Raw genomic sequence first — 57,671 nt, 5'->3', positions numbered from 1 at the left:
CAGATGACGCTTCAGAATGCAACCAATATTACGAAAGAGATTCATCAGTGTGCCTGCCAGTTATTTGACCAGCTCTGGGATGGGACACCCATCCGGCATCTGGGAATCCATACCAGCCGCATCAAGGATCAGGTGAATATGAGGCAATTGGATCTATTTGATACGAATGATTATGAGAAGCTGGAAAAAATGGATGAAACGATAGATCAGATTAGAAAACGGTATGGGAATGATTCGGTAATACGTGCAGCTTTTTTAGGTGGGTGTATTGATCACATGAGTGGTGGCATTTCACGGGAAAAACGTTCTGTGGACTATGAGAAATTAAAGACAGAATAGCGGGAAGGGGGAAGAAACGGTGGCATTTGGAATCGGAATAAATACAGAGCATACAGAGCAGGAGCCTTTATCCGGAACCTATCATGAGGTGGCAGTCCAGTGCTGGTTCACAGCTACCGGAAAATCTTTGCCATTGATGTTGAAGGTAAAAGGGGAGGATGAAGAGATTATCCAGATCAATCATATCCAGGTTCTGACTGTAGAAAAACAGTGGTATGCGGGGATTGTGAACTGGAAGTATAGATGTCAGGCGGTACTTTTGGGAAAACAAATCAATTTTGTGCTCCTCTTTTGTCCGGAGGATTGTGCATGGAAACTGGTTGTATAAGATACCCAGGATGAAGTAAAATATGAATGAAGGAGGACAGAAAATGTGCGGAAGATATTATGTGGATGATGAAACTTCACAGGAGATTGAGAAGATTGTAAAGAAACTGGACCAGCGTTTAAAGATAGAGCATGGGCAGGACATCCATCCGTCTGAATCTGCAGTTGTACTTACAAAGGAGTGTAGGGAAGTGGCTGCAAGGCAGATGCAGTGGGGCTTTCCGGGATTCCAGGGAAAGGGACTGCTTATCAATGCAAGGGCAGAGGCGATACTAGACAAGAAGACCTTTCGAGAAAGTGTGCTACATCGAAGATGTGTGATTCCCGCCCGTCACTTTTACGAATGGAGTAAAAACAAAGATAAATATACTTTTCAAAGTCCAAAGCAGGATGCCACATTATTTATGGCAGGGTGTTATCAAATCTATAATGGCCAAAATCGTTTTGTTATTCTGACTACACAGGCAAATGCTTCCGTAGCACCGGTGCATGAACGGATGCCATTGCTTTTGGAACGACAAGAACTGGAAGATTGGATTATGGAGGATGCAGCGGTAGAAATTATTCTTGCTAAGAAGCCCATACCGTTGAATCGGACAGCAGAATATGAACAACTGAAATTATTTTCGTAAAAAGGGAAACCCACAAAAGTTTCCCTTCTTGACATAATAATTTTTGAATTTAGAATCCATTGTTTATTTGTTCTGTTGTTGCAGGCATAGGAGAACTGGATTTTACATAGAGTAATAGTTTCCCGTTCAGATCCAAATCCTGTTTACTCCATTGCCCATTCTCATAAACCATTTGGGTAATGGTATTGTAGATAATTGGCGTATCCTCTATACGTTCCATATCAACCACAAGGCAATCCTGAAGGGCAATATATGGATATAGAGCATCTTCAATATATGTCCTTAATTTTAATGCCTGCCTGTGCAGTAGTTCCACATCATACAGTTTTGATAAGGTATAGCTCATTTCTTTGAGCATCCCGGATGTTGTAATGGTCTGTTGGATAACAGAAATCTGCTGTTCCAGAGATACATCTGGATTTATCATAAGCTTTGATAATGTAATTTCTTTTACAAAAGCTGTCGCTGTATCACCAATTTGCTTTTTTAGGGTTTCATAAGGAACCCGATACTGTGTCCGTAAAATTTCAAGTGGAACGTATTCCCGGTTTTTCTTTAAAGTGGAGAGCAATTCACAAAGGCTGCTTCCTAGTTCATATATGTTATTCAAGCACACATCACTTCCGATACGGTTTCTGGTATAAGAACCAGATGGTAAATGGTATTTTCTGTTTCAAAAATGACACTGTCCTTAGATACTTCCAAAATCGTTAGGATAGGAGATGTCAGAATAGAGAAACCATTGACCCCAGAAATAATAGCACGTTCCCCAACACGTAGCGGAGAATGAAACCATCCAGAGAGTGTTGTTATTTGTTTATCTTTTACATGGTGCTTTCGATTTGTCATAGTGTTCACACTCCTTTTGTATCGCCATAGAGAATCTGTTTTTCATGGCTCGTTTTTATGTAACAGGGTAACTCAAACGAAAATATCCTTTCGATACAGGGATATATTCGTCTGGGTGTTCATATAAGGTGGCACGGATACGTTCCTGATAATGCGGATTCTTTTTCGCTTTTGGGTGTTCCTTTAATAAAGCGTACAGGTCTTTTAAAGCCCCTCTTCCTCCAATACTCTCCATTGTCATCCGGATTAGATGATGCCAAGTTAGTGCAAGAATATCTGTATTTTGTACAGAAAACACACCTTCTTGCCGGATGCTGAAGGGGATAATGAAAGAATCTGCTTTTTTCAGCAACAGAGCATATTCTGTCACAATGGGAATGAAAGGCTTTTTGTACGTCCGATTGTCAGAAACACAATTAAACTGGCCCTTTACCAGAAAGGATTCAAAATCACCCATCCGCATTAAATCATGCTGCATACTATAGAACTTACCATGGAGCCGCATATCGCCTACCAGTATGGCAAGCCTGCCACCTTTCCGAAGTGCCAGGAAAAATTTCCGGATGCAGTGATTTAATTTTTCTAGAAAATCCGAATAGTTTTCACAGCGGGATAGGTCGTCCGGGTGAGGGTTTCCCCAGATATTTCCGGAATACTGGATCATATTATGGTAAGGTGGATGGAAAAAGATGAGATCAGCGGAATCCTCCACTTCATCTTTTAGAGCATTCCAGTTACCTTTTCCATAAGCAGGTGCCGGATTTAGATCATAGAGCAGGGAACGTACCTGATAACGGTCAGCAGCCGCCTTTGAAGTTCCGGAGCCACTCATAGGATCTAAGAGGGTAAAGGTGCTGGTATCTTTTCCGTAATATCGCATATCGTCCAGGCAATAGCGTAGAAGCGCTGCAACCACTTCGGGGGAGCAGTTACCACGCCACTGGCTGTTACCGCCTTCTCCCCGTTCTGGGTATGCCATGAAAGAAGTCAGTTCCTTTCCTACACGTTTTCGCAATCCTTCCGTTCCAAGCATGTCAGCGACAGTACGCCATTGGGGACCAAATTCAGCTTCCAATAGTTGTGCTGCCCGTTGCAGCAGTAAGTCATTCATTTTATGTCACCTTCCTTTCATAATTTTGTTGGATGTAGCGGGAAATCGCCGCTGCAGTCATTTTGGCACAGCCTAAATCCATTTCGCTGAAAGGCTGTTGATTTTTTGCACATAGTAAAAGTCCCAGGGCTTCCCCCAATTCGTCTTTTTTAGAAATAGGGAAAAAGGCTGATATGGGATATTTTCCTGTCATAGTAGGGTATATGCGTTCCTTTTCAGAGAATAATTTCATCTTTCCCTGTTGCAGAAGCCTTTGAATACTTTCTGTTACAGGCATATTAAGTGCTGTATGATAATTCTTGGAAGCAATGATTTTGGAATGATTACATAACAGAATCCGGCAAGGGACATTGCTATGTAAAATATCCAGAAAACTGTCTAACCGGATATCCATAGGGATATGGGAGTCGCATTTACGAAGACAGATGTTGCGTGTGTCAGCTTCCAACATCAATACATCGCCTGTATGAAGCTGTAGGGCTTTTCTTACTTTGGCAGGAATAATGATCCGCCCTTGTTGGTCAATATTTAGTGTTGTAGCATAATCCATAGAGATCCCCTTTCCTTTATAAAAAGAAGCAGTCTTTTCGGCTGCTTCTTTGTTGAAATTCTTTAAGCGACATACATACCATTCAGATATTGCTCTTGTGGCTGTCCCTGCATATAGGAAGTCATTTCATCTGGCTGTGGCTGTATATTTTGTGCCATTCTTGCTTCCTGTTGCTTTTTAAGCTGTTGTTTGCCGTTTTGAATCAGGAAGGATGCAACATAGGCTTCCCAATTTACGATATAGGAATCAGCACGTTTTAACAGCATATAAAAATCCATATCTGTCAATTGTATAAAAGCACTTTTTTCAGAGATAAAACTTTGAGCCTGCATATAAGTGCCGCCGTTATGATTCTTTTTCTTGATACCTTTTCCGTTATTAATTTGAATTCTCCATGGACTGGTCAGTATTTCCTGCTGGTTGTTATATACGTGGCGGGAAATAAAAAACTGTTGTGCAGTAGAATAGCCATTGCCATCCGGCACACCAAATATTTTACTTTGTGACCATTCAAATTCAGGAAAGCCAGCGGTAACTCTGGACAGCAGAAATTGAATTTGTTCGGGTGCCAGATGAAAACGGGTGATAATATTTTTATCACCGGTACCACTAGAGTAATCCTGTATGGAGATTCCAATAAGGGAGTGAACTTTATGACCATTTTCTTCAAATTCTCCTTTTGCATGAAGCTGTGCATAGCTGTTATAACTTGTGTAGCGGAGGCGGTCATACAGTGCAATTAATTTTTTACTGGTCTGTACTTTGCATATCTGATCTGTAATTGAGTTTTGATAATTTTCACTCATGTATGTTTTCCTTCTTTCTATTTCAAATATTGTTTTACAAGCTGTGTCATATTTTTGGGTAAATCTTCTAATTTGGTAATATCTAAAAAACCATCCTGATAAATTCTGCGGATGTTTTCTTTGTCATCACCAATTGCTGCAGCAAAGATCACAATGCCACGTTTACGATATTCATTCTTGATACCACGAAGATCTGCTTCTGCTTCCGTACCACTGTACCCACAATCTGCGGGCTGTCCGTCAGAGATTATGATGAGGAGTTTTTGTGATTCCGGACGCTTTGCCAGGTGTTCCGCAACATAACGAAGTGCAGCTCCATCCCGGTTGCCATTACGGGCAGACATATCCATCAGCCGGTAACGGTCAGAGGCATCCAGAGAATCAAATTCAGCATAGGAATACAAAGCAACACCCTTGGAATCTGTAGAATGCCCATAAATGGTAATAGGAATTCCCAGGCTCGTACAGAAATCATACAGCACGATTGCAGTTTTCCGGGCATGGGTAATACGATCTCCCCAGCCCATAGAACCACTTTCATCAACCAAAAGTCCCACGGAAAGTTTTTGTTCTTCATCCGGAAGCCTGGTTCTGGTAAAGATACCGCCGTCCTTTCGGTGTAAAGCCCGCATATCCAGCCTTTTACCAAATAACAGGTTTTTTTGTTTCCCGCCTTCTGCCTCTTCTTTTAATAAAGGAAGAATGGAACTTTGCAGCCTTTTGGAGGTCCGCAAAAGAGGGGAAGCAACTGTTTGATAAGATTTGATAAAAAAGTCGGAAACGGGATTGATGCGGTGGATTGTTACATGGATGCCTGCATGGGCATTTCCGTAATGTATTTCATCCGCCGATTTTTGCAAGTCTTCTGTTAATTCCTGTTCATAATCATTTTGGGCTTTTTCCGTAGCAACATCATTTAGGATGCGTGCAAGATCATTCGCTGCATTTTCATAACCGGAACCGGCATACTGTGATGCGTATGTGATTCCTGGATTATTTCCATCTAATATTGCTATAGTTTTAGCAAATTCAATTCTACCCCCTTCTTCCTGCAGTACTTTTTCTGCCTGGTTAATCGCATCTTGCCTGTAATTTGGATCAAGACCAGATAAGTCACAGGTTATAGGAGTTTTTGATTTTTCTGTAGGACCTGGAATGTTTTTGGGGATTCCTCCGTTTTTACCAGTTGGAAGAGGAGATCCGCTACCTGATTCTTTCCGCAGCAGATCGTCCAGAGCATCGCCAACTTGGGTACTATCCTGCTTTTTTAAAGACTCTCTGGTTTGCTCTACCATAGGCTGAATATAGTTCCAGCAAAGTACTAAAAGATAGTTGGAAGCACGGAAGCGTTCTTTCCCCTGTGTGGCAATTAAGGCATCGTCAATATAATCCATGCAGTCTGAGAGTGTGTCCGTGTATTCTCCGGAATAATTCGTGCGGTTATTTAGATTACCAGTCCGGCAATAGGACAAAATTAAATTACTCATGATGGAAAACGGCTGATAGCCACAATCAATTTGTTCCTGTATAGAAGGAATCAATTCAGACATCCGCAGATTATTGATCTGTATTCCCTGCTTAAAAGTTCCGGGATATTCTTCACACATCCGGGCTTCAATGTAGATGTCCTCCAGTATATTATTAAACTGTGCAGCACAGCGGGATAGCGTCAGACACGTTGCGTTATCTTTTTCTTCCATGGCATCTAAGATGTCCTGCAGATTTGCCTTGTATCCAGAAGGAAGATTGTCTGGTGCTTCTGGATAGAAGGAACCATTTTCCATATTGGTCAGATAAAGCTGTAGTGATGCAAAATCAGAGTAACGCAGATGTCCGATTTCATGTCCGGTCAATCCTGTCAGGCTTTGTGAACGTAGAAATCGGGAAGGAAAGCTTTGGGTTATCGGGTTTGCAGCGTTACAGTGAATTCTATAATTATCTGTATAAGCGATGTCTGCATTTTCAGAACTGTCCCATTCCATAAGTACCTGAAGTCCATAGCGAGAACGGCCAGTAGCCGCTTTCGCCAGAGATGTTTGGTATTTTTGGAAAGCCGATGAAAGAAAGAGTTCTTCATCAGTGATTTTTGACTCCGTATCCCGGATCATTCTTTTTAAAGCTTTTTGAGTGTTATTCAATTTCTTCACCCTTCTTTCTTTTTCATATTTTGGGTTAGGAGATCTTCCATTGTACAGCCGTAATACTGGGCTAACCGAAAGACGGCGTAAGCAGATGGAAGCGTATGCCCATTTTCATAGTTCATAATTGTTTTTTCCGGTAGATGTAGAAGTCTTGCTACGGCTTTCTGAGAGAGTTTCGTCTGCTTGGATTTTCTTAAATAAACGAGATTTTCTGCCAGAGTTTTGCGTAGTTCGGCTTCGGTATAAAAGGTGTTCCTCAATAGTGTGTTATGATGCAAGAACTGTATCCAAGCAAGAACCTTCAATTTCGATACGGCTTTCAGAATCGGCAGTGACGGAAGATAAAATGGTATAATGAGCAGCTTCCTGTATATCGCCACATACCATAAAAGACTGAACCCAGGCAATTAATTCCCGGACTCCACAGCAGCCATCTGTTATCAGGTTATCCTGACAATACTGTGCGATGGAACGTACAATCTGTGTCATGGTACGTACTGATTTTTTATCGGAACATCCGGTAATAGCAAGAACACGCTCTACCATGGTCTCTTCATCCGGTTCATCCATATCTATGACCATATTCATCCTTGAAATGACAGACTGGTTCATGGGACGACAGCCGGCATAGTCATGATTAGTTGTGACTACAATGGTAGTATCCGGATGCCGATGGATGACTTCCCCGTTTGGCAGAAATACACTGTTACAACGGTCCAACAGGGAATTAAGCCCTACCAGTACACCAGGATTGGCAATCACCGTAGGCTCCTGTATTTCTACCAGATAGCCGTTTCGGATGGCTTCAACCAGTGGTGTATCCACATAGCGGAACTGTTGGCTGCTGGAGGTAGCAGCTTGTTTCTGTTTCATTTCCTCAGATATATGATGGATCAATTCTTCATAAACTGTATTTTCTGATACTTTTTCATCATAAGTACCCGTTAATTTTTCATAGGCAGTAGCCGGATCTAGGGTAATGTCTTGAAAAGAGGGCAGTTCCCCTACCAAAGAAAGCTGTTTTTCATCTACATCAGGTAAAATCTGTCCAAGAAGGTCAAAAATTTCTGTATTTGCCGAGCAGGTGATGCATCGGTAAGGAAGGTGAAGTCCTGCAGCAATGGCTTTGGCACCTTCGGTCTTTCCCGTTCCAGCAGGCCCACGGAGCATAAAATTCCGCATAGGCTGCTTGCTGTCAGTTGTTAATTTAGCATGTTCGCATATTCTTTGGATTTCTTTTGGGATTACATACCAATCTTCGAGAATAGGAACGGTTGATTCTTCTTGGGGAGTTAATGTCCGAGAATTGGACAGGATGTATTTATCGACAAAATCTTCTTTGGGAATTGAAACGGCGGAAGCAGTATAGTGATGTCCACCTTTTAATACCTGAAAGGTACCCTGGATAATTTCCGTTGGTGCATAAACACCTTTTTGGATATTCAGTGGTGTAAGTCTTTGGAGCACGCCATTTGCAGGAGTGTCAACTTTGATGTTCCCGATAGGAAGGGAATCACCATAACGGATCCTGCGGTACACGTTATCACAAAGAACCGCAGCCGTTTCTGCAGCTTTGGGCAGGTCAGGAAAACCGTCATCACGGTGTTGCTTTAATTCCTGATATTTTTCATTGAATTCGTCATCAGAAAGAAACGTAGGCATTAAAGCAAAATAAAGAGCACTTCCGGAATCATCATCTTTTTTAAACTGATATGGCTCTGGTTTACTGTCCAGATCCAAAGGTTTTTCATACTTTCCAGCTATAAATTTCCCAGTCATACGGTTGTAGACCACTACATGCAACAACTCAGTACGGCTTGGATATTCTGCGATTGTAAAATTGTTTGCCTGGCTTCCAATGGCTCCGAGTTCTTCCTCTGTTTTTCCAGCAGGTGGATTTTCCAAATCCATATAAGTAAAAACTGCCTGCAAAGTAGCAGAATGCAGAGTGGCTTGCTTTCTTGGCTGAATGCAGTATTTGGAAGAAATGCCCTTAAAAATAGCATCACGTCCGGAATAACAATCAAAAGGTTTTGGCAGTGGCCGTTCAAAAGCCCATTTTGGAAAAAAATTCACATTTGGCATAAGATTTCCTCCTATTCTTTCACCCAGGATAATTCGAGGGCCTGGTCCTTTTCTTTTGCGGTCAATTCATCTTTTTGGAAGATGGAAATGAGAACATCCCAATAGTTTCGTGGCGGGAAATAATCAAAACAATCCTTGATTTCCGCTGTATCACCATTTTGGATGTAAATTTGCCCGTTTTCATTAATATAGAGTTTATGGTGTCCTTTCGCATGGAGCTGCCCGATAAGGTTCTCCAGCTTTTTCTTGCCAATTAAGGAATACCAGGATTCCGGATCAGCAAAAGGAACATCGTCCTCATCGGTAACTGTGACAGTCTTTTTGAGGCTGGCAATGGTCAGCATTTGAAGTTCCAGATATCCGTATTGGTTCATACGTGCTTCCGCAAAGTTGTAGTCCTCCGTATGAAAGGTTCTCAGACGTATGGGATTTCCGCAAAGAAGCTGATTCATGGATGGCGGCTTCTGGAATTCCCATGTTGCATTTGGAAATGCAGCCTGTAGTTTGTCGGTAATCTGATAGCTGATTTGTCTCCAAAGCAATTCTTCTGTTTCGGAAACTGGCTCAGATGATTTCAAAGAAGACCAAGGGCTTGTTTTGCCCTGGTTCTTGAGTAGGTTTAGAGTCAGTTTATGGATTTTGGGAAGAAGTGTGGAAAGAAATAGCAGCAGGATGCCAAGGATTCCGATACTTGCGACTGCATTACGATTTCCATTTCCTGGTATGAATATAGTTGCAATTAACAAAATTATTGTGAGCATACTTAGAACTTTAAGAAATTTCTTTTGTGTATTCACTTCATTTCCTCCATGGTTGTTTCAATAGAAAAAGGAATTGCAGCAGACCAGTAGATACTGGAAAGTCGCAATTCCTTCATTTTAGGGATCTTTGATAATTTACGGGAATGGAAGCTGCTGTGGTGGTGTATTTTCCGGAATATTGGTAAATCCATCACCAGATACATTGCCAGCCGTAAATCCCTGTGGTGCATAAGCCGATCCCCCTGCCGGAGCATAAGACATCTGTTGTGCGGCCTGTGGCATCATATTGTTATTGGCTGGCATTGCGCCAGTAGGCACGGTACCGGAAGGATTCATTCCCATTGCCGGGTTTCCATTATAAGTAGCACCGTTTGCTGGTACTGGTGGAACATTCGGATTTCCGACCATTGGATTCCCCGGTACAGGTGTTGCTGCATTGGTATCATTACGATTCGCAGGTAAGAACTGCCAGTCCTTTACCATAATTTGCGGCGTGATAGCTGCTTGACCTGCATTATTGCCTTTCTGGTGAATATACGGATGGAGTTCTAAATCTCCGTAGACCATGAGACACGTTGATTTTTTGACACCGGCTTTTATCAGTCGATCTGCAAGAAACTTGTTGCAGTAACACTGATAGAAGATGGGTTCTTCCTTTCCGTTTTGACCTCTCTGGTTGGTAGCAAGCCCCAGACTGATGTATTCAGTTCCGGAGTTCTTTGCTTGTTGCATAACCGGATCGGCAGTTACCCTTCCTGTTACAATGATAATAGATGACATAAAAATTCTCCTTTCTGCCCTTTGGGCGATAAAATAGTGATAAATAAAAAAAGTGCCATTATAGCACCGTATAAAACGGCATTATAATGACACGATTTTCCAACTTAAACTGCATGTGTACTGGAGATAGTATCCAGACACCCTATAAAGGGATAACACAAAACTTAAATACAATATTATAGTAACACAAGATATAGCGAAGGTCAATAATAAAAATACAGTATGTTGTGTTGCGCTGAAAGAAAATACATGAGGGGAGACTCCACGAAAATTTGTGTATCTCCCCTGCTTCTTTTATGCGTCTTTTTTATTAGGACAGTTTTTGGTGTCTGTTTTCGGCTTCATAGACCAAAATAGGACGTTCATAAGAATTACAATTAGTAATACAGCAGCTAAAGCCACCCAGAATCCTATGTTCAGACCAAGCCATTCCGTAGTTCCAAAAAGTGTCATCCAAAGTTCTTTCCAGTTCATTGTTGCACCTCCTTAAAGCAATTCGCCAAAATGACGGACATAAGCCTTTTTCAAGCTTGTTGCCAAAGCCATATACAATAAGATACACGGAAGCAGATATGCAAAGTATGCTGCTGGCAGTGCCACAAACCCAAGGAGCTTTCCAAATATCGTAAATGGTATGACGGTTAGAATCGTAATCCCTGTCATTGTAAGCAATGTCACAGGAGCAGATGCCCGGCTCTGGATAAATGGGAGCTTCGGTGTACGGATCATGTGGATCACTAATGTCTGGCTCCACATAGATTCTACAAACCAGCCAGCCTGGAACATTCCGATATACTGTGTCTGCATAGCCGTCAGCTCTGCTCCACTAAAATGAGCCGGCAGGTCATTGAACAGGATACCCTTGGATACAAAGAACGGGCAGAATACAAAGTACATGAAAATGTAAGTGGTAAAGTCAAAGATGGAGCTGGTTGGTCCGATCCAGATCATAAAACTGCCTACACTGGAGGCATCCCATTTCCGTGGTTTGGCAATAAATTCTTCATCTACATTGTCCCATGGGATTGCCGTACAGGACAGGTCGTAGATCAGGTTCAGGAAAATCAAATGTACACTTTCCATTGGCAGGAATGGCAAAAGAGCCGATGCAGCCAGTACGGAAAACATATTTCCAAAATTGGAAGAAGCCGTCATTTTGATGTATTTGATCATATTGGCATAGGTTTTCCGACCTTCAATGATGCCCTGCTCCAAAACCATCAGATCTTTTTCTAAAAGAATGATGTCTGCCGATTCTTTCGCCACGTCTACCGCTGTATCTACGGAGATTCCGATGTCCGCAGATTTCATGGCAGCAGCATCATTGATTCCATCACCCATAAATCCAACGGTATGACCATTCTCACGAAGAACAGAAACAATACGGGCTTTCTGCTCCGGTGTCAGTTTCGCAAATACATCGGTGGTTTCTGCCGCCCTGGCAAGTTCCGCATCATTCATGTGTTCCAGATCAGAACCCAGGAGCATATTGCGGACCTTCAGCCCGACCTGTTTACAGATGGTCCGGGTTACTTTTTCATTATCGCCTGTAAGGATTTTGGTAAGAACCCCATGGTTTTTCAATGCCTGGATAGCATCGGCAGTAGATTCTTTCGGTGGATCTAAAAATGCCAGATAACCAATCAGCACCATATCGCATTCATCTTTGACACCAAAAGCTCCCACTGGAGATGGGTTGCTCTTTTGGGCGATAGCCAAAACACGAAAGCCTTTTTCATTTAATCCATCTACAGTTTTCAAAATCCGGCTGCGCACTTCATCACGCAGAGGTTGTACATGCCCGTCACATTCTGCAAAGCTACAGATTGAAAGCATCTCTTCCACAGCACCTTTTGTTACCATCTGTGTCTTTCCGTTTTTATCCTGTACCACAGTGGATAAACGGCGGCGTTTAAAGTCAAAGGGAATCTCATCCACCTTGACGTAGGTTTCTGACAGGTCAATCAGACGCTTATCTGCCGCCTCCATCTCCTCTGTTTTATGGATAATAGCCAGATCCATGAGATTTTTATATCCTGTCTGAAAGTAACTGTTCAGATAGGCATGACGAAGGACTCTGGTATCATCTTCTCCATTTACATTTAGATGATATTCCAATACCACCTTGTCCTGTGTCAGTGTCCCTGTCTTGTCTGTGCAGAGGATATCCATAGCACCAAAATTCTGAATGGAATTGAGGTTTTTTACAATGGTTTGCTTTTTACTCATGGAAACAGCGCCTTTTGCAAGGCAGGTGGTTACAATCATCGGAAGCATTTCCGGTGTGAGTCCTACTGCAATGGAAATCCCAAACAGGAACGCCTCCAGCCAATCCCCCTTTGTAATGCCATTCACAAAGAATACCAGCGGAACCATAACCAGCATAAAACGGATCAGTACCCATGACACAGCATTGACACCTTTCGTAAAACTGGTTTCCACAGCTTCTCCGGCAACAGCAGCGGCCATAGAGCCAAATAGCGTATGATCACCGACACAGATAACGACAGCCGTTGCACTTCCGGAGATTACATTGCTGCCCATAAATGCAATATTGGTGTAATCCGTTACACTGTCCTTATGTGGGCTTACATGAGGGAGCTTTTCAACCGGCTCACTTTCTCCGGTAAGGCTTGCCTGGCTGACAAATAGATCTTTTGCATCCAGGATACGGACATCTGCCGGAATCATGTCCCCAGCAGATAAATGGACAATATCACCTACCACCAGGTCATCCATGGGTATCTCTGTTTTTTCCTGTCCTATGCGGGTGACGGTACAGGTGGTTGTGATCATTGCAAGCAGCTTTTCCGCCGCATTTCCGCTGCGGGATTCCTGCACAAAGCGAAGGGTACCGGAAATAAATACCATAGTTAAAATGATAACGACTGTCAAAAAATCAAAGTCCTCTGGTACGCTTCCAAAGAGTGAAAAATACGGGAAAATCATATCCGTAATCGTGGAAACAAAAGCAAGGCAAAATAAAATAGCAGTAAAAGGGTTGATAAATGCACCCGCCACACGTTTTGCTAGGGATTTCTTTTTTTCGTGGGTGACTTTGTTCGTACCGTATTTGGAACGGTTTACGGATACGGTATCTGCTTCTAACCCCCTAAGTGTGGTATGAAAGATTTTTAAAACCGCTTTTACCGGGTTGGTTGCTGCAGATTGGATGCGACGGTTCTGTTCGTCACGGATGACTGCCTTTTCTACAGTCTGGCGAACAGCCATACGATTTTCTTTTTTGTTCATTGGTCTTACCTCCTTGAATTTTTGTAGGGGCAAGGAAGATTCTATTGGTTGGATTTGCTACATAGACGACATGAATAATGTAAAAGCTGCAGAAATCGCAAGATTTGCATTATCAATTAATTTTTTTTCTTGGATTGGATTAATTGTCTATATTACGACAATGGTATCTGCAGAATTTCATCAAGGAACAATAAGAGCTTCTGTCGTATATGGGATAAATCGAACCAAATTATTTTTAAGTAAATTACTGGTGATAAATGTTTACTTTTTTATTCTCTATTATATTGTGGAAACTGCATTAGGCTTAGGATTAGCATGGAAGTATGGTTTTCATTATAAAGGTGAGGAATTTTTGATTTTTATCGGAATGGTTACCTTAAATATGATAGCTATGATTGGAATGGAAGCTGTGGCGGTTTTGATTACGGTTTTAGTAAAGAATACAGGAATTGTGGCAGCTTTATCATGTGTATATTTCTTTGCAGGTGCGATTACTTATCCTATGGTATATGAGAATTTTCAAAATCAATCAGTGCTTCTTAAAGCATTTTGTGTTATGAACCCGACCACTTATATGTATAATATTTGTGGATATCGGATGACAAATGGGATTGTTGTTGGAACTATTATGTATGGTATGGGTGCGTGCCTGGTGGGGATAGTTTTAATGCATTTTGCATTGAAACGTCAAGAACTTTAATTTGTGTTTCAAGTAGCTCTTACTACTTTGAAATAAATAAATATTTTACAGGAGGATATTGCAATGAAGTGGATTAACAAAGCATCAGAGGACAAAAGTACAAGAATCTGCTGGGTTTACAATGATAAAGGTTGTGGATCTAAAAAGGCTACATGTGTAATTCGTTACTAAAGATATTTGTAGTCAGTAAAGGAAAATGTGCTCAGCAATATGCTGGGCACATTTTCCTTATTGCAAAGAACACTGTGAAAACAAGAGATTAAGAAAAGAGGATATAATAATGAAATTATCAAGATACAATATAGAGAAAAAAGAAGATAAAAGTTGTTTGATTTATAATACGGTCACATCTGCAATACTGGAATTAGATACTGATTATGAAAAAACATATTATGAAATGAAAGAAGGGAAAAAATGTTCAAAGCCTGATTTAGAGTCAGCATTATTAGAGGGTGGTATGCTAGTTGAAGATGATAAAGATGAATTTGCAGAATTGCTTATAAGAAATAAAATAGAAAGGTTTGCGGATTCAAATCTTACATTAACTATTGCCCCAACTATGGCATGTAATTTTTGTTGTCCCTATTGCTATGAAAAAGGGAGAGAATATATTACTATGTCTGAGGCTGTTCAGGATCAATTAACATCGCAGCTCAAAGAAAAATATCAGCATATACATGAATTAACGGTATCTTGGTATGGAGGGGAGCCATTATTGGCAATTGAAACTATTGAAAAATTAACCAAAAAGATAAAGTCTGTTTTGCCACTTGGTTGCAAATATAATGCTGATATGGTCACAAATGGTTATAAATTGACTAGAAGAGTAGCTGAAAAATTAAAAGACATGGACATCCACTATATTCAAGTTACTTTAGATGGTTCAAAACAAGCCCATGATAGTAGAAGGATTCTCCATAATCATCAGCCTACCTTTGAATATATATTGGACAATATAAGAGAATGTGCGGATATTTTGAATATTTCGATAAGAATTAATGTTGACAAGACAAATATAAACGAAGCAACAGAAATATTTGATTGGCTAGAAAGATATGGTTTAAAAGGTAGAGTTGGCTATTATTTAGCACCAGTAGATGATATTAATGGAGTATGTAATAATCATATATGTATGGAACGACCACAGTACGCAAAAGAAGAGATTGCGTTTTATAAAGAAGGGATTAAGAGAGGCTTTATGTACCAAGGTGTTAAGCCGAGCAATTATGGTGTATGTGGAGCAATTAGCTTAAATTCATTTGTGATAGGTCCAGATGGAGCGTTGTATAAATGTTGGAATGATATTGGATATAGTGAACGAAGTAGTCATGCATCTTGATGGTATGCAGCAGACTCACAATTCGTATGACAGTTCCGACACCGATGCAAAGACTCATAAGGAGAAATATCTGGTCGTCTGTTACAAATCCGTAAATACATCCAAATAGGACACAGAAAAAGCCGATTGCCCCATGGACAATCAGCTTATTAAGAAATGGTTTTGGCATAATTTGCTCCTTCCTATAATTTTTCAAATGCAATCTGTTTATTGAGGTACAAATTACTGATAGCTTCCAGTACAGGATAACCGGCATGGGTGAATTGGATATCCTGTGCCAGGGTACGGAATGTTGCATCCGAGGTTTCATAGAGCTGCGTCAAAAGTTGCTCTGTATTTTGTGGATGGATGCCCTGTTCTACACAGGTTACAAGCTCTGCCGTAGAAATCTGTACTTTTTTTGCTATTTGGAGTACCGTGTCCTCTATAGCAGTCCGTGCCGGCTTTTTTAGATAATGGATCAGTTCCTTTGTGTGCAGTTTTTTCTTCATGCAGAGATAGATGCAGGTAAAAAGCCGTACTGAAAAACTGTCCTGCAATGGGCTGATATAAAGTTCTCCTAAGAGGCGGTACAGGGCATCCACACCAGTTAAACCATCCCCTTTTACAACCAGTCCTCGAAGCAGCAGCCGATTCAGGTAGGGTTCAATGGGAATATTTTCCGAACGGTGATGTTTTTTCAAACGTTCCGAAAAGGCAGACTGCAATTCATGGATCTGTCGGATTTGAAATGCGAGGCTGCTCCACAGAAAGAATTCTTCTTCTGTCAGTCCGTATTCCTGCCGGTTATTGATAACTGTCGGTGTTTTATGTTCCTTTATGGAATCCTGGAATCGTAGGATTCCGACTGCAGTATAAAGTGTCAGCATAATCGTTCTCCCTTCAAGATAAAAGAGTATATAATTTGGTATCCTGCTGTAAGTATTTCCGGGCTTTGCTTTGCCATGCCCGGACATGATTCATTGGGACACCATAATGTTTGGAAATTTCTTGGTTGGTATATCCTTTTTGCTGCAGGAGCAGGGCATGTATTCCTTTTCTTAGTGTATTGCAGCTTCCCGCTTCTAAGGACTGCAGGTGCTTATAAATGGGTTCCTGGTTCATACATTGTTCCTGCCACAGTTCTGTTTTTTGGTCTACAAGCAGGGGTTCCATGTCAAATTCAGAAGATGCATACATGGAACAGGTGTATTTTCGTTCTTTTTGCAGTTTTCTCCAATAACTGTAAATGGCATTTCGTATGGCAACTCTGGCGTAAACTGCAAAGGGACGGGTGTTGTCATAGTTCATGGCGGCTTTGCATAAAGCTAAGTTTCCGGCTTGCAGAAGGTCTTGCTGCTCATCGTATGAGACATAAGCACAACGGGTAGTCAATTTTTTTACCATTTCAGGTACCAAATACAAGTACTCCTCTGTCAATCGGCGTTCATCATCTGTCATCGGGATGATCATACATATCCCCCCTTTCAACCAATGGCCCTGAGAGGGATATGGTTATTCTCCAGAATCTTCATGGATTCCAGAATTAGTTGATCACACATATAAGTGCTAAATTCTCCGATGTGTGCTTCCTTGGCAGTCAGACAGAATTTATCAGCAATCCAGCGATAAGCCTCCGATTTCGTAAAGATGTGGTTTAGCCATATCTGGTCAAACACCCGGTGTGCTTGGATCCTTTTTTGCCGAAGTTCTTTGTTTGCCAGTTTTCCTTTGGCATTGGTAGTGCCAGGATGAACTCCTACATAAGAATTACACTGTGGGAAGTGACTGCACACATAGAGTTTTCCATCTTTCGCTTTATTTCCATATACATAGGACGCATCCCTTAAAATTGCGATGCTGCCGCAGTACGGGCAGCGGATTTGTTTCTGTTTCATAAAGATTCACCTCGCTTACGTGTTTTATACGTATATTGTAAGAAAGCAGGTGATGAATTCCCATAGGATGGGCATAGAAACTACTCCCAGATTCGGACTAAATGGCACAAAATGGCAGAAAATCTAAGAATAGAACAGTGCCTTGATAAGCGGGAAGAAACCGCTGTCTGTAAAACGTGAGTAATTTACTGGTGTAAAGATGAACCCTTCACAGAAAATCCGGATAACATAAACAAAAATCAGAGCTATACATAGCCAATACAGATTTCTGGTGCGTCTGCTCCAGGGCTTTCTAGGACGAAACTTCAGGTACAGGATCAAAAGTGCAGGAATAAAAATAAAGTTCGTAAATATTGTATCGATTCCTTGAATCATAGCAGTGAAATTCAACATAAAATCGCCTCCTTTCTTATCCTGTACGCAGAAAGTGCCAAAAGTGCAACCTTTTACCAGTGATAATGGGATGATTCCTGATGCCGCAGTAAAGCAAAACAAGGACATGGCTTATCGGTCAATGCTTCTTTTGCAAAGTAGAGTCCATATAAGGACTGAAACTGTTCCAGTGTTATGGCGGACAGACATTCCGTTGGTTCCGGTATGCGGGAGAAGAGCATACGGGCATCTGCCATGGGCAGGACACAAGGACTGCCGTTTTCATCTGGATGATATAAGAAGTGTGGGCCATTACAATAACCTGGGGTTTTACAGGAAACGCAGCGAACATAAATACAGGAATGCCAATTTCCATCACAAATATCTAAAAAATGCCGGATGTGTTTGGCATCGGCATTACAACGGGATTGTTCCATATTCATCACCTTTATAACAGGCAGCCGTAATAAGCTGCCTGTGAGCATATCTATTGATAGTTACTTATCTTTTTTCCGCTTACGGATATATAAGATACCAAATCCGGCAGCAAAGAGGAGTGCGGCACCTGCCAGTAAAAGATAAGGAAGAATGGTTGTTTCATCTCCGGTCTTGACTGGTTTGGAAGGTTCAGGTGTGTCTTTTGGAACTTCCGTAAGTTTTATCGTCTGTCCTTTATCGTCCAGATCCTCATGGGAAGCAATTTCAAGTGCTGTTTCTCCTTCAAGGGAAAAAAGTTTTTCAAAAACGACTACATCATGTCCAGCCAATGTGCTTCCATCAAAAGTGAAGATGACTTCGACAGAACTATTGGAATCCTTTGGTGTAAATTCTGTTTCTGCCGTGACAGGTTTTCCATCAATCAAAACTTCCTTTTGGGTTGTTTTGTCCATCAGCGTGCCGACCAGTTTGTATGGAGTATCCGGAATCAGATTTTTGTAGGATACGGTGTCAATGATAGTTACTTCTTTCGTAGCAACGGCTTCCTGATCCCCATCCGCTTTGTCCTTCGCAGTAGTTCCAATTCCCGGGAAGTAGATAGACTGTTCATGGTCTTCTATATCGGCGTGAACAGCAATCTCTTTTTCCTGATACGTTAAAGACTCAAAGACAACAATTGTTTTGCCGGACAGGATGCTGCCATCAAATGTAAAGGTAAGTTCAATACTGCCAGAGGCATCTTCAGGAGTAAAGGTCGTAGTGGCAGTAATCGGTTTACCATCTGCCTGAAGAGGTTCTTTTGTCTCTTTGTCCATCAAGGTACCGGTAAGTGCATACTCCTTTCCTGGAATTAGGTTACTATATTTAACCGTATCAACAATAGTAATCTCTTTATCGGTTTTGGCAAAATGATCTCCGTCTGCTCTGTCTTTTGCAGTAGTAGCGATTTCTGGGAAGTAGATGGTCTGCCCATTATCTTCAAGATCTGCGTGTGTTGCAAATTCTTTGCCATCATAAGTAGCAGATTCAAAAACAACTACGGTTTTTCCGGCAAGGGAAGTCCCATCAAAAGAAAAAATCACATCTACCGTTCCAGAGGATTCTTTAGGAGTAAATGTGGTTTCGGCAGTAACCTCTTTCTTATCTATTTCGACAGGCTTTCCGGATTCTTTATCCATAAGGGTTCCAGTCATAACATATTCTTCGCCGGGCAGAAGATTTTTGTAAGCTACCGTATCTACAAGGGTAACTTCTTTATCTGCCTGGGAAAGATTCATATCTGTTTCCTTATCTTTTGCAGTGGTCCCGATTTCTGGGAAATAGATAGTCTGATCCTGATCTGTAATGTCCGCATGAACAGCCAGTTTTAAATCCTCCTGGTACAGTTCCTCAAATACTACGATTGTTTTGCCCTTCAGAGAAGAGGCATTGAACGTAAAGGTCACTTTTGCAGAACCAGAAGATTTTTTTGGTTTGAAGGTGGTTTCTGCTGTGACAGGTTTTCCATCTATTTCAATTGGCTTTCCGGATTCCTGATCCATCAGTGTGCCGATGAGCTTATAAGACTGTCCCTTCTTTAAGCCTTCGTATTCTACGGTATCAACTAGAGTGATTTTTTCTTCTGGTTTGGCAAAGTGGGAGTTGCTGTCTTTGTCAAGGGCAGTAGTTCCAATGGTAATCTGATCATCCGTTAAAGTTCCCATATCCACGACTACGTGATTTTTGTATACAGAGACCTCAATTTTTAAGAGGTTCATACCTTCATTGGAATCGCAGCGTTGTTCTTCCAAAATATAGGTATCATAAATCAGGGCTCCTTTGGCATCATCAGGTTTAGAAGAGCCAAACCAGATTCCGTCTTCAGAAGTTTCCCCACGATTGGTATTTGTAGTGTGCTTATTCCATTCTGAGGAAGTACTGGCATAGCCATTTTTGTCTGTTACAATGGTATGACTTTCTCCTGTAGTTTTGGAGGTAATGGAAAATGGGACATTTGCCAGCCGGTTTAAATCTCCGTCAGAGACCTTTACGAATTCTAAATCGCCACGGATTACCTGATTGGAAATCGCTGTTTCTTTTGCAGTTAAATCCAAAATTTTCCCATTTTCTGTGATAGGAAACTCCTGAGAGAGTTTTCCCTCGTTCAAATAACCTTCCGGTGCTTTTGTCTCATCAACCCGGTAATGTCCATAAGGGAGCGTATCTTTTTTGGTGGAAGCAAGCCCCTTTTCATCTGTCTTCAAAGTGAGAACTACTTGATCTTTTTCGTAAAGGGTTCCATCCACAAGAACAGGATTTGGACCAAGATTGGTGATTGTAAATTCTGCATCCTTTAAAGAAGCATTTCCCTGTGGTTTGGCTTCTCCTGTTTCCAGATCCCGTTTTTGGATTTTGACACCGCCACGGATAATCTGGTTAGAAACAGAAGTCTCTTCTGTTGTTAAATCTACGATTTCTCCATTTTGGGTGATGTCGAATTCAAGAGCCTTTGCACCATCGGTTAGGTATCCGGAAGGCGCTTTGGTTTCTTCAATCCGGTAATGTCCAAGGGGCAGGGCATCAGCGGCACTTGCAGCAATACCATGTACATCCGATTTGATCGTAAGCACTGCCTGACCATTTTCATAGAGCTTTCCACCTACCCATACCGGCTGTTTGTTCAGAGTGGTAATGGTAAATTCGGCATCTGCAAGCGATGCGGTTCCTTGTGCTTGTGTTCCCTGAGTTTCCAGATCCCGCTTCTGAATTTTGACGCCGCCTCGGAAGACCTGTTCTTCGACAGAAGAAGCGTTATAAATAGAGATAGTTTCTTCCGTACCGGTACTGGTGATTTGCTGCACGAAAACAGATTCGTTTGGAAGATAGCCGGCAGGGGCTTTGGTTTCCTGTACGGTTACTGTACCCAGTGGGAAGCAGACGGTCTTTCCATTACTGGCATAGAAAAATTCATCCCCGGATACCAAATAATCTTTTGTAAAATGGATTTCTCCAGAGGCATCTGTTTTCAATATCCAGGTGCGAACCGGTTTCTTACCATTTGCTCCGGGATCGGTAGCTGACTGCTCTGTATAGAATTTTATTGTAAATTCGGCATTGGCGAGAGAGCCGGTTCCCTGTGCTGAATTTTGCTGGGTGTCAGCATCCAGCTTTTTAAGGAGCAGTTTTACGGGATTATTTTGAGGAATATCCTTTACTTTTACGGTAGATGTTCCTTCTGCTTTTACCGTAACATTATGGGCGGAAGTATCTATAGCAAACCCTTCTGGGGCACTGATTTCTTTAACGGTGTAACTTCCTTCAGCCAGTTCTTTGGATTTTGCATATCCTTTTTTATCGGTAACAAGAGTTTCTACCAGTTCTTCCCCTTTGTAGATTCCGTATTTGGCTCCTTCTAAAGAGTAATTGCTATTTTTATCGGAAATATCGGTATTGGCAGAGGATTTCTGCAGTTCGATAAAGCCGTTTGGAACCTGATACCAGCTTCCTGCAAAAGTTTGGGAAGCATCGCCAGGAACGATAAAAGCACGGAAGGATTCTGGTGGGGCAGGAAGCCCTTCAATGGCGTTGGCAACTTCCAATGCTTTGTCAATATAATTTTGAGGTGCACCATGAAAGGCGCCGGAGTCCCCATTATTTCCTGCATGGATATAGGAAACGACCAGATGACCAATGACATAAGAATTGTCATCGGACCATCCTTGGAAATATTGATCTTTTATTACCTTTTCATAACCATATCCACCGTTTAAGTAGTAAAGAGCTTTTCTGAGTGGGGAATTTTTTCCCAAAAGGTTATAAGGATACTTTCCGGAAGCCGGTGTTTTCTTTAATGGTTCTACGCAATAAGCCGTGTTATTGCCATCAAAGCTCATGCGGGAAGTATAATAGTCCCCGTATGGAATTTTGGCTCCTGCCTTATAATCAATGGTTCCATCTGCAGCATAAGCGGTATGGGCATTGAAAAAGAGTGTGCTAAGAAACATCGTGACACAAAGAAAAAGGGCGGTTAGCCGGATATGAGGTTGTTTTGCTGGTTTTAACATAAATCTCCTCCTTTGTTAAAAAGAAAAGCAGCCATATTCGGGCTGCAGGTAACATTAACCGACTTTTTTATCCTGGCGTTTCAAGATTTCCAGGAGTTCCTGTCGGTCTGTGGTAATCAATTCTTTTTCCAGGTTGGAAGCTTTAAATTCCACAGTGATATTATTGTTGTTTGTTGAAATCAGTCCGTTTCCACGTTGGAAATGGGTGATATTCATAACTTCGGTTTCGGAAAGACGAAGAATGGTTTTTACACGTTGTGCCTCTTCATCTTCCATGTTAAGAATAATTTTGGTTTTACAGTTATTGATAATGCCTTTTCCATATTTTCCGTCATCAAGAGCAAAAAAGTCATTGAGGTCCTGGGTTGCAAAAATACCGGCACCAGAGTATGCCCGGATGATCTTGGCAATCTCCAAAACGAATTCAGCGGCCAGGCGGTTACTGGAGGCACCGATGAGTTGCCATACTTCATCTACGAAAATGGCTTTTTCTTCGGTACGATTTTCTTTGGCTTTATCCCATACATAGTCCAGAGCAACAAACATCCCTACCGTTAAGAGATCACTGGAGCCAGTCAGCTCTGAAATGTCCAAAACGGTATATTTATTGGTCAGATCTACATTGGTCTGCTGGTTAAAAGAGGAAGCAGAGCCATGGACAAGACGGTTCAGGATGTGAGCCAGTCGTTTGGTATCTTCAGTTTCCATCAAAACATCATATACATCTCCAAGAATTGGCATCGCTTTATAATGATCCGGGTGTTTGGGATCAATGAGGGATTCATTCTTATGGGTAATTCCCTTTCTTGCATAGGTTTTAATCAGTGCTTCGTCCAAAAGCTGTTTTTCCTCATGGTTCATATCTGGAATGAGCAGAGAAAAGAAAACATGTAGACGTTGAATCTTACTGGCTAAGGCAGATGCGTCTAAAGTTGGACCGTCCAGCAGCTCATTGACAGAGTTATCTACTTTTCGGATTTCCATGACATTGATGCAGTTTTGGCTGGCAGGAGAAATCTGGATAAAGGTTCCCCCTACATTGCGGGCAGCCCGATAAAACTCATGACCTTTTAACGGTGCGATGATAAATACCTGGATTCCTTTACGTCGCATACGAAGTGCCATAGTCTGCATGGTAAAGGTTTTTCCAGATCCGGAAGTGCCAAGAATCGCAATATTGGAGTTTTTATATTGTTTGGAGTCAAAAATATCAGCAATCACTAAAGAGTTGTTATGCTTATTTACTCCAAACAGGATACCGTTGTCATCGCAAATGCTGTAGCTGACGAAAGGATAGCAACTGGCAGCTCCGGTGGTTAAGACATTTCGTTTTGAGAGTTCATAGAGCTTCTTATCCAGGTTTACAAGAGGAAGGGAAGATAAAAATCCCTGTTCTTGCAGGAAGTAACAAGACCGCAGATCCATATCCTGTGAGATGAGAAGTTTTTTCATCTCCTGAATCCGCCATTGCAGTTCTTCCAGATCACCTGCCGTAATCGTAATCAAAAGATTCATGTAATAGAAATCTTCATTATTAGCAAGTCCCTGTTTGAGGAAATAGCCGGAACGGATGGCAGAATCCAGATCATCAAAATCCGCATTGGTATCAGAGGCATCTTTGATCTTTGAACGGTTGATCCGGATTTGCTGTCCAAGACGTTGCTGGATCTTATCTTTGGGCTGTTTATGCAGAAAAAAGTCAATGTCAATTCCTTCGCCAGCATTGATAAGCAGGGATAGCCAGCCTGGCATTACTTTTGCTTTGTAACCATCGCACGGCACCAGCAGGTAAGAATGGTAGATGCCATTTACCAGCACATAGTTGCTGTGCTTAAAGTCCAAAGACTCTGGTGCAATGAATTCATTGATATGGATGTTATCCACTTCCTGCTCACGGCCAGATTCCATATAGCGGGTAAGTACCTGGTTAATCCGTTTTGGCAAAGGTGTTTCGGTACATTTGGTACGGTTCAGTAAAGTGTAGAGTACATCGGTTGTAAACTCATCTTCATTGTCATGAACCAGCACATCGTTGCCGCATTGATATAGAAAGGTTTTTGCGGTCTGTGCAGCAGTTTCCAAAGCTGCCAGGATTTCCTTTTCCTCCACCTTTCGATTCACATTGAAAGGTTCGTATTCAAAGATTAGGAAAAAACGTCTGGAAACCGCTTCTCTGGAACTTAACTGCCGGACAAATTGGATATAGTCTTTTTGTAACTGCCGGCAGTTAGGATCTGATTCCCGTTCCATTTCCAAACGGGACTGTTCCAGATGTTTGTTGATATCCGCTTTTTTGGAGATCATCTTAATCTGCAGTTTCACAGGACTGATTTTTAGGTAGGAGATGAAGCTGAAGATGATCCCTTGTTGTTCCCTAGCACTGCGTAAGAGGAAATTGATTGGTTCAATCTCCAGGATTTTTACATAACGATGGTCTGTCGTGTAGATAACGCCATTGGCAATTTTATCAATAGGAAGATAATCTTCTAAGGTGATTTCTTTTCGTTTTTTCTTTTTGCTTTTCCCGGAAGCAGCAGATGACTGGTTGGAAGCTTTATTCGCAGTTCTTTCTTTTTTTCGCTCCTCCAAAAGTTGCTGCTTTATCTGCTGTTTTTCAAGTTTTGCCTGCCTTTTCGCACTTTTACGTGCAGCGTTTTGTTCTTTTTTTAATTGTCGGGACTCAAATTTAAGAATCCGGATGTCTTCACGAGCCTGTTTGCGTATTCCACGTTTTGTAGAAGTATCAAACTGCCGGCGTTCTTTTTTTTTAACAGCAGGGGATTCTTTTGTCTTCTCTTCAGAAGACATCTGAGAGCAGTTCTCTTCAGAAGAAGCTTCTGCAGGTTGCTTTGGATGACGTTTTCGTTTTCTGGTTTTGGGTTCTTTGTTGCGGGGTTTTTTAATCCGGTACTTTTTTTTCGGTTCCGGATGCACATCCATACGGTAAATAACCCGGCGGTTTTTCAGAAAACGCAAAGCGTTCATTAAAAATGCAGTAATGCTTTCCCCACCGATTCCAATTAAAGAAATCATAGCAGCAGGCAGAGCAGTCATACAGAGAATAATAATCCTGACAGTCAGTGTCAGAGGCAGATTGATAACAGGAATGGTGATCAGGATTGCCAGGACACCGCCTTCGATGGCATTACGGATTTTAAACATTCCGCCCATAAAGGTCCCTTTTTCTATAAAATTGCGTGGGATGAAGACAGGATGTTGTTCTTCAGTATTGTTCATGGCTGCACCTCCTTTGGTTCTTCCATGGAAGGAGCTTCCGGAACTTCTGTGACAGGGGCAGCTTTTTCCGAATTCACGGAGGTATCGTCATAACCGCCTTCTTGCAACTGTTCAACTTCCTCTGTTGTGATGGAAGGAAGTTTGTCATCTGTCGGACGTTCATAGATGATTTCTTTTCCAGAATCAGGGGTACGTTCCTCACCGAAAAAGAATCTTCCAGTAGAGGAAGTGTAGTACACAGGAAGAACAGACTTATCCGGAAACTGGAACGAAAAATTAATATCAGAAGCATTGGGATAGGTAGTATCATCAGCAAGGAAACGGATGGAAGTTAGAGACATCTGTTTTACGTTTTTAAGATAGGAGGTCAGTTCTTCCTGAAAAAGTTTCACCTGTTCCTTGGAGAAAAAGTCTTCCAAAGCTTCAAAATCCTGAAAGCTTATGGATTCGTTATTTTCTGTTTGTTCTGTCTCGGCATTTTCACTGTCATCGTGCTGAGTATTTTCTGTTTCGGATTTTTTGTTTCCTTTTTGGGATTTCCAGATGGAGGGAAAGACAAATCCGATGATAATTAAAAAGGCCATCATAAAGATAGCCAGAATTGCTTTTTTTCTGTTCATAAGTGTCTCCTTTATTTTTTAGCGAAGATCCAATAGGCATTTGCGGTTGCATGCACTTCCGTCATCATATCGAATTCACGGTTGATGTAGTTTTTGGAGGAACTGTCATTGGGATCATTGACTAATACTTTACCTCCAGCCGTTACACCACGAAGGACAATAAAATGTCCGCCACTGGTAAAAAGCCCAGCTCTTTGGGAACTGATGACCGGATGACCTTCAGATAAAGCCTGAAGTACCTGGTTGGGATCACTGGTCTGTGTGACAGCCCCACACCCAAAATGATCGGACGCTGCCTGGAAATAAGACCAGTAAGTGCCGACTCCTGGTTTGTAATAGGAATTTCCGCACCAGGATATTGCATCAATAGGTGTAATGGTAGTGCCTGTAAGATAACTGGCAATCATAGCAAAGCTTGTCGGACCGCATCCGCTGCTGGCGATGGAACCACCGCCATAGGGGATATTTCCATAGTCTGTCTGGAGATAGTGTGGAATTTGCATGCCGTTTGCGGGATAGCTGCCGCCACTGGCAGTAATTTGGTAATACCGAAGGACATGCTCCACATATTCTTTATCACCATACCGGTCATAAGGCCAGCTTGGTCTTGCACACATCATATCAGAGTAGGCAATCGCATTTTCTTTGGTATATCCACCGTCACGCTCCATTGCCCAGTCAATGTATGCAGAACCGTAGTTGTAACCCTGAAGAGCCAGTTTAATCCGGTCTAAGTCCGTAGGTCCGGTACAGCCGGCTTTGTCGAGGGCATATTTTAATTCCTGAATACCACATTCAATGGAGTATTCAGGATCTGTAATCCCATTTGGCACATGGGGATAGCGGGTATTAAATCCACCTTCCGCTGCTTGCATAACATCCAGCCCTCGTCCGCCAGATTCCTGCATCATGACTGCCAGAATTAAATCCACATAATCACTCATACCATATTTCGCAGCGGCTCTTTCTACAGCAGGGCGGTAGGACAATACCTCATCACTAAGATTGATAGCAGCTACTATGCCGGAAGAAGCAGTTCCAAAGAAAGCAGTCAGATTTTCTGCATAGTTTTTGGCAAGTTCTTTCTGCTTGTCTGTAAGATGGAATACATGGTCTGCAAAATAGGAATCCCCAGCATAAACAACGGTATAGGTGTGTTTCGTAAAAGTAACCGTCTGTGTTTGTGCCTGTCCCTGTTCTGTGCCGGCTTCTCCTTCTGCACCGCCATCAACGGTAACTTCCATGGTAACTGTTTCGGTTGCTACATCATAAGAAAAAAGTCCTTCTTTGTTTTCACGGATGAGTTTCTTTAATTGGTTTAGGTTGATGTTTTTATAGTCATCCTGGCTGGCACAAAATTGTGAAATCAGCAGATTGGCATTGACGGAGATGCTGTATGTATAGGGATCATTGATGGATGCAGTATCTCCTTGTGGAAGACGGGAAATTGCTGCATGGATCTCTGCCAGAATGTCTTCATGGCTTTCTTCTAACACTTCAACGATGGCATCACGGGAAGCACGGATGTTTTCACTGATCATAGAGTTGCTGTTTAGCACATCGCTTTGTTCGGTCAGACTTCCAAAGATCAGACCAGGGAGCATCACAATAAATAAAACCGGAAGCAGCAGTATGGCGAGAATAACAAGGAGAATTTTAGCGAACTGATTCCGGTTGGCTATGACTGCGCCAATCGCTGCTGAAAAAGGCCCGCCAAGGGCTGCACCATATCCTGCTTTGGAGAAAGTGGCTGCTGTTTTTAAGGACTTTAGATGAGAAATGGTACTGGAGCCTACATCCATTGCTTCGTCAAGTCCAGAGCGTTCTGTATCCATCACTAAATCCGATCCTTTCTTGGAGGAGTAGGGGGAAGCTTTTGGACAATGGATTCGTTGTAGGCTATCTTTCCATCGCCAGCATCATAAGGAATTTTGGATACCGTATTTTCAGCATACTGTTTGTACCAGGTAGCTCCGTCTACAGATTGAACAGTTTCATAGGTTCCCTGGGTAGGAGCCGTATATTGATCGGCATGGTACATAGCAAATTCCCGGCTGTCCCCATTGGAACCGGACTCAACTCCTGTTATCCTGCCGCCGCCAATCTCAACATTGGTATAGGAATGATCCGTTTTATCTTCATTTTGAATTCCCATGTAGGATTGAAATGCAGAAACAGCTCCATCACCTTTGATCGAGCCAACTTGACCATAGTTTCCTTGAGCAATATTGCTGATAACGTTATTGGCAAAATCTCCGCCCTTTTCAAGGGAAGACTGATAGAGTGCATTTCCGATACTTGGTCCTTTGGTATATCCGGTGGCTGCATTTACCGCAGAACGCTCTGTCTGCCTTCCAACGGCTCCGGCTAATCCTCCGGAAAGGAAAGAACTTTGTACTGCAGCACTTCCGGGAGAGGAAGAATGGGAACTACTATGGCTTCCACCTCCATGCCCTCGAAAGGAACTTGCAAGACCTCTTCCGGCGATTAAAAGTTCAGCCATCATATTTCCACCAGTATTTCCAACATTGACCCCCAGACTTGCCATAAAGCTGTCAATCTTTTGAGAAACCTTCAAAAAAGCAATGGCACACAGAAACCAGATAAAGACATTACCGGTGACCGTTTCTTTTCCCTGTGCATCCACAGCTTGCTGTACCTCTGCTTCTGTAAGTTCAGCGGCAAAGACCGGCATGGAAGTTACAAGAATCAGACAAGAAATCAATAGCAGGCTGCAGAGCAGTGTTTTCTTATATTTCATAATCTCCTCCTTCCTAGAGTGATAAAGGGTTTGCAAGGAATGTTCCGACCATGGAAGTAAACAGCCGCAAACACCAGGCGTTCATTAAAAGCAAAAAGAACTGTCCGCCGAGCATACGGCACCAGCTCTTAAAAACATTTCCGGTAGCTTGGGAAGCACCCGTGGAAAACGCAACAGGTGCGGTGTAGACCAGAACTCCAAGTAGTATGTAACGTTCCGCAGCTTCAAAAAGCAGCTTGATGTAATTCCAGGCAAGGATCAGTACCAGTATGAGGGCAACAATGGCAACAGCACCGTTGGCACATACCCCCAGGATTACTGTGATCACAGAATTGAATTTGGCAAATTCCAGCGGTGGAAGATCTTCAGTCAGAATCCAGCTATACGGGGTTCCTGCAATATTCAATAGAAGATCCACGATGTCCTTGGCATAGAATGTCAGGAAAAGGAACATAAAAGTCCGCAGTGATAATTTGATTGGATCTTCAGCGTCAATCCCTGTCCCCATAAAATAATTCTTAAAAAGCTGCCAAACCCAGTTTAAAAGGATGAGTCCGATAGCCAGTGCCAGAAAAATCTGGTACATTGTTTCCGCTGCTGGAAAATACCGGAGAAAAGTATCCATGGAACATCCCAGTGCACCCAGAACAGAAGTAGTAATCAAATCCAGAATGTTCATGACCTGTTCGGCAATCCATTCTACAATTCCGTCAAGTATTCCCATGACAGAGCCACCTCCTTATCTGCATTATCCATTCCACTGACCGCCGGCAAAGAACGGAGTGATGTAAGCCATGATAAATCCCAGACCATTGAGAATCGCCCATGTAATGATGATTCGTTTGAGCCATGCCCTGGATTCATCCACGGTTTTTCCGGATTTGGAAAAATTCATCAAAAGCAAAGCAACCGATGCAGTTACAACAGCCGCAATGGTGGAAATCAGGATAATCTGGTTATATACGTCTTTCATGATTTCTGAAGCTTTGTCCCAGATGGTAGCAGCCATAACTGGTTGTACATTACAGGCAATCAGAGTGAAGACAAGGAAGGCAGTATAGAGATATTTTCCATAGTTCCGATGATGTTTCATGCCCGGTGGGGCTTCTTTGTGTACATGGTTTTTCAAGTAAATGAACCTCCTTCATAAAAAGAGGGCAAAGTGAGATCTTTCACTTTGCCCTGGCTTATAGTTTTCCTGCCTCATAAAAGCTTCAGTCCGGTCAATACGGAGGAACGCTTATTCCATATTTAGTTGTGATACTCCTTTCCATGCACTAAAAAACGCAGCTTGCACCAGAGAAGAGGCATTCCCTGGAAAGCTGCGTTTTCGCTACATATAATTTTGACAGTATCATTCTAACATGGGTAGATTTCCCTGTAAATCGCAGAAGTGTGCCAATATGTGTCATCAGTCAGAAATAAACGGGACACGATTATACCAATTAGTCAAAAAAAAGGGCATTTTATACAATAAATAAAGACAAGAAATTAATTGGATTATATGATATATGCAACATCTTCGAAGAATGTTAAAAATCAGAAAGGAGGATACGGTATGAAGGCTATAAATAATGCTGCCAAAAATAAAGAAACTTTAACATGTGCATGCAACAATTGCGATCCAAAAGACGTTTGCTACTTATGTGATGTTAGAGACCATTGTCAAACATGTGATTCTGAGTGGTGTAGTCCGTTTGTTGGCGATAAAGATTGATTTGGTGTAAGAAAGAAGAGGTCTTACATTCTTCGGAGGTAAGACCTCCTCTTTAATAATATTAAAAAGAGGAAAAAAGAATGAGTATAAAAAATATTATTGAGGCATTTCCTTATAAAATTGTAGAAGTAAAAGGGAAGAAATATGTTTTTGTAGGATATAACTCTGCTATTTTTGAACTGGACGAAGTTGACAAATTTATCTTGGATAATTTACCAGAAAGCCTTGAGAATATTTATCAAAAGGCTAGGATAGCGTTTAATAATATTACTATTGAAGCACTAGAAAATAGAATTATAGAGATGTCAAAGAACTTTATAATTAAGAATAATGATGCAGAAGAAAAAGTTGAAGAAATGAAAAAGACATATTCATGGTCGGGAAATCCAGATACAGTGATACTGATGTTATGCCAAGAATGTAATTTAAGGTGTAAATACTGTTATGCCGGGGATGGAGAATATTCTAATCCAGGAATTATGAAATACGAAATTGGTAAAAAAGCAATTGATTTTATAGCAGAATTCTGTGGGGAGAAAGAGCAATTTAACATAATTTTTTTTGGTGGAGAACCATTAATGGATTTTCGTAAATTAAAAAAACTTGTTGAATACGCAGAGTACGTAGCAAAAAATAAGGGTAAAACTGTAGGATTTGCAATTACTACCAATGGAACATTACTTACAGAAGAAATAGAACACTTTTTGATAGAAAAGCGATTTAATATTACTCTGAGTTTGGATGGAGGTGAAGAGGTTAATGATGCAAACCGCTTTTATGCTAATGGAAAAGGAGCATATAATAGCACCGTTTCAAAAACTGAGAATTTAAGAAAGAAGATTGCTGTAGGAGTGAGAGGAACAGTTACTCATATTGATATGGATTTGCTACAACGATGGAAAGACTTAAAAGAATTGCACGTGAAAAATATAAATTTTTCTCCGTCTGTGAATATGATGGATGATCAAGATTATGAAAAAATGATAACAAGTTTTTTTGAATCTATTGATGTGTATTGTCAAGCAATTCGGGAAAAGAAATACAATGAAATAAAAACCATGGGGTATGTAGGGAAGATATTTGATAAATTGAAGAATGGCGGTGTCAGGCTAAAGAATTGTGGTGCAGGAAATAACATGATTGCTGTTGATAAAGATGGAAATCTGTTTCCTTGTCATAGATTATTACCCTATATTCATTATAAAATGGGAGATATTTTTACAGGATTAGATAAAGAAAAATGTGGTGAACTTGAACAAGAAATGATGATAGCAAATTATCCAAAATGTCAAAAATGCTGGTTACAAAGTTTTTGTTGTGGTGGATGCATACAAGAAAATCTTGTGATGGAAGATAATGCAAATCAACCATATTACAATTACTGTAAATATATGGAAGAAGTGACAGAATACGCATTGAAAAAATATTTACAGTTAGTTGCAGAGGGAATTATAAATGTATCACAAAACTGAAGAGTTTTTAAAAGTATTGGATCAATTTGTTGGTAGTTATATTCAGCATTCCCAGAATCCTAAAAGAGCAATGCATCTAATGAACCGTTTTTTTAAAATTGAGGATATATATTTTCACATGGAACTAAAAAAACAGCAGAACGATATGATGCGGTGTGTTGAAGAGAGTGCAATAAAATGGAGCATACATAATCATACAACTGTGTATATCAATCAATTACAGTTAGAAGCACAACATTTTCAAAAATCCATAGTGGATTTATTGAAAAATATGGAAGTTAGCAATGTAAAAGTAGCTGTTTTAGATTTGAGAAATAATTGCGGTGGTAAGTTAGAAAATGCATTGCTTTTTTTAGGAGCATTTGATTCCAAACATAATGTCAATATTATTATGGATGATAAATCAAAAGAAAAGATTTTACTAAACACTGTACAAAAACAACAAATAAATTTAGATATATTAAAATGGATTATATTGGTTAACAGAAATACTATATCAGCAGCAGAGCTAATTGCGTTAGCACTCAAAGAGGAAAAAAAGGCCTTGCTTATAGGAGAGAAGACATACGGGAAATCAGAAATACAAAAAAATATGGTTATGGAAAATATAATAGTTAAATTTACTGTCGGGAAATTTTTTGTTAAAAATATCGATATATCTAATAGAGGTATACAGCCGGATATAGAAATTTCAAATGTTGGTTTAGACTTATATAACCAGTATAAAAAAATAAAAAGTGGAATAGCACAATATACAGAATATGTTATTTTTGTACAAACTGTATTGAAAAAATTGGGTATGTATGATGGAAAAATTACTGGTATATACGATATAGAAACGATAAATAGAGTAAAAGAATATAGAAGAATAAAAGAGATTAAAGAAACAGATTTTATTACGGATACTTTGCTAGAGGCATTATATTTTGATTTAGAACAGGTAACAGATCACCAAATGGCAAAAGTAGAGGAAATCGTTATGGGATGTGAAAAATGAGAGGATTTATATATTTTTTTAAGTTTTCTTGGAGTGCAAATAAGAAATATATTTTTTCTGTAGTGTTAAAAACCATATTGAATAGTTTGATTGGTTTGTCAATTTTGATATTACCTCAATATCTCATTGATTCAATAATAACAAGAGAATTAAGAAATATTATATTCTGGACTATTTTGGTTGTTTTGACAAATTTTTTAGGGAATATAATTATGGAATACTTCAATGCTGAAGTATATATACAAAAAAATATTGTATATAATAAGTTTCAATTATGGTTTGCAGGAAAACAGGCAGATGCCAGATATGAATATATAGAAAGAGATGAGGTAAAAACTTTATACGAGCAAGGATGTAAATATATCTATGGTTTCCAAGGTAGCCAGGGTTTTGGGGTGGCTTTTGAAACATTTTTTGAGCTCTGGGGATATATTTTTATAGCAGTCAGTGTTGCGATAATGATTGCCTATATAAATATATTTTTAGTGATGCTAATAGTAGTTATAGTTTTAATAGTTAGTTGTATAAGAAACAAGGTAAATAAATTGGTGTATCAGACTAATATGGAAAAAGTTCCATTTGAAAGGAAAGAGAATTATTTTAAACTATTATTTTCTGATTATAGATACGGAAAAGAAATTAGACTGAATAATTTAAAAGAATTTTTTCTTAGAAAATATGATGAAAATTTGGCACAAACTAATTATTACTATGCTAAAAATATTAGAAGATATAAAGGAATGACATTTATAAATTTGTTATTAAATTGTATACAAGACATTGCAGTGTATGCAGTATTAATATATCGTGTATTAACTGCGGCCATTACAATAGGAAATTTTACAATGTATTTGAATGCTATTAATAAGTTATCTTCAAATTTAGTTTTGATAACAAGGTCAATATTAAAGATTAAAGAGTTTTCTCTGTATTATGATTCATTTGAAAAATATTTGAATATTATAGAAGAGAATAGTGAAAGTATAACGCTTACTAAAAGTGAAAAAAAAGATGAAAAATGTATTGAGTTTCAAAATGTATACTTTAAATATGCAGATAATCAAGAATATGTATTAAAAAATATAAATTTGAAATTTGAAATTGGTAAACATATAGCGATTGTTGGTAATAATGGTTCTGGAAAATCGACATTAATAAAATTGCTATTAAGATTATATAAACCCACGTCGGGAAGAATTCTTTTAAATGGAGAAGACATACAAAATATAAATAAGGAAGAGTATTTAAAAAGACTCGCCGTTGTATTTCAAGATTATAAGCTATTTCCATTATCTCTTAAAGAAAATATAGTATTCGGAGAAAAATGGGAAAAAGAGGATTTAGACGAGATGTTAAAAAATTGTGAGCTAGATGAATTCTTAGGCAAATGTGAACAGGGATTGGAAACACCATTATCACGTGAGTTTGATGAAAAAGGAATTGAGCCATCGGGTGGAGAAGGGCAAAAGATATGTTTAGTTCGTGCATTGTGTAAAGGTGCAGACATTTTAATACTTGATGAACCTACGGCAGCACTTGATCCGCGTGCAGAATTTGAAATTTTTAAATTGTTTAAGGAGGCAATTAAAAATAAGACGGCTATTCTTATTTCTCATAGATTAGGGATGGCGAAATTGTGTGACAAAATTATTGTTCTTTGGAAGGGGGAAATTGTAGAAGAGGGGACACATGAAACTTTGATGGACCAAAAAAATATCTATTATGAGTTATATATTAAACAGGCACTATGGTATAAATAAAAAGTTAGGAGCAGGGATATGAATACAATTTTAGAAGTGAAAAATTTAAAAAAGACATATAATAATTGTGGAAATGAAACAGAAGTTTTACATAATATAAGTTTTAGAGTGGATGAGGGTGAATTTGTTTGTATTATGGGGGCATCTGGATCAGGAAAAACTACTCTTTTAAATTGCATATCGACAATTGATAGTATTACATCGGGAGAGGTATATTTGGATAACAAAAATATGAGGAATCTAAAATCAAAAGATTTATCAGCTTTTCGAAGAAAAAAAATAGGATTTATTTTTCAAGATTATAATTTGATTGATACGTTGACTATTTTTGAGAATATTGCCTTGGCTTTAAGTATTAATGGAGTGAAAGAAAAAGAAATAAAAGAAAGAGTTATAAGTATATCTAAAAAATTACAGATTGATAGTGTTTTGCAAAAATATCCGTATGAAATTTCTGGAGGACAAAAACAAAGATGTGCATGTGCTAGAGCAATTGTCAATGAACCTGTATTAATATTAGCTGATGAACCAACAGGAGCTTTAGATAGTATATCATCTAAAAAACTTATGGAATTATTAAGTTATATGAATTCTGACTTGAATGAAACTATAATAATGGTTACACATGATCCAGTATGTGCTAGTTATGCTAAGCGGGTAATCTTTTTAAAAGATGGAAGTATATATCAAGAATTAAGAGATGACAAAAAACCTTTACAATATAATGCTATTATTCAAACCATAGAAAGACTGGAAGAAAGGTAGAGGAAAAATGTATTTTAATTTGGCAAAGAAAAATATTATTCGTGATTGGAAAAATTATTTGATTTATTTTGTAACGGTTACATTAGTCATTATGTTGATGTATTCGTTTTTAACATTATCTTTTTCGAAAGATATTATTGTGATGTCTGAAAATATGGAAATGTTAAGTTTGGGTATAAGTATATTATCAATATTCGTAGCCTTAATAGGTGGATTTATGATAAAACACGCAATTAATTTAGTACTGTTACGGAGAAAAAAAGAAATTGCATTGTATTTTCTTATGGGAATGGAGGAAAATACTATTATTAGAATTTTTTTGTGCGAAAATTTTTTAATGGGTAGTGGAGCTTTTATTTTAGGATGTATATTGGGAGTGGGGCTATCTATTATTTTGAAAAACTTGGCTTTAGGTATATTTGGTTTTCCAATCATGTATTCTATAGAAATATCCGCAAAAGCTATTTTTTTAACTACAATTTTATTTTTTGGAATGTTTTATTTTGGCCTTAGAAGTTCAATTGTTAATATAAAAAAGAGCAGTATATATACACTGCTATATGATGAAATAAGAAACGAAAATATAAAAATTAAGAAAGGGAAAATGCTTGGTCGTTTACTTCTAATTGTTCTTTTTGAAGTAGGAGGTCTTTTTTGCATAAAAAGGGTATTTAGTATCCAAACAAATTTTGCGATTGTTCTTTTGATTATAGGTGTTTTGTTATTGTTAAGTGGGATTTTCTATTTTTATAAATTATTTCCGGAAATATATTCCTATATTATGAAAAAGAGAACAAGATGGTTGCTTAAAAAAACGAATTTATTTCTTTACGGACAAATTTCTTCTAAATGTAAAGCTGCTGGAAAAATAATGGCAGTTACATCAATGTTATTGTCAGTGGCATTAGTTACGTTATTTTCGGGATTAGTTATGGGTGAAGGATATAAAGTAAATTTGAAATCAGAATATCCATTTGATGTAGCAGTTGCCATAGATAGTAAAGTTCAATCTTTTGACGAAGTAGTAAAATATGTTAGTAATAGGGAGAAAGTAAAGGAGTCTTTTGAATACAATTTATATGAATATCCGGATATCTCTAATAAGATTGATATACTAGGAATATCCGATTACAATAAATTACGAGAAATATTGGGACTAAAGAAGGTTAATCTTGAGCAGGGGCAGTATATCGTACATTGTGATACATGGAAATATATTGATACTATAAGAAATAATATAAAACAAGCTCCTGTAGTAGATATAGGGGGAAAGAAATTAGAAGGAAGTTGTAATAGAATATATGATGAACCTATGGAGCAATATAGAATGACAGGGACTAATGGTTATGCATTAGTAGTTCCAGACATTATTTTAAACAACTTAGAAACACATAAATCAAGGCTAGTCATAGATATTATTGGCGAGGGAAATGAATCACTTAAAAGTGAGTTAAACCGTTTTATAAGAAATGAATGGAATCCACAAATAGATATAGTAGGAAATGAAAGAATTACTATGAGTTTATCAGTGCAAGCATGGGGAATAAAAAATTCATTAACAGGATTTACAACATTTGCTTTTATAGGTTTGTATTTGAGTGTCATTTTTATTATTTTTTCTGCGACATTACTTGCATTTGAACAATTGGAAAGAGGTAAAAATAGTAGTAAATATTATAAAATATTACAAATGCTAGGAGTAGATAATACAAATTGTAAAAGGCTGGTATTCAAAGAACTTGCAATATTCTTTGGAATTCCAATGTGTTTACCGCTGATTTTATTTGTAATAGTAGCATTAGGTGCAAATCAGATGTTTGGAGAATATATTTTAAAGATAGGAGTTATTCCAAGATATATATTGGTAACATTAGGAATTTTTGCTCTTGTCTATAGTCTTTATTTTTATCTGACATATATACTTTTTTCCAGAAATATAGTAGATAATACTAATCCTTGATTTAGGAAGTATAATTCGAGAGGATTTCAAAATGCCTGGATGATTGTAATTTGGTTTATATAGAGAGAACATAGTACTCTTAAAATTTTATATAGAGAGTACTATGTTCTTAATTCTTTTTTAGAGGAGACTATCTATTTATAAATTCTGTTTAATAATCCGAGTGATAATTCCCACTGCAACATTCCGATCTTCGTCAATATGTGTCACAACAAAGGACACCTTATCTTTCTTCCCAACGGTGCGGCTGTCGTAGCAACTGTGAGCAATGGCGTTGACACCCAATTCTAACCGGACAAAAACAGTTCCTTTGTGGATGTCTTCCACCGTGCCGGCATATTTTCCCTGTACCCGACAATTTTTCAGGTTTTCTTTGCTGGTGTTGCCTTCCACGCTTTTTACATCTGCATGGATGGAGAGCGTTTCCGGGGAATCTCCCTGGATAGTTAAGATCCGGACCAGAATATGTTCCCCTACCTGGAATCGTTCCCTGGCATCACCCAGCCAGTCAAAAGACAGATCTCTTGCAAGGATGGAAGTTTCTACACCAAAGATTTCTGCCCGGACTACTTTTTCAGCAACGGCAATGACTCTGGCCTGCACAATACGGTCTTCGTGGATTTTAGTCTGTCCGGAAGAGTCCTGATCAAAATAGAAAATCTGACGTTTCTTCAGCATAGCATCTTTCCGGCTGGCAACGATGCTTCTGGATTTGGTATCCAGTCCTTTGATTACAAAGTCGATTTCACAACCAAGCATATTGTTAAGGACTTTGTTCTGTCTAAGAGAGAGATCTCCGTAATCATGAGTTTCATCCTGGATCAGATTGATCATCATTTCCGAGATAGGGATGACTGCCCGATAATCTTTATAGTAAATAATTGCTATTAAGCTGCCGGCTTCGGTCTTTTCAATACCGCCCAGAATGCCGGTGAGAATTTTCCGGGTACGATAGGCATTTTGGATGTCATGCCAGATTAAATCCGCTTTTGATTGAGCAGTTTCTAATACAGTATCGGAATCAAGAGTTAAAATAGGGGTGTTCAGGTTCATTGTTTCGTTTGCCATAAATATGATCTCCTTTCAAATTGTGTTATGACATGATGGAATCTTTATCTAAAGGAACCATGCCAGAGTCGGGGGAATCTTCTATAAAATTTTCCTGAAGTAAATCCTCCATAAAATCATCGGGAGTAGGTTCCTGATAAACGGGTTCGGATGTAAAATGTGGTTTCTGTTTTGCTATTGACGCAGAAGATGAACGACGTTTCCTTTTGGCTGATCCGAATGAGGGCTGTGGTCGATAATCTGTTTCTTCCAAGGACCCATTTTTGCGCCATTCAGGTATGTGTTCCGATGCTTTTCTTGGTGTCAACTTTTTGGCATCTGGATGCAGGGTATAATCGTACTTTTCTACTTTTAGGACTTTTTGCCCACGTAGGATAACCAAAGCAGTATCAAGCGGGAGCCGCAAGATTTCATCTGGTGTTAAGAGTTTCCGCTTGCCGATAGATTTTGTCTGCCGGTATTCTGGTGTATAGTCGGATACCCGCCAGCTATTGAGCTGCTTGGCTTCGCTGCTTACCCCTACGGTTACATCGCCGCTGCGGTTACTGATAAAGGTAGCAGTAACTTCATCTGTGCAGCCCAAAAAGAGCTGGGTGTCACAGTTGCCGATAATTTCCTGCCATTGGTTATAAGGATAGCGGTTCTGCATCTGGGGTAAATTCTGAAAGATGCAGGAAATGCTGAGATTCCGGCTTCGGATTACACTGATCTTCTTATTCAATTCCAGGATAGCTCCGGTGTTAGCAAGCTCATCAGCCAGTATATGTACAGCAACAGGAAGTTTTCCTTCTTCTCCATATTTATCTGCATAACGGACCAGTTTGATGAAGATGAAGGTCATAAACAGGGAAGATAAAAAATCGAAGGTGCTGTCCTGGTCTGAGGTAATGCAAAAGTAAGCACATTTCTGTTTCCCTGGAAGTGTCAGATCAATCTCATCATAAGAGGTAATCTGCCGAATGAGTTTATTCTGAAATACCTGAAGTCTGGCACCCAATCCGATAATAACTCCGCTTCGCACGGTATCACTGGCTTGTTTGTAGATGCAGTAAGGAACTTTTGCTGGATGGGACACTGGGAGCAGATCAAAAAGACTGTTCAGCTCCTTTTCGGAACTCATAGTCAGCAGCTTATAAACCTGTCCAATATTTCTGGCTTCCGGCGGAAAGCCCTGATCCACATAGAGAACCAGGGCTTTTAGCAGGTTCATCTCCGCATTATCCCAGAAATGATCTCCTTTTCCGGAACCTGTATTCTGGATAATGACATCTGCAAATACTTGAGCCATCGTTTCCTGTCCATTGATTTCACCCAGACAATTCCAACTATCGGAGTTTTCCGGATTGACCAGATTAAATGCTTTTACTACATAGCCCTCGTTTTCCAGATAAGCAGACATGCTTTCATAGAGTTCGCTTTTGGGATCGGTAATGATTAAACTTTCCCCGGAAGCGTTGTTGCCTTCCTGTCCTCTGGCGACACACTGGAAAATCATATTCCTGGCAAATGCCCTGGATTTCATGGAACCACTGGCACCATAAACGGCAATATTTTTATTCATTCGTGTCTTATATGGAAGACATACAGCTTTGCCATTTAATTTTCCTAAAATGGTTCCTTTATTTTTCTTTACATCTCCGGTCAGTTCCAAAACTTTCATCATTTCATCTGGAGTCATGAATCCGGATGTACCGTAGGTTCCTTTTGTAGAGTAATTTAAGTTCCGGTCATGGTCACTAATCTCCCCGTTTCTGTCATATCCCATACGCATAAGTAAAAAAGTAAGAAGCCCAAAGAGAACCAGGCAAAGAAAAATCCCATACAAATTGTATGGGAAATCGGTAAGGGCAGTATGAAAGCAGACCAATGGGTGTAAAGAAGCTGCTTGCGGATAGGTTCCGTTGCCGGCAAAGTTTCCAGCAGAAGTCCATTCCTGATAGTTTTTAATAAATTGTGCTGCGTATCCTCCGGCATACAGAGTGCAGACGCTTATGGGAAGCAAAAACAGGAACTTCCACCATTTACGGTTCATTGAAAAACCTCCTTTTAAACTTTTGAAAATCAATGCTGGAGAAATGTATATCTGCAGTTAGGTATTTTTTCAGGCAGGGAAGCTGAAAGTCAAAGCAAATCAGGTTCCCGGATAGCCCATATACATTTAATCCAGTATTGAAGCGGTTGATACGCTGCATGTCAAAATCATACGCAAGCAAAATAGGGTTTTCCTGGCTGTCTATTCCATCATGTTCAATTGGCAGATCCTCACGCTGGGGAAAACAGTCGGACAGTAGTAACTGATTAAGCTGCATCATACGCTGGGGTTGTACCAATAAACGGAGCAGGTATTCTCCGTAGCTGTTATTGGGCAGGAAATAGAAGTGTTCATACGCAGTATCCAGCATGAACAGTGTTTTTTTGTATCCCCCGGTACTGGTAAGGAGACGGAAAGCCATATCCATATCACTGCCGGTCATGATGGCATAAACGGTAGGCGGGCCATGGTAAGGAAGTCCTTGAAGATAGTGCTGCAAAAAAGCATTGAGTCGGACTTCCGTTTTGTATTCCCATTTTAGAAGTGTATTTCCGGTATTATAAACAGCATAGACACAGTGAGGAGCCATCAGGATTCCCATACTACGGGAATTTTTGATTTTAGTAGTGGATGCTCCAAGATTTTTTATTTCCCTAGAAGAGTAAAACAGAGGTAGGCTTCGCATAGGAAACGTAGCCGCTTCGCCGGATTCAGAAAAAAGCAGGGGCTTTTCATCTGGAAAGAATGGGATTCCAGCATGGGAAAGCGTCAAATAGGTTTCTGCTTTTTGATGAAGTCGCAGCCGTCTTGGTAATTCGCTACGTATGAGGTTGGTTTCTGCATTTCCGGTTAAATAGTTTTGAAAACGACAGGAATTTTGCGAAAGCAGCAGTTCTTTTGCCCGTTTGGTAAGGCGATAACCTCGTAGGCCATCTTTATAGTGTGTTCTTATAAGCTTACTCTGCTTTAAATCTGTAACCACCTTCTCTGCATAGGAATCACTCTCAATCAATCTGTTAAGCTGTCCGGAAGGGAATTCCCCACATAGTCCAACCATTTCCAAAAGCTGATATTTTATAGAATCGGTTTTTATCAAATAAGCATCACCTCAGTTCGATTTTTACCTATGACAGCCTATACTTGGGTAAAGTAAGGGCGGTATTAAGCATAAAAAATGCAAAGAATATGGCTTCTTTGCAGAAAAATTACCTATATCGGAAAAAGAAAGAAAAATATCAGGAAATTTCCGATATGGTTTTGATAGACGATTTTCTATTTTTCAGCCAGCCAGGAAAGATTTCCGGTTCCATTACAAAGATAACGGTGTGATCGTAATTCCCCAGTTCTGTAGTGTGATAGGAGTCGCAAAAGAGTCCCGTATCATCAACCAGAACATAGGAAGCGATAGTATCTAAAATCTGTTTAAACTCCAAATTATCGTAATCACGTATTCGCTGTAAAGAAAGGTTCTGGTCATAAATTTGACTGAAACAGACAACACATCTCTTATATAATGGAATGTAGTGTTCGGTTACATAAGTCTGCAAGGCAAGGTTTAATGGCTCATGTAGAAAAGCGGTGTTGGTTCGCAATTTACGTTTGGGCAGTAGCCCTGGCATGGTAATGGAAAGAACACTATTTGAAAAAAAAATTTTGATTCCCTGCACAGCAGCGGCTTGTTTCAGATAGTCTGCCTTTCTAGTATCAGTTGTGGTATATACCAGATTTCTGAGCTGACAGGCGATCCTTTCAGAGCGTAGGGCAGCACTGATACTCAGCTCTTCGTATTTATCTGCATACGCTTGAATATCTGTTGTTTTCAATGCAAAAATAGTGTTGTGAAGTTTCTGGACTTCATCATCAATGCTCTGTAAACGGTTAAAAACAGTTTTGGTGTTCATACATACCTCATTTCTTTGCATAATAGCTGACAGATCCGGTAGTAGAATCCACAAGGCAGAAGGCAATTACACCTTTAATGTGAAGTTTTGCAGCCTGTTCTTCTTTTTCCAATACAACCAGACGTTTCGCATCGTTCTTTGGCTGGCTTTCCATAACATGGTTGATAAGATATTCCTGTTCCTGGGGAACATAGAGGACTTCATACCACTCATCTTTAGAGAAAAAGTTCAGTTTTATCGGAAATTCACCGTCAGTATGGTATACAATGGCTTTTTTGAAGTCCAAAAGCACCCAGAAAGAGGCAATCATGCCATAATCAGGGGTGTTTGCAGACTCTTGACTGTCGCAGAGAATACCATTTTCTTTATCATGGACAATTCGTTTTTGTTTTACCAGACTGGTAATCAGAGATTTGATAGAATCTCTGTTTTTGGGAAAGAGCCTCAAAACCTGTTCATACTGCAGTGTGTGGTAAGTTGTGATGAACCGGAGCAGTTGAGCCCCTTCCCCTTGATAGATTTCATTTCTTGTTTTCATGGTTATTTCCCTTCATATTATAATAGGAAGTTCTACCTACGCTGTACGTACAGAATACGTTCTATTTTAGGGGAAGTACACTGTACGTACTGTGTAAGTATTGGCTGCTGTCAGCGAAAGGTTTACAGGTACAAAAAAAGCACCGATTAAGGTGCTGGAAAAAATAGGAATACTATAAGCAATACCTATTGTAACATGGGTAAAATTACCCTTCAATCGCAGAAGTGTGCCAAGTTGAGACATACTTAGGAAAAAATAAGGAATGTAGAAAACCAATTAGGAAGAAAAAATGTCAATTTATACAAAAAATAAAGACTAATTTTTGAGAAGGACTATAATGAAATCAAGATACTTAGGTATCGAAAGACCCTAGTTCTAAAGAAAGGATGGTAGATATTATGAGAAAATTTGACAGAACAAATATGAAATATAACAATCCGGCTGGAAATCTTTTGACAGAATTAGAAGCAGCAGATTTGACAAGTAACAAAGTTGACAGTTTAGGTTCATCAGGTGTGGTTTGCACAATTTCTGTTGAATGCGGAAGTATTTTTACACTCGCTTGTTGCTAACTAATTAAAGTTGATTTTAGAACTAGGGTCAAAATTTATAGGAAGGAAAATATAATGAAAAAATCTAGTTATTTATCTGAACGTGTATATAATGTTAACCCGTCTGAAATAAATATGGAATCTTTGGAGTATTGGAAAAAAATACTGAAGGAGGAAGGTTTACAGTATGTAAAGAAAAACCACCTTGAGTATTTTTTTGGTTTTCTAAACAATTGTTCCTTTAGCAGTCATGAGAAGTGTCAGCACCAGAATTTTGTGGAAATGTCCTCAAAAAGAGAGACGTGTAGGCATGAGTGTGATGAAATGATTTTTGGAGCGTTTTATGATCCTTTTGTGCAAGTAGCTAATAAACAGCTTAGGGAAACGGTAACTCAAAAAAGATATATTAAAGAATCAATTTTAGTTGATTTTCAAAAATCCTTATTTAATTTACTTAATAATCTCTGTATAAGAACTTTGATTTATGAAATGTATATATGTGGTCAAGAAGGATTGTTAGAGGGAAATGAATTTGAACAATACCAGTATTACATTGACCATTTTCTAAAAGATAAACAATATTTGAATGATTTTTTTTCACTTTACCCAGTATTGGAAAGAAGGATAAATGAAATCATACAAAATACAATAGATATTTACAAAGAAGTAATAGAACGAATTGATACAGACGCAAATGAAATAATGAGAGAATTTAATATTGTTGAAAGCGCTTTTATTGTAGAGCATCTATCGACAGATTTTTCTGATTCTCATAAAAACGGCAGAAGAGTATTTTGTGTGGAATTTGTATCGGGAGAAAAGATTTTGTATAAACCACGATGTTTGCAAAACGAGATTAAGCTACAAGAAATAACCAATTATTTCTATAAAATATGTAATTTGGGAAGTTATGAGTACTGTATTCTTGATAAAGGAAAATATGGCTGGTGTGAGATTGTAACACAAAAAGATTGTGAGTCCACAGAAGAACTTTCAAGATATTATCAAAGAATAGGAGTTATCTTGTTTATAAACTATCTTTTAGAAGGGGGAGATATTCATTTTGAAAATCTCATTGCATGTAATGAATATCCGGTAATTATTGACGCAGAGACATTTATAGGAAATATAGAAGGTGATAATGGAAAAAGTGCAACAGAGAAAGTCTCTAATCTTTTAAGAAAATCGGTGTTATATTCTGGAATACTTGATGCTAGAATATAAATAGTACAAGCCAAAATGAGAAATTCCAAATACATATTAACATGGTACAATAGAGACATGCTGAAGGAGGATCTCATATGGCAATGCAACATGACAAACAATTTAAACTTGATGCAATCCGGTATTATCAAGATCATAAAGATCTCGGTGTACGTGGATGTGCAGAAAATCTTGGCATCGGATACAGCACACTAACAAAGTGGCTGAAAGACTTCCGTGAATCCGGTGATATTCCTGTTCGGGGTTCTGGTAATTACGCATCCGATGAACAGAAGGAAATCGCCCGTCTCAGACGTGAATTACGTGATGCCCAAGATGCACTTGATGTGTTAAAAAAAGCAATCAACATTCTGGGAAAATGACGGAAGCCATTTATCTCGAAGTGTCTGAGAAGACGGAAGCTGCCCAAAAGGCTGGACGCCGGTTTTCCGTCTCCGGAATGTTGAAATTTTTAGGTGTCTCACGTTCAGGATATCGTGCATGGCTCCACCGCGTGCCTTCTGATACAGAAAAACGCCGTGAATCTGTAAAAGCAAAAATACAGGATATATATGATGATTCCAAGCAGAACTACGGTGCTCCGAAAATCACTGTAGAATTGCGGAAAACCGGTGAAGTCATTTCGGAAAGAACTGTTGGTACATACATGCGTCAAATGGGAATCCGTGCCCAGTGGAGCAAGCCATGGACAATTACCACAAAAGATTCTGATTTCAGCACTGAATTACAAAATATCCTCGCTGAGCAGTTTAATCCTGACCGCCCGAATGCCGTCTGGTGTTCGGATATCACCTACATCTGGACAATAGACGGATTTGTCTATCTGACCAGTATTATGGATTTATTTTCCAGAAAAATCATAGCATGGACACTTTCAAAAACACTGGAAGTATCCTGCGTGATTGATACGATAAACAAAGCCAAAGCTCGCCGAAATATCGACCAGCCATTGATCATTCACTCTGATCGTGGCAGTCAGTACGTTGCGACGGAATATAAAAAAGTAACAGAAAATATGCAGCGTAGTTACTCAAAGAAAGCATTTCCGTGGGATAATGCCTGCATTGAATCCTTCCATTCGATTATCAAACGTGAATGGCTCAACCGCTTTAAAATTCACGATTACAAGCAGGCATACCGCTTGATTTTCGAATATCTGGAAGCTTTCTACAATACGAAACGAATTCATAGCCATTGTAACTATATGTCACCAAATGAATTCGAACGATTGTATGAAAGAACACACACTGAGGCTGAGCTTCTGGCGGGTTAAAATGGGAAAAGTTTCTCATTTTAACTTGTACTAAATCTTGACATAGGACCAACTGCCTTTTTATTCTTGGAATAATGCTGGAGATGCAGGAATTAATATGAGTGCTATTAGTGGAGAAGAGGGACAAAAATTTCCGATAAAAATTCCATTTATTATTAATCCGAAATCTGTAAATATGAGAGTTGTCTATGATTATCCAGTATCGAAAAGAAATCATAATTTAGCAATGCTGAAAGGAAAGTTTATCCAACCTTCTGAATTTGCGGATAAAATTATCCAAGGGTTTAAGAGTGCATACTTGGGAGCAATGGAACATACAGAAACGCTATTGAAAATCATACAACAATATAGTGAGTTAGAGGTAAGGTATTTGATTAGAAATACACAGCAGTATGTAATTGTGTTGAGTAGTTCATATCATCCTGAATTATTGATGGATGGAGGTGCACGAAATTTATTTTTCTATTCTCTGATAAACGGAAATTTACAAAATGAAAATAGTAAATTACTTATTGAACATGAGATTGAAGATCTACTAAGCGGTGATATACCATATTTTTATTTTCGTGGGAATAAAAAAAGCATTTATACTTGGGATGGTAGAGAAGTAAAGAATTTCTTTAGTAAGACTGCTTTGCAGCAAATTGAGGAAAATATACAGTACTTGTCCTATAAAAATTTGGAACAGCAGATTCAATATATAAAAATTACTTTTAATATGGAGAATGCAGGAACAAGGAAAATAAAGAATGAAAGGTTAAAACCGGCTCTTTCTAATAATATATTCAAAACGGCAGAAGAATTGGCAAAAGAGTTGCTATGTAAAATAGGAACAAATGCGATTTATAGTGAAGATGGGACAGATGTTAACTGGATTGGTGTAAAGTTATTTGGAATAAAAGAAAATCAGTGGATGATCCAGGCACTACCGAATACATTATATGATGGCACGGTTGGGATTAATTTGGTATTTCATTTGTACGAAAGGATATATCAAGATAAGAAATATCATGAAATTTGTGATGTGTTAGATAATCGTATATTGCGGTATATAGATACTATAAGTGACGGAAAAAAGAGTATTGCAGAATTTAACACAGGAGTTTTTTGTGGTGAGGGTTCGATTCTATATGCATTAAATATTTTATATGAAATATATGATGATTCTAAGTATAAGTTATATTTTGACAAATGGCTAAGCTGCATGGAAACAATTATCTCAGAAGATTGTCTGTTCGATTTGATTTCGGGGAATTCCGGGATAGTATTGGTTCTAATTAATATGTATAAAAAAACAGGAACGCCTACTTATCTACAAAAAGCTATACAAATAGCAGAACAATTAATTGAGGATATGGTTACTGATAAAGGGAAAGTCGGTTGGAAATCAGAGGTGGTTCCTGAAGTATTGGCAGGTTTTGCACATGGAAACAGTGGCTTTATAGAAATGTTTTCAAGATTATATGAGGTATATCCACAGGCGAAATATTTGAGAGTACTTTCTAGGTTAGTAGAATATGAAAATTCTTTATACTCAGAAAAGAATAATAATTGGACAGATTTAAGAAAATTTCCAGAGGAAGATCAGAATAGAGATCAGCCAATAGCGTGGTGTCATGGAGCAGCGGGTATCCTGCTATCCAGATTAACCTTATACAATGCCATAAAAAATTCAGGGGAAACTGCATTGTTTCAGCAAGTTATTAAAGACATAAGCCTTGCTAAAAATAAATTAATTGAAGATGGGTTACATGCAGGTTTTTGCCTATGCCATGGAAACATGGGAAATTTGTTGATTTTAAAAAGATATGCAGAAATTTTTGATGATAAGCAGGTAAGAAGTATTTGTGATTCTCGATTTGAACAGATTCTGGAATTTCTTAATGATCAAAATGTATTACCAACAGAATTATACAATCCAGGTTTTATGACTGGTTTGTCAGGAATTGCATATGCTTTATTAAAATATACGATGCCAGAATTGCCATTGATTATAGGAGTTGAGGGAATAGATGATAGAAATAAAGATTAGTAAAAATGACAAAGAAGATAAGTTGTTCCGCATAAATTCGAAAGACATAGTTGGGTTTTATAATTGTAATATTAAACAAGAGCGCAAGATAACAGACATTATAAAATGTTATGGAAAAACAAAAAGAATAAGAGAGATTGAACTGAAAAACGTGAAGCCGGAGGATAATGTTACAGTATTTCAATATATATATAGAAATGTAGGTTCAATTATAAACAAAGATTATGTGATTGAAGGGTTTTTAAGATTAGGGGAGTTGTTCGATTGTAAAGATGAAGTGGTTAGAGGATTGGATAGAAGTAAGAGATACTGTTTAGAAATATTAGTGGCGTTTCTTCAAGAAGCAGACATTATTATTTTGCATGAAATGTTTGAAAATGTTTGGAATCATACTATAGAGGAAGTTTTAATTGAATTTTCGTTAAGAGGGGCAGTAGTTGTGTTTTCGGAACATAGAGAAGAATCATTAATGAAATTGCCAATGCACAGTTACAATCTAAATGAAATATGTTAGAGGAGAGAATAAATGAGAAAACTTTAATTTTTATTTATCTCAAGCGTAAAATAAATGAGAATAGTAGTCAAACCAGAGTTCCGGTATTCGAAAATCATATTTTGTGCTTGACCATTAATACATTTCTATGTAGATATTTGTCGGGGCCTTGCCATATCTACAGTGCGTAGCAGCATTTACTAATATCCTCGTAGAAATAAAAATTTAGGGTACACAAATTATATCTAAAATGTGATTTCCACATTATCGGACAGGCGATGAAAAGTCATTCGTCTCTGTATTTTGACGTAGCAATGCCCATTAAGTTATAGAGTAGAAAAGATTTGGAGAAAGAAGTGTATTTTCTATTTTGATTTTTATTGAAAGTAGAAATTATATTTTATAAATACTCCAGTTGAAGCAAAAAGGATACAGATTGTATTAAGTAAACGTGACAAAGGAGAAATGTATGAAGGTTGCTTTTATAATATCTTATGCTGTTACTATTATACTTGCAATAGGTTTTATTTATTGTGTTTATATGAAAAACTACTGGATTTTTAAATTTGTGGATAAAATCAAAAGTCCAGTACAGCAACTCGTTTATGTATTACTTATGTTCGTATCTTCGTATGTATATGTTTATTTATCACTACAAATAAGGTGTAGATTTAGCGCTGTAATATGTTCAATACTATTACTTATATTAATCTGGGTTATGGATTACTTTTTTTCTTTCAGTTTTAAAGATAACGATTTATATATAGGTAATAAAAAAAGGTATATTTTTATGGCGTATGTAGGAGCTTGCATATCAGGCTTTTTTATTGCATATCGAGATCATTTGGCATTGGCTTTAGAAATTTCAAATATAACAATTAGTGTTTTGATAGGAGCTTATGTACCTTTTACGTTATTATTAGATGATGCTACAAATGGAAAAGTAGAATTGCAAAAGGTAAAACAAGGATGGAAGAATAAGTATAATGAAATATTTCACGAACATCGGTTCAAATCAATTCTTTCTGATGTTTTTGTAGCCATGGTATATGGCGTTTTATTGGGAGTAGCATTATCTTCTTCGACAAATATAATTAAGGATATTACTTCTGGTATGGGAATGGGGGTTATTACTGTGATTATTGCTTGTGTAGGTTTGTTTGAAGTAAAAAAGAAGTTAAGGAGTAGGAAGAAAGAATTAAGAAATATTGAAGAACAAGAAAAAAATGATTCGAAATAGAATGAGGAAAGGTAAGTTGGTAGGTAAAAAAGTTTTACAGGAAATCCCCAATCTGTATGAAATAATACAAAAGCTGTTTTAACGAGTAGGTATTGACGACACGCTCAATTATTAGAAAATGATAGGTGAAGTGTTAATCACCTATCACTTTCAACTCATTATTAAGCCGATACTAATACATGGGATTTACCAATAATAAATCTAGAATCAATGTCAGCTAATGCTTCGGAAACACGTCTTATTCCTAAAAGTTCACGACCCGGGCAAAGTTTGTTTTTACACCAAAGATCTAGTTCAATTGTATTATTCATAGACTTCGATAGTTTTATGCCTTTAAGTTTCTTTGGATTTGTAACCGTTCGACTGTTAAAGTCTTGCTTAATTTTATTAAAGTATTTTGCGTAATTTGCAATATGGATAGATGGATTGGCAGGTGTAGCAATCAATTTATAGTGGTAGTGGTAAGTACCCATAATGTTAATCCTCCTGTAAAATCTTCAAGATTCTTCTTATTTTAGCCATAGAAGTTTCATCAGTATTTTTTAGTAATTCTAAAAAATGGATGCCTGCAGAAAAACGTTCATTCATTGTCAATTCTGTTTCATTAGTATATGTCTGCATAGGAATTACGGTGTATGTTAGTAATTTTTTTGCAACAAGCAATTTTGAATATTTTTCTTTATAGTGTTTCATAAGATATGCACTAACTCCTCTAAGATGATATCCTAGTTGAAAGTTCGAAGCTATTTCATCGGGAATCATAACATGCATGATTACTTGCTCTCCAACAGTCTGAACATCCTTAATTTGAACGCCATGTTTGCTGTAGAGTCTAAGAGATGCGTTATATACAGCTTCTCTTATTTCTTTGAAATTTTGATAGGCCGTACTTTGGGGTGATGCTAAATTAATTTGTAATATTTGGTTCATTTGTACTCCTTTCTGGTTTGAGAAAAGTAAAATGGTGAATGTAAAAAATATATTCCGGAACATAAATATCATAGTACGCTTGCGGATGAATGTCAATATATACCGGGATATAAAAAAAATATTCTGGAATATTAAAGCGAAAGTATAAAAACAAAAGGATACTCAATTGGTATCCTTTTCAATTACTTTTTGTTTTATCAAGCTTTTTTTAGTTTGAATACTTCTTTCTCAAGAGTTGATATTTTTTCTTTCATTTCTTCAAATTCTTTCTGATTCTTTTTGGTTTGCGGATCATAAGTAGAGAAAGAATCAGGTATGAGACAAGCCGCAAAGATGAATAGAAATGATGTATAATACTGTATGAATTTAATAAAATCAAAATTACAGGAGTTAAAGGTATTAGCTTCTATAAGCACAACACTAGCAGCAAACCATAAAATAGAAAAACAAAAATTTTTGGTTAAAAGATGTTTTCCTTTTTCCAAACTTGAAATAGCTGCTGTAGTTGGAATACAGATAATAAATGCAATCATCTGTAATATAAAAATAAATATATAGCCAGTAGGATATGTAAATAGGGGAGTAACAAGTAACATAATGAGCATAAATAAGGATGTAAATCTTGCGGGTTTCCATTGCCATAAAAATTTAATCATAGTTATTAACGGTTCGACTACATTTTTTATTGTCATAAGTCTTTTTTGTTCAATCCTTTCTAAGTTTAATTTGTTCATAGTTAGTAATGCAGATGGGATTATTTCTTTCATTTTACAAACAGTTGTTTTCTCACAAATTATAACAAATGTATATAGTTATAGCAATGAAAAATATTTTTTGATTTGAATTGTGTTTTAGGGAGAGAATTGTATGGAAATTTTCTAGTGCTGGGAATTTTCACATAGGTACACATTTGTTTATGAGTGCTTATGTGAAAATATAAAAATTCAATTCGGGAAAAACTTATTCAAAGTTTCCAGTGTCCCTTTTGCAGAAAATCCCCATAGTATGCTGCTAAGAGCGCTAATAGCAGCCTGCCTTTTCCGGTAATAAGTTCGGTAGGAAATGCTGGGAACGTGCTTTTCGAGTTCTTCCAGGATTTCCTCTGTGTTTTTCAGTTCATGTGGAGAGAGAAAGGCATAATATAAAATCCAGTAATATTCTTCTCCATGTTTGTGATTTCTCCGGAGTAAATCCACGGAAGAAAGAAGTAGCTTTATCATTTTGTTGCTGCGGGCAATGCTTTTTGCCCATTCTTCAATCTGGCTGTCTCCCAGATCTGCTCCTGCAGCATAGATAGAATCCAGGAATTCGTCTACGCTGGTGTTGTATTCCAGTTGGAACTGAATTTCTACTTGCCGGACAGCAACCATCAGACTGTAAGTAGAGTCCCGGTAGCACCGGAGTAGCTTATAGGTATCATGGTACAAAGGATTATTTTCCACTTCAGCGGAAACAGGATGGTAATTTTTCTTTGCCATTATACATCGCCTCCTCTCAATAAAGCTTCTGGAATTTCTGAAAAATCGGGAGAGGTATGTCGTAAGGGCGGAGTATGGGCAGGAACCTTGGGCACATTGCGAGTTTCAGGTTTTAATTTTAATTCAAATTGATAAGCAGCGTTTCCCCAGGGGCAGATAATACGTAGTGAATATAGATATATACTATCCTTGCAGGCTGATAATGGAGATAATATATACTTCGTTTTAGGGCATCTACAGCAAGAAATGCCTTGTATTTCCAGTATTTCAGCGACTTTGCGAACAATGGTTTTAATGTGTGATTCTGGAACGCAGGAGCCTTCCTGTGAAACGATGATTTGCTCGTCAGTAATAGATTCTGAAACGCATTCAGAATTGTTTTTGACAGGCAAGGTGTCTTCGGTTATATGTATTGGCAGTTGCATTTTCATGGCAATTTCCTCCTTATCAATCATGACATCGCTGATATTAAACATAACAGATAGATAATTACGCAGATATACCATGCTGCCATGTTTCCCGGAATAGGAAATCAGTGTGATCATGTCGGTATCTTCAAGTTTTTTTAGCAGACGGGATACAGAAGATTTCGACTGTTTCCAACGTCTTGCAAGTTCCTGATAGCTGAACAAGGGATTTCCAGTCTGATTGCGAAAATATACTACCGGACCGGCATCAGAGCCTTGTACAGATGAATCATTATAGACTGCATGAATCCAAAGATCCAAAAGAGCATCCATTTCCGAACATTTTCCTAGTCCGATTAGTTTATGTACATCTGCGATTGGAAAAAAGAAAAAACCGATGTCTTTTTTACACGGATAATTATAGGAAAGGGCAGTATTGTCTTTTGGCCAGTCTTTTATCTTGTATTGGATAATCTTATTTTTTTCGTGCAGTGAGTAGGTTAAAAGGTTTTGTTCAACCAGGGTATCCAGTATGGATATGACCTGGTGCTGGAATTTTTGGCGAAAGTGAGTCTGAAGTTCTTTAAGAGTGCAGATCCATTCACCAGGAACAACTTTGTAAGTAAGGTGTTCGATGTTCCGATAAGAAGAACTGTAATTTGCATAAGAACATAAAATGAGAAAATAAAAAAGACAGGAACCTCCGTTGGTACGGATGCTTCTGTCTTTCATAAGTGTCTGTATAAATTCCCGGTAAATTCGGCAGCGTGGAAAATCCACAATTTGTTTTAATTCTAATTGATAATCCATAATGATCTCCTTTCAAAATGAAAGGGGTAACCCAGTAAATACTAAGTTCCCCCAATCAGTGCTTTTCGCTTAGGTATTATGATGAAGTCAGCGAACATGCACCGTTAGACTTCATTGCATTTTTATTGCATTTTTATATTTCATTTTATCTTTTTAGTTTGTTTCACAGAGCCAGAAAACCCCGAAAAATCAATGATTTTGGTTTATATTGCTTACTGTCTGTCTGGAGTTTGAATAGTTGGAGCAGAGCTTCAAAGCCTTTATTTTCAAGGGTTTTGAGGCTCTTTCCTTTTAGAATTGCATTTTGATTGCATTTTTTATTCAACTGTTCTGTGATAGATTGCTGTATGCTGATTGCTGGTGTAATCGGCAACACTGGTTGTTGCCGGAGTATAAGTGAGAACGCCAGTTAATTTTTTGGCAACTTCCACGTTGGTGTTGGGATATAAATGTCCATAGGTTCCTGACGTGGTCTGTATCTTTTCATGCCCCAGACGTTCTTTAATCAATAAAGGATTTTCTCCCATACTGATGAGCAGGGAAGCATGGGAATGTCTGAGTGCATGAATTTTGATACGGTGTACGCCTGCCAATCCAGCAAGCTTTTCTAATGCCCGTGGGAGGGTGTGCTTACTGGTGGGAATCCCATTATAGCTTAGTACAAGGTCGCAGCCCTTTAAAACCTTTTGCTGTACTTCCTGCCATGCTTTTAATTCTTTAATGGTATCTGTGTCAATATAGATAGTGCGAATACTGGCTTGTGTCTTTGGTTCCACAAATTTGTATTCATCCATTGTTTTATAGTACAGCGTTTTCGTTATACTTAAAAGTCCGGTTTCAAAGTTGATGTCCGACCATTGCAGGGCTGCGGCTTCTCCGATTCTCATTCCGGTCATAAACAGGAGCCAGTATGAGATGAAAAGGTAATGTTCGTAATAATCGCCCTTGTAGAGCAGGGAAATTACCTTTTGAAATTCATCCAGTGTCCAAAAATCCACTTTTGTTTTCTTGCTCTTGATGTTTCCTATCATTCGTGACGGATTTTTCTTTGCAAGACCGAGAACAACTGCTCTGTCAAAGGCAATGGAGAGCATACCCTGTACAATACGGATATAGTTTGGACTAAATTCTTTTGCGAGTTCAAGCTGCCAGTTCTGGACGTTAATGGGTTCTATCTCATCCACCGTCATTTTGTAAAAGTATGAAAAATGCTTCTGAATGGTAGAACGGCGGTTCAGATAGGTACTTTCCTTTACCTGTGTTTTATACCAAGGCAGGTAAGTTTCTTCAATGAACTGTTGAAAGGATAGCTGCTGTTTCTTTTCCGTTAATTCCTCTGTGGATGTCAGCATAAGCTTTGAATATGCTTCTCTAGCTTCCTTTTTTGTCTTGAATCCGCTTTTGTATTTCTGAATCTGTTTTCCGGTAATCGGATGAAAACCTAAGTTTGCTCTAAAATAATAAGTTCCGTTTTCTGCTTTCTTAATAGGGTGCTTTGCTGTCATGCTTCTTCCTCCATAAATTTTTTGATAAATTCCAGTCCAGCGTGTCTTCTTCTCTGTATGGTAGAACGGTTGACTTCCAGAATTTTTGAAATCTCCGTATCGTCAAATCCAAGAAAATAATATCTCAGGATAACGTCACGTTTCTTTCCATCCAGATTTTCTAATGCTTCTGCTAACAGGTTGTTTTCAATGCGGACAGTAAATCCATCCATTTCAAAAGTATGGAAGTGGGATAGATAGGTGTCTTCGGAAGAAAACAGATTGACGGTGTAATCGTCCATATCACAGAACAGGGTTTCCCGTTTACACTGTCTGGACAACGCTTTGAGATAGTCTTTGCGTTCATCCTCCATAGCGACTTTACAGATGTAATCAAACTGGTTCTTTATGGTTGTCTGAAATTCAGATGGCTTCATCATTGCTCACCCCCTTTCCAGCCTTGAAAGGGAGCGAGTTGATAGGAATCTCTGCTTCTTTCCCCCTTTTCGCTCTTAGTCCCGACAGGACAGGGGGTGCAGTTGCGTTTTGAGAAGAAAAATTTAAAAACTTTTTCTTCCAACTAAAAAAGCACGCAAACAGACGATATTTCTGCTTGTGTGCTTCGATAGTTCTTTCTATGTATTCTGAAAAACCACATTGATGGTCAGACTTTTCTAGTATAGAATAAATTAAATTTCTACTATATATTTTGAGGATAATGTATGGTAAAATAGTGTTATCTAAGAAAGGATGAACACTATGAGAAAAACATATCTTCCTCTGTCAGATGAAGACAGAGATTACCTTAAAGCATTATCGAAAAAGAGAACCATTCAGGCACAAGTTGTGGACCGTGCCAGAATCCTTTTATATAAAGCCGATGGAATGACATTCCAGCAAATTGCTGATAAACTTGCCATTAGTACTGCAACGGTACGCCTTTGTATTTCGAAGTTTCAGAAAGGCGGTTTAGATGCTGCACTGTTTGATGTTCAGCGTCCTGGACGTCCATCGGAAATCACTGATGATGCAAAAGCATGGATGATTCATATTGCGTGTCAGAGACCGACAGAACTCGGTTATGCACAGGAATTGTGGACGTTGACCTCTCTCCACAAATACATTCAGAAACATGCAGAAGAAGCGGGATATCCAAGGCTTTCAACCGTTACCAAACCGTATATCCAGAAATTTCTTAAGGAACAGGATATGAAACCCTTTAAAATCAAATATTACTGTGAAAAACGGGATCCTGATTTTGAATCAAAAATGCATGAGGTTCTGTTGGTTTATAAGCAGATTGAAATGCAGTTTGATGAAAATGGTGATCTCATTGTTCCGGACGATTATAAACTGACGATTACGGTATCGTATGATGAGAAGCCGGGCATTCAGGCAATCTCCAATACGGTACCGGATTTACGCCCGACATCAGAACATGGGGAAGTATATCGTGATGCAGAATACAAACGTCTGGGAACGCTCTCTTTACTGGCTGGCATTGATTTACTCACTGGAGAAGCAATTCCGTTAGTAAGTGAGACCCATAAGAGTTCTGATTTTATTGAGTTTTTAAAGATACTGGACAAAAAATATCCATCACAGGATACCATTCGGATCATCCTGGATAATCATTCTGCACATACTTCCAAAGAAACACGGCGCTTTCTGGATACTATGCCAAAGGGACGTTTTAAATTTGTGTTTACACCAAAACAAGGCTCATGGTTAAACATGATTGAAAGCTTCTTCAGCAAGATGACCAGACAGATGCTTCGAGGAATTCGTGTCAATACCAAACAGGAGTTGGAAGAACGAATTTACAAGTACTTTGACGAAGTGAACCGTGAACCCGTGGTTTATCACTGGAAGTATAAAATGGATGAAATCAGTGAAGAGGAAGCAGTATCAATTTAATATAGCAATTATTTAATATTCGTTATACTAGCTATATTTTTTTACTTAAATAGTCTTGTGTACAAGAGTATATAATCAATAAATAAATGTCTAATAAATCTTCTGGTCAACAGGTACAATATTGGTATCATAGACTAGAAGAGAGGTGTATATACTTGTGTGTGGAAGAGTATATTCCGTTAAGAATTGCGGAACTATGCCGGAAGCGAGGATATACAAAATATAGGTTAGCTCAGCTTACAGGAATAACGCAGACGGCTCTGGGAAATATGCTGAATCAGAAGAGTATGCCGACGATGGCTAATCTGGAAAAAATATGTGATGCATTTGAAATTACAATCGCACAATTTTTTTCAGATGATGAAAGCAGATTGGATCTGACAAAAGAGCAAAAAGAAATACTTGAGATTTGGGATGGCTTGGATGAGAAGGAAAGAGAAATTTTTATGACTTTTATCCGCAGCCTGAAGAAGTAATGGACAGTTCGACAAAGATGCGAGCTATCTTTTTTATTTGAATCTATATAAAATATGCATTTTATACGCATGAAGAAATTGACAGAAAATTTCGGGGGAGGGTATAATTATACTGTTTACTTATGC

At 38.6% G+C, this 57,671-nt stretch carries 54 protein-coding genes (1 of these 54 only partly in view); 20 read left to right on the top strand and 34 right to left on the bottom strand.

All coding sequences use genetic code 11. From position 1 onward, the window contains the following. The 3 genes in view from FXV78_RS04185 to FXV78_RS04175 are tightly spaced (at most 43 nt apart) and all read left to right on the top strand, a layout consistent with a single transcriptional unit that may run on beyond the window. Window positions 1–339 carry the end of a Y-family DNA polymerase gene (locus FXV78_RS04185; RefSeq protein ID WP_004223756.1) on the top strand. The gene continues 930 nt to the left of window position 1, outside the view, so the window shows 339 of its 1,269 coding nt (coding positions 931–1,269); the start codon falls outside the window, past its left edge; the stop codon is at window positions 337–339. Between the two features lie 19 nt (window positions 340–358). Further along, window positions 359–667 carry a hypothetical protein gene (locus FXV78_RS04180; protein WP_004223751.1) on the top strand — a complete coding sequence of 103 codons (309 nt, stop codon included), beginning with the start codon at window positions 359–361 and terminating at the stop codon, window positions 665–667. Between the two features lie 43 nt (window positions 668–710). After that, window positions 711–1,298, top strand: a complete 588-nt coding sequence (locus FXV78_RS04175) for an SOS response-associated peptidase (RefSeq protein WP_039959616.1) — start codon at window positions 711–713, stop codon at window positions 1,296–1,298. A gap of 49 nt (window positions 1,299–1,347) precedes the next feature. Here FXV78_RS04175 and FXV78_RS04170 read toward each other — a convergent pair whose 3' ends face one another. The 12 genes from FXV78_RS04170 to mgtA form a co-directional block, all read right to left on the bottom strand. Next, window positions 1,348–1,914: a hypothetical protein gene (locus FXV78_RS04170; RefSeq protein ID WP_233447352.1), complete on the bottom strand. Its 567-nt coding sequence runs from the start codon at window positions 1,912–1,914 to the stop codon at window positions 1,348–1,350. Further along, window positions 1,905–2,147 (bottom strand): hypothetical protein, encoded by a 243-nt coding sequence (locus tag FXV78_RS04165; protein WP_004223743.1) that lies wholly within the window; start codon window positions 2,145–2,147, stop codon window positions 1,905–1,907. Before FXV78_RS04165 ends, FXV78_RS04170 begins: the two co-directional genes overlap by 10 nt. A gap of 55 nt (window positions 2,148–2,202) precedes the next feature. Beyond that, the gene (locus FXV78_RS04160) at window positions 2,203–3,258 is read right to left on the bottom strand and encodes a TRM11 family methyltransferase (RefSeq protein ID WP_004223742.1); all 1,056 of its coding nucleotides are present in this window, start codon (window positions 3,256–3,258) and stop codon (window positions 2,203–2,205) included. 1 nt (window position 3,259) lies between these two features. Then, window positions 3,260–3,808, bottom strand: a complete 549-nt coding sequence (locus tag FXV78_RS04155) for an AbrB/MazE/SpoVT family DNA-binding domain-containing protein (RefSeq protein ID WP_004223741.1) — start codon at window positions 3,806–3,808, stop codon at window positions 3,260–3,262. A 62-nt stretch (window positions 3,809–3,870) separates the two neighbouring features. Continuing rightward, window positions 3,871–4,614: a hypothetical protein gene (locus FXV78_RS04150; protein ID WP_004223740.1), complete on the bottom strand. Its 744-nt coding sequence runs from the start codon at window positions 4,612–4,614 to the stop codon at window positions 3,871–3,873. 17 nt (window positions 4,615–4,631) lie between these two features. Further along, window positions 4,632–6,761 carry a vWA domain-containing protein gene (locus tag FXV78_RS04145; RefSeq protein WP_004223739.1) on the bottom strand — a complete coding sequence of 710 codons (2,130 nt, stop codon included), beginning with the start codon at window positions 6,759–6,761 and terminating at the stop codon, window positions 4,632–4,634. Next, the gene (locus FXV78_RS04140; protein ID WP_233447351.1) at window positions 6,758–7,135 is read right to left on the bottom strand and encodes a helix-turn-helix domain-containing protein; all 378 of its coding nucleotides are present in this window, start codon (window positions 7,133–7,135) and stop codon (window positions 6,758–6,760) included. The genes FXV78_RS04145 and FXV78_RS04140 overlap by 4 nt, the downstream gene beginning before the upstream one ends. Further along, complete coding sequence (locus FXV78_RS04135; RefSeq protein ID WP_004223737.1) at window positions 7,023–8,840, bottom strand: AAA family ATPase; 1,818 nt, start codon at window positions 8,838–8,840, stop codon at window positions 7,023–7,025. The genes FXV78_RS04140 and FXV78_RS04135 overlap by 113 nt, the downstream gene beginning before the upstream one ends. 11 nt (window positions 8,841–8,851) lie before the next feature. Beyond that, window positions 8,852–9,637 (bottom strand): hypothetical protein, encoded by a 786-nt coding sequence (locus FXV78_RS04130; RefSeq protein ID WP_004223736.1) that lies wholly within the window; start codon window positions 9,635–9,637, stop codon window positions 8,852–8,854. A 99-nt stretch (window positions 9,638–9,736) separates the two neighbouring features. After that, window positions 9,737–10,381: a single-stranded DNA-binding protein gene (locus tag FXV78_RS04125; RefSeq protein WP_004223735.1), complete on the bottom strand. Its 645-nt coding sequence runs from the start codon at window positions 10,379–10,381 to the stop codon at window positions 9,737–9,739. 294 nt (window positions 10,382–10,675) lie between these two features. Next, window positions 10,676–10,855, bottom strand: a complete 180-nt coding sequence (locus FXV78_RS04120; RefSeq protein ID WP_004223734.1) for a hypothetical protein — start codon at window positions 10,853–10,855, stop codon at window positions 10,676–10,678. A 12-nt stretch (window positions 10,856–10,867) separates the two neighbouring features. Continuing rightward, window positions 10,868–13,633 (bottom strand): magnesium-translocating P-type ATPase, encoded by a 2,766-nt coding sequence (mgtA, locus tag FXV78_RS04115; protein WP_004223732.1) that lies wholly within the window; start codon window positions 13,631–13,633, stop codon window positions 10,868–10,870. A gap of 70 nt (window positions 13,634–13,703) precedes the next feature. On the opposite strand from mgtA, the gene FXV78_RS04110 reads away from it, so the two are divergent. Continuing rightward, window positions 13,704–14,333 (top strand): ABC transporter permease subunit, encoded by a 630-nt coding sequence (locus tag FXV78_RS04110; RefSeq protein ID WP_004842206.1) that lies wholly within the window; start codon window positions 13,704–13,706, stop codon window positions 14,331–14,333. Between the two features lie 280 nt (window positions 14,334–14,613). Further along, entirely contained in the window at window positions 14,614–15,672 is a 1,059-nt protein-coding gene (locus FXV78_RS04105) for a radical SAM protein (RefSeq protein ID WP_004842208.1), read from the top strand. 182 nt (window positions 15,673–15,854) lie between these two features. On the opposite strand, the gene FXV78_RS04095 is transcribed toward FXV78_RS04105, so the two are convergent. From FXV78_RS04095 to FXV78_RS04040, 10 genes are all read right to left on the bottom strand, one after another. Continuing rightward, window positions 15,855–16,541, bottom strand: a complete 687-nt coding sequence (locus FXV78_RS04095) for a hypothetical protein (RefSeq protein ID WP_004223695.1) — start codon at window positions 16,539–16,541, stop codon at window positions 15,855–15,857. Between the two features lie 13 nt (window positions 16,542–16,554). Beyond that, window positions 16,555–17,124, bottom strand: a complete 570-nt coding sequence (locus tag FXV78_RS04090) for a sigma-70 family RNA polymerase sigma factor (protein WP_004223694.1) — start codon at window positions 17,122–17,124, stop codon at window positions 16,555–16,557. Window positions 17,125–17,138: 14 nt separating this feature from the next. Next, the gene (locus FXV78_RS04085; protein WP_004223692.1) at window positions 17,139–17,549 is read right to left on the bottom strand and encodes a zinc-finger-containing protein; all 411 of its coding nucleotides are present in this window, start codon (window positions 17,547–17,549) and stop codon (window positions 17,139–17,141) included. Window positions 17,550–18,418: 869 nt separating this feature from the next. Next, window positions 18,419–22,402 carry a VaFE repeat-containing surface-anchored protein gene (locus tag FXV78_RS04070; protein ID WP_004223687.1) on the bottom strand — a complete coding sequence of 1,328 codons (3,984 nt, stop codon included), beginning with the start codon at window positions 22,400–22,402 and terminating at the stop codon, window positions 18,419–18,421. A 54-nt stretch (window positions 22,403–22,456) separates the two neighbouring features. Further along, the gene (locus FXV78_RS04065; protein WP_004842212.1) at window positions 22,457–25,639 is read right to left on the bottom strand and encodes a TraG/VirB4 family ATPase; all 3,183 of its coding nucleotides are present in this window, start codon (window positions 25,637–25,639) and stop codon (window positions 22,457–22,459) included. Further along, complete coding sequence (locus tag FXV78_RS04060; protein ID WP_004223661.1) at window positions 25,636–26,259, bottom strand: DUF5038 domain-containing protein; 624 nt, start codon at window positions 26,257–26,259, stop codon at window positions 25,636–25,638. Before FXV78_RS04060 ends, FXV78_RS04065 begins: the two co-directional genes overlap by 4 nt. Window positions 26,260–26,270: 11 nt before the next feature. Further along, a complete protein-coding gene (locus FXV78_RS04055) occupies window positions 26,271–28,094 on the bottom strand; it encodes a lysozyme family protein (RefSeq protein ID WP_004223658.1) in 1,824 nt (607 codons plus the stop codon). Between the two features lie 2 nt (window positions 28,095–28,096). Continuing rightward, window positions 28,097–29,020: a hypothetical protein gene (locus tag FXV78_RS04050; protein WP_039959579.1), complete on the bottom strand. Its 924-nt coding sequence runs from the start codon at window positions 29,018–29,020 to the stop codon at window positions 28,097–28,099. Window positions 29,021–29,033: 13 nt separating this feature from the next. After that, on the bottom strand, window positions 29,034–29,744 hold the full coding sequence (locus tag FXV78_RS04045) for a conjugal transfer protein TrbL family protein (protein WP_004223652.1): 711 nt from the start codon (window positions 29,742–29,744) through the stop codon (window positions 29,034–29,036). Window positions 29,745–29,768: 24 nt separating this feature from the next. Next, entirely contained in the window at window positions 29,769–30,149 is a 381-nt protein-coding gene (locus FXV78_RS04040; RefSeq protein ID WP_005340361.1) for a hypothetical protein, read from the bottom strand. Between the two features lie 475 nt (window positions 30,150–30,624). Here FXV78_RS04040 and FXV78_RS18430 point away from each other — a divergent pair, with 475 nt between their 5' ends. From FXV78_RS18430 to FXV78_RS04015, 6 genes are all read left to right on the top strand, one after another. Further along, a complete protein-coding gene (locus tag FXV78_RS18430; RefSeq protein ID WP_266453373.1) occupies window positions 30,625–30,747 on the top strand; it encodes a hypothetical protein in 123 nt (40 codons plus the stop codon). 70 nt (window positions 30,748–30,817) lie between these two features. Beyond that, window positions 30,818–32,209, top strand: a complete 1,392-nt coding sequence (gene papB / locus FXV78_RS04035; protein WP_004223636.1) for a PapB family radical SAM/SPASM ranthipeptide maturase — start codon at window positions 30,818–30,820, stop codon at window positions 32,207–32,209. Then, complete coding sequence (locus FXV78_RS04030; protein WP_004223634.1) at window positions 32,193–33,206, top strand: S41 family peptidase; 1,014 nt, start codon at window positions 32,193–32,195, stop codon at window positions 33,204–33,206. The genes papB and FXV78_RS04030 overlap by 17 nt, the downstream gene beginning before the upstream one ends. Next, window positions 33,203–34,966: an ABC transporter ATP-binding protein gene (locus FXV78_RS04025; RefSeq protein ID WP_004223632.1), complete on the top strand. Its 1,764-nt coding sequence runs from the start codon at window positions 33,203–33,205 to the stop codon at window positions 34,964–34,966. The genes FXV78_RS04030 and FXV78_RS04025 overlap by 4 nt, the downstream gene beginning before the upstream one ends. A gap of 18 nt (window positions 34,967–34,984) precedes the next feature. Continuing rightward, window positions 34,985–35,731, top strand: coding sequence for an ABC transporter ATP-binding protein (locus FXV78_RS04020; RefSeq protein WP_004223630.1), 747 nt, complete (start codon window positions 34,985–34,987; stop codon window positions 35,729–35,731). 19 nt (window positions 35,732–35,750) lie between these two features. Then, window positions 35,751–37,691, top strand: a complete 1,941-nt coding sequence (locus FXV78_RS04015; RefSeq protein ID WP_233447350.1) for an ABC transporter permease — start codon at window positions 35,751–35,753, stop codon at window positions 37,689–37,691. Window positions 37,692–37,829: 138 nt separating this feature from the next. On the opposite strand, the gene FXV78_RS04010 is transcribed toward FXV78_RS04015, so the two are convergent. The 5 genes from FXV78_RS04010 to FXV78_RS03990 form a co-directional block, all read right to left on the bottom strand. Continuing rightward, a complete protein-coding gene (locus FXV78_RS04010) occupies window positions 37,830–38,759 on the bottom strand; it encodes a S1 RNA-binding domain protein (RefSeq protein WP_004223626.1) in 930 nt (309 codons plus the stop codon). A gap of 25 nt (window positions 38,760–38,784) precedes the next feature. Continuing rightward, window positions 38,785–40,791 carry a VirD4-like conjugal transfer protein, CD1115 family gene (locus FXV78_RS04005; RefSeq protein ID WP_004223624.1) on the bottom strand — a complete coding sequence of 669 codons (2,007 nt, stop codon included), beginning with the start codon at window positions 40,789–40,791 and terminating at the stop codon, window positions 38,785–38,787. Beyond that, on the bottom strand, window positions 40,781–41,887 hold the full coding sequence (locus FXV78_RS04000; protein WP_004223623.1) for a hypothetical protein: 1,107 nt from the start codon (window positions 41,885–41,887) through the stop codon (window positions 40,781–40,783). The genes FXV78_RS04005 and FXV78_RS04000 overlap by 11 nt, the downstream gene beginning before the upstream one ends. Window positions 41,888–42,026: 139 nt before the next feature. Then, window positions 42,027–42,692: a DUF6100 family protein gene (locus FXV78_RS03995; RefSeq protein ID WP_039959582.1), complete on the bottom strand. Its 666-nt coding sequence runs from the start codon at window positions 42,690–42,692 to the stop codon at window positions 42,027–42,029. Window positions 42,693–42,699: 7 nt separating this feature from the next. Continuing rightward, a complete protein-coding gene (locus tag FXV78_RS03990) occupies window positions 42,700–43,230 on the bottom strand; it encodes a DUF5697 family protein (RefSeq protein ID WP_004223618.1) in 531 nt (176 codons plus the stop codon). A gap of 398 nt (window positions 43,231–43,628) precedes the next feature. Here FXV78_RS03990 and FXV78_RS03985 point away from each other — a divergent pair, with 398 nt between their 5' ends. From FXV78_RS03985 to FXV78_RS03955, 7 genes are all read left to right on the top strand, one after another. Further along, a complete protein-coding gene (locus FXV78_RS03985) occupies window positions 43,629–43,802 on the top strand; it encodes a plantaricin C family lantibiotic (RefSeq protein WP_004223616.1) in 174 nt (57 codons plus the stop codon). Window positions 43,803–43,856: 54 nt separating this feature from the next. Continuing rightward, entirely contained in the window at window positions 43,857–45,005 is a 1,149-nt protein-coding gene (gene lanM, locus FXV78_RS03980) for a type 2 lanthipeptide synthetase LanM (protein WP_004842219.1), read from the top strand. Window positions 45,006–45,082: 77 nt separating this feature from the next. Beyond that, window positions 45,083–45,367 (top strand): transposase, encoded by a 285-nt coding sequence (locus tag FXV78_RS03975; RefSeq protein ID WP_004842221.1) that lies wholly within the window; start codon window positions 45,083–45,085, stop codon window positions 45,365–45,367. Then, window positions 45,364–46,278 carry an IS3 family transposase gene (locus FXV78_RS03970; protein ID WP_004842223.1) on the top strand — a complete coding sequence of 305 codons (915 nt, stop codon included), beginning with the start codon at window positions 45,364–45,366 and terminating at the stop codon, window positions 46,276–46,278. The genes FXV78_RS03975 and FXV78_RS03970 overlap by 4 nt, the downstream gene beginning before the upstream one ends. A 97-nt stretch (window positions 46,279–46,375) precedes the next feature. Further along, complete coding sequence (gene lanM, locus FXV78_RS03965; RefSeq protein WP_004842225.1) at window positions 46,376–48,310, top strand: type 2 lanthipeptide synthetase LanM; 1,935 nt, start codon at window positions 46,376–46,378, stop codon at window positions 48,308–48,310. Then, window positions 48,291–48,824 (top strand): hypothetical protein, encoded by a 534-nt coding sequence (locus FXV78_RS03960; protein WP_004223609.1) that lies wholly within the window; start codon window positions 48,291–48,293, stop codon window positions 48,822–48,824. The genes lanM (FXV78_RS03965) and FXV78_RS03960 overlap by 20 nt, the downstream gene beginning before the upstream one ends. Before the next feature lie 448 nt (window positions 48,825–49,272). Further along, on the top strand, window positions 49,273–50,043 hold the full coding sequence (locus FXV78_RS03955; protein WP_004223606.1) for a hypothetical protein: 771 nt from the start codon (window positions 49,273–49,275) through the stop codon (window positions 50,041–50,043). 161 nt (window positions 50,044–50,204) lie between these two features. Here FXV78_RS03955 and FXV78_RS03950 read toward each other — a convergent pair whose 3' ends face one another. The 7 genes from FXV78_RS03950 to FXV78_RS03920 all read right to left on the bottom strand — a co-directional run bounded on the left by FXV78_RS03950 (window position 50,205) and on the right by FXV78_RS03920 (window position 55,592). Then, window positions 50,205–50,516 carry a hypothetical protein gene (locus tag FXV78_RS03950; protein ID WP_004223602.1) on the bottom strand — a complete coding sequence of 104 codons (312 nt, stop codon included), beginning with the start codon at window positions 50,514–50,516 and terminating at the stop codon, window positions 50,205–50,207. A gap of 4 nt (window positions 50,517–50,520) precedes the next feature. After that, window positions 50,521–50,973, bottom strand: a complete 453-nt coding sequence (locus tag FXV78_RS03945; protein WP_233447349.1) for a hypothetical protein — start codon at window positions 50,971–50,973, stop codon at window positions 50,521–50,523. Between the two features lie 197 nt (window positions 50,974–51,170). Then, a complete protein-coding gene (locus FXV78_RS03940) occupies window positions 51,171–51,740 on the bottom strand; it encodes a hypothetical protein (protein ID WP_004223597.1) in 570 nt (189 codons plus the stop codon). Window positions 51,741–51,917: 177 nt separating this feature from the next. Next, complete coding sequence (locus FXV78_RS03935) at window positions 51,918–52,451, bottom strand: hypothetical protein (RefSeq protein WP_004223594.1); 534 nt, start codon at window positions 52,449–52,451, stop codon at window positions 51,918–51,920. Continuing rightward, entirely contained in the window at window positions 52,451–53,668 is a 1,218-nt protein-coding gene (locus FXV78_RS03930) for a MarR family transcriptional regulator (RefSeq protein ID WP_004223591.1), read from the bottom strand. The genes FXV78_RS03935 and FXV78_RS03930 overlap by 1 nt, the downstream gene beginning before the upstream one ends. A gap of 317 nt (window positions 53,669–53,985) precedes the next feature. Continuing rightward, the gene (locus FXV78_RS03925) at window positions 53,986–55,173 is read right to left on the bottom strand and encodes a site-specific integrase (protein ID WP_004842232.1); all 1,188 of its coding nucleotides are present in this window, start codon (window positions 55,171–55,173) and stop codon (window positions 53,986–53,988) included. Further along, on the bottom strand, window positions 55,170–55,592 hold the full coding sequence (locus FXV78_RS03920) for an RNA polymerase sigma factor (protein WP_004842233.1): 423 nt from the start codon (window positions 55,590–55,592) through the stop codon (window positions 55,170–55,172). The genes FXV78_RS03925 and FXV78_RS03920 overlap by 4 nt, the downstream gene beginning before the upstream one ends. Window positions 55,593–55,911: 319 nt before the next feature. Between FXV78_RS03920 and FXV78_RS03915 the strand changes: the two genes are divergently transcribed. Together FXV78_RS03915 and FXV78_RS03910 are read left to right on the top strand one after the other, a co-directional pair. Continuing rightward, complete coding sequence (locus tag FXV78_RS03915; RefSeq protein WP_039959586.1) at window positions 55,912–57,069, top strand: IS630 family transposase; 1,158 nt, start codon at window positions 55,912–55,914, stop codon at window positions 57,067–57,069. Window positions 57,070–57,230: 161 nt separating this feature from the next. Beyond that, the gene (locus FXV78_RS03910) at window positions 57,231–57,545 is read left to right on the top strand and encodes a helix-turn-helix domain-containing protein (RefSeq protein WP_233447348.1); all 315 of its coding nucleotides are present in this window, start codon (window positions 57,231–57,233) and stop codon (window positions 57,543–57,545) included. Window positions 57,546–57,671: the final 126 nt, after the last annotated feature.

This window comes from Mediterraneibacter gnavus ATCC 29149, from assembly GCF_008121495.1.
GTDB lineage: Bacteria > Bacillota > Clostridia > Lachnospirales > Lachnospiraceae > Mediterraneibacter > Mediterraneibacter gnavus.
Note: the sequence above shows the minus strand (reverse complement) of the source record. Positions and strands in the feature narration are given on the sequence as shown.

What these genes read in the sequence shown, in the direction of transcription:
- papB (WP_004223636.1), top strand. Translation starts at nt 30,818, where the DNA reads ATGAGTATAAAAAATATTATTGAGGCATTTCCTTATAAAATTGTAGAA.
- FXV78_RS04175 (WP_039959616.1), top strand. Translation starts at nt 711, where the DNA reads ATGTGCGGAAGATATTATGTGGATGATGAAACTTCACAGGAGATTGAG.
- FXV78_RS03960 (WP_004223609.1), top strand. Translation starts at nt 48,291, where the DNA reads ATGATAGAAATAAAGATTAGTAAAAATGACAAAGAAGATAAGTTGTTC.
- FXV78_RS03940 (WP_004223597.1), bottom strand. Translation starts at nt 51,740, where the DNA reads ATGAAAGAAATAATCCCATCTGCATTACTAACTATGAACAAATTAAAC.
- FXV78_RS04165 (WP_004223743.1), bottom strand. Translation starts at nt 2,147, where the DNA reads ATGACAAATCGAAAGCACCATGTAAAAGATAAACAAATAACAACACTC.
- FXV78_RS03970 (WP_004842223.1), top strand. Translation starts at nt 45,364, where the DNA reads ATGACGGAAGCCATTTATCTCGAAGTGTCTGAGAAGACGGAAGCTGCC.
- FXV78_RS04065 (WP_004842212.1), bottom strand. Translation starts at nt 25,639, where the DNA reads ATGAACAATACTGAAGAACAACATCCTGTCTTCATCCCACGCAATTTT.
- FXV78_RS03945 (WP_233447349.1), bottom strand. Translation starts at nt 50,973, where the DNA reads ATGAACCAAATATTACAAATTAATTTAGCATCACCCCAAAGTACGGCC.
- FXV78_RS04055 (WP_004223658.1), bottom strand. Translation starts at nt 28,094, where the DNA reads ATGGATACAGAACGCTCTGGACTTGACGAAGCAATGGATGTAGGCTCC.
- FXV78_RS04010 (WP_004223626.1), bottom strand. Translation starts at nt 38,759, where the DNA reads ATGGCAAACGAAACAATGAACCTGAACACCCCTATTTTAACTCTTGAT.
- FXV78_RS04060 (WP_004223661.1), bottom strand. Translation starts at nt 26,259, where the DNA reads ATGAACAGAAAAAAAGCAATTCTGGCTATCTTTATGATGGCCTTTTTA.
- FXV78_RS04050 (WP_039959579.1), bottom strand. Translation starts at nt 29,020, where the DNA reads ATGAAATATAAGAAAACACTGCTCTGCAGCCTGCTATTGATTTCTTGT.
- FXV78_RS04095 (WP_004223695.1), bottom strand. Translation starts at nt 16,541, where the DNA reads ATGCTGACACTTTATACTGCAGTCGGAATCCTACGATTCCAGGATTCC.
- FXV78_RS04025 (WP_004223632.1), top strand. Translation starts at nt 33,203, where the DNA reads ATGAGAGGATTTATATATTTTTTTAAGTTTTCTTGGAGTGCAAATAAG.
- FXV78_RS03990 (WP_004223618.1), bottom strand. Translation starts at nt 43,230, where the DNA reads ATGAAAACAAGAAATGAAATCTATCAAGGGGAAGGGGCTCAACTGCTC.
- FXV78_RS04120 (WP_004223734.1), bottom strand. Translation starts at nt 10,855, where the DNA reads ATGAACTGGAAAGAACTTTGGATGACACTTTTTGGAACTACGGAATGG.
- lanM (WP_004842219.1), top strand. Translation starts at nt 43,857, where the DNA reads ATGAAAAAATCTAGTTATTTATCTGAACGTGTATATAATGTTAACCCG.
- FXV78_RS04135 (WP_004223737.1), bottom strand. Translation starts at nt 8,840, where the DNA reads ATGCCAAATGTGAATTTTTTTCCAAAATGGGCTTTTGAACGGCCACTG.
- FXV78_RS03950 (WP_004223602.1), bottom strand. Translation starts at nt 50,516, where the DNA reads ATGGGTACTTACCACTACCACTATAAATTGATTGCTACACCTGCCAAT.
- FXV78_RS03975 (WP_004842221.1), top strand. Translation starts at nt 45,083, where the DNA reads ATGGCAATGCAACATGACAAACAATTTAAACTTGATGCAATCCGGTAT.
- FXV78_RS04150 (WP_004223740.1), bottom strand. Translation starts at nt 4,614, where the DNA reads ATGAGTGAAAATTATCAAAACTCAATTACAGATCAGATATGCAAAGTA.
- FXV78_RS03925 (WP_004842232.1), bottom strand. Translation starts at nt 55,173, where the DNA reads ATGACAGCAAAGCACCCTATTAAGAAAGCAGAAAACGGAACTTATTAT.
- FXV78_RS03935 (WP_004223594.1), bottom strand. Translation starts at nt 52,451, where the DNA reads ATGGCAAAGAAAAATTACCATCCTGTTTCCGCTGAAGTGGAAAATAAT.
- FXV78_RS04005 (WP_004223624.1), bottom strand. Translation starts at nt 40,791, where the DNA reads ATGAACCGTAAATGGTGGAAGTTCCTGTTTTTGCTTCCCATAAGCGTC.
- FXV78_RS04160 (WP_004223742.1), bottom strand. Translation starts at nt 3,258, where the DNA reads ATGAATGACTTACTGCTGCAACGGGCAGCACAACTATTGGAAGCTGAA.
- FXV78_RS04020 (WP_004223630.1), top strand. Translation starts at nt 34,985, where the DNA reads ATGAATACAATTTTAGAAGTGAAAAATTTAAAAAAGACATATAATAAT.
- FXV78_RS04155 (WP_004223741.1), bottom strand. Translation starts at nt 3,808, where the DNA reads ATGGATTATGCTACAACACTAAATATTGACCAACAAGGGCGGATCATT.
- FXV78_RS04125 (WP_004223735.1), bottom strand. Translation starts at nt 10,381, where the DNA reads ATGTCATCTATTATCATTGTAACAGGAAGGGTAACTGCCGATCCGGTT.
- FXV78_RS03920 (WP_004842233.1), bottom strand. Translation starts at nt 55,592, where the DNA reads ATGATGAAGCCATCTGAATTTCAGACAACCATAAAGAACCAGTTTGAT.
- FXV78_RS04105 (WP_004842208.1), top strand. Translation starts at nt 14,614, where the DNA reads ATGAAATTATCAAGATACAATATAGAGAAAAAAGAAGATAAAAGTTGT.
- FXV78_RS04085 (WP_004223692.1), bottom strand. Translation starts at nt 17,549, where the DNA reads ATGAAACAGAAACAAATCCGCTGCCCGTACTGCGGCAGCATCGCAATT.
- FXV78_RS04030 (WP_004223634.1), top strand. Translation starts at nt 32,193, where the DNA reads ATGTATCACAAAACTGAAGAGTTTTTAAAAGTATTGGATCAATTTGTT.
- FXV78_RS04090 (WP_004223694.1), bottom strand. Translation starts at nt 17,124, where the DNA reads ATGATCATCCCGATGACAGATGATGAACGCCGATTGACAGAGGAGTAC.
- FXV78_RS03915 (WP_039959586.1), top strand. Translation starts at nt 55,912, where the DNA reads ATGAGAAAAACATATCTTCCTCTGTCAGATGAAGACAGAGATTACCTT.
- FXV78_RS03955 (WP_004223606.1), top strand. Translation starts at nt 49,273, where the DNA reads ATGAAGGTTGCTTTTATAATATCTTATGCTGTTACTATTATACTTGCA.
- lanM (WP_004842225.1), top strand. Translation starts at nt 46,376, where the DNA reads ATGAGTGCTATTAGTGGAGAAGAGGGACAAAAATTTCCGATAAAAATT.
- FXV78_RS03930 (WP_004223591.1), bottom strand. Translation starts at nt 53,668, where the DNA reads ATGGATTATCAATTAGAATTAAAACAAATTGTGGATTTTCCACGCTGC.
- FXV78_RS04070 (WP_004223687.1), bottom strand. Translation starts at nt 22,402, where the DNA reads ATGTTAAAACCAGCAAAACAACCTCATATCCGGCTAACCGCCCTTTTT.
- FXV78_RS03995 (WP_039959582.1), bottom strand. Translation starts at nt 42,692, where the DNA reads ATGAACACCAAAACTGTTTTTAACCGTTTACAGAGCATTGATGATGAA.
- FXV78_RS04045 (WP_004223652.1), bottom strand. Translation starts at nt 29,744, where the DNA reads ATGGGAATACTTGACGGAATTGTAGAATGGATTGCCGAACAGGTCATG.
- FXV78_RS03985 (WP_004223616.1), top strand. Translation starts at nt 43,629, where the DNA reads ATGAGAAAATTTGACAGAACAAATATGAAATATAACAATCCGGCTGGA.
- mgtA (WP_004223732.1), bottom strand. Translation starts at nt 13,633, where the DNA reads ATGAACAAAAAAGAAAATCGTATGGCTGTTCGCCAGACTGTAGAAAAG.
- FXV78_RS04110 (WP_004842206.1), top strand. Translation starts at nt 13,704, where the DNA reads ATGAATAATGTAAAAGCTGCAGAAATCGCAAGATTTGCATTATCAATT.